At 69.2% G+C, this 53770-nt stretch carries 58 protein-coding genes (2 of these 58 running past the window's edge); 29 read left to right on the top strand and 29 right to left on the bottom strand.

Annotated features, from left to right (window positions below; genetic code table 11):
• The 3 genes in view from CBM981_RS00540 to CBM981_RS00530 are tightly spaced (at most 39 nt apart) and all read right to left on the bottom strand, a layout consistent with a single transcriptional unit that may run on beyond the window.
• Nucleotides 1-342, bottom strand: the 5' portion of a protein-coding gene (locus CBM981_RS00540) for a hypothetical protein (protein ID WP_087069074.1). Its footprint begins 3 nt before the window's first position; the window shows 342 of its 345 coding nt (coding positions 1-342); its start codon is at nt 340-342; its stop codon lies off the left edge, out of view.
• A 5-nt stretch (nt 343-347) separates the two neighbouring features.
• Entirely contained in the window at nt 348-713 is a 366-nt protein-coding gene (locus tag CBM981_RS00535) for a YkvA family protein (protein ID WP_087069073.1), read from the bottom strand.
• A gap of 39 nt (nt 714-752) precedes the next feature.
• Complete coding sequence (locus CBM981_RS00530; RefSeq protein ID WP_087066775.1) at nt 753-1673, bottom strand: sigma-70 family RNA polymerase sigma factor; 921 nt, start codon at nt 1671-1673, stop codon at nt 753-755.
• Nucleotides 1674-1854: 181 nt separating this feature from the next.
• Between CBM981_RS00530 and CBM981_RS00525 the strand changes: the two genes are divergently transcribed.
• Both CBM981_RS00525 and CBM981_RS00520 read left to right on the top strand, forming a co-directional pair.
• A complete protein-coding gene (locus CBM981_RS00525) occupies nt 1855-2367 on the top strand; it encodes a DUF2214 family protein (protein ID WP_087066774.1) in 513 nt (170 codons plus the stop codon).
• A gap of 32 nt (nt 2368-2399) precedes the next feature.
• On the top strand, nt 2400-3170 hold the full coding sequence (locus CBM981_RS00520) for a peptidase (RefSeq protein ID WP_225867448.1): 771 nt from the start codon (nt 2400-2402) through the stop codon (nt 3168-3170).
• Nucleotides 3171-3182: 12 nt separating this feature from the next.
• Here CBM981_RS00520 and CBM981_RS00515 read toward each other — a convergent pair whose 3' ends face one another.
• From CBM981_RS00515 to hisIE, 4 genes are all read right to left on the bottom strand, one after another.
• The gene (locus CBM981_RS00515; RefSeq protein WP_225867447.1) at nt 3183-4019 is read right to left on the bottom strand and encodes a metal ABC transporter permease; all 837 of its coding nucleotides are present in this window, start codon (nt 4017-4019) and stop codon (nt 3183-3185) included.
• Nucleotides 4016-4885, bottom strand: coding sequence for a metal ABC transporter ATP-binding protein (locus tag CBM981_RS00510; RefSeq protein WP_225867446.1), 870 nt, complete (start codon nt 4883-4885; stop codon nt 4016-4018). Before CBM981_RS00510 ends, CBM981_RS00515 begins: the two co-directional genes overlap by 4 nt.
• Nucleotides 4886-4894: 9 nt before the next feature.
• Nucleotides 4895-5887, bottom strand: a complete 993-nt coding sequence (locus CBM981_RS00505) for a metal ABC transporter solute-binding protein, Zn/Mn family (RefSeq protein WP_087066772.1) — start codon at nt 5885-5887, stop codon at nt 4895-4897.
• A 73-nt stretch (nt 5888-5960) separates the two neighbouring features.
• Nucleotides 5961-6599, bottom strand: coding sequence for a bifunctional phosphoribosyl-AMP cyclohydrolase/phosphoribosyl-ATP diphosphatase HisIE (gene hisIE, locus CBM981_RS00500; protein WP_225867606.1), 639 nt, complete (start codon nt 6597-6599; stop codon nt 5961-5963).
• A gap of 115 nt (nt 6600-6714) precedes the next feature.
• Here hisIE and CBM981_RS00495 point away from each other — a divergent pair, with 115 nt between their 5' ends.
• The 9 genes from CBM981_RS00495 (at nt 6715) to CBM981_RS00455 (ending at nt 14990) form a co-directional block, all read left to right on the top strand.
• Nucleotides 6715-7182 carry a 6-carboxytetrahydropterin synthase gene (locus tag CBM981_RS00495; RefSeq protein WP_087066770.1) on the top strand — a complete coding sequence of 156 codons (468 nt, stop codon included), beginning with the start codon at nt 6715-6717 and terminating at the stop codon, nt 7180-7182.
• A complete protein-coding gene (locus CBM981_RS00490) occupies nt 7179-8141 on the top strand; it encodes a permease (RefSeq protein WP_087066768.1) in 963 nt (320 codons plus the stop codon). The genes CBM981_RS00495 and CBM981_RS00490 overlap by 4 nt, the downstream gene beginning before the upstream one ends.
• Nucleotides 8141-8809 carry a TIGR03943 family protein gene (locus tag CBM981_RS00485; RefSeq protein ID WP_087066766.1) on the top strand — a complete coding sequence of 223 codons (669 nt, stop codon included), beginning with the start codon at nt 8141-8143 and terminating at the stop codon, nt 8807-8809. Before CBM981_RS00490 ends, CBM981_RS00485 begins: the two co-directional genes overlap by 1 nt.
• Nucleotides 8809-10173: a hypothetical protein gene (locus CBM981_RS00480; RefSeq protein ID WP_087066764.1), complete on the top strand. Its 1365-nt coding sequence runs from the start codon at nt 8809-8811 to the stop codon at nt 10171-10173. The genes CBM981_RS00485 and CBM981_RS00480 overlap by 1 nt, the downstream gene beginning before the upstream one ends.
• 24 nt (nt 10174-10197) lie before the next feature.
• On the top strand, nt 10198-10623 hold the full coding sequence (locus CBM981_RS00475) for a transcriptional repressor (protein ID WP_087066762.1): 426 nt from the start codon (nt 10198-10200) through the stop codon (nt 10621-10623).
• Nucleotides 10624-10654: 31 nt separating this feature from the next.
• The gene (locus tag CBM981_RS00470) at nt 10655-11116 is read left to right on the top strand and encodes a C-type lectin domain-containing protein (RefSeq protein WP_087066760.1); all 462 of its coding nucleotides are present in this window, start codon (nt 10655-10657) and stop codon (nt 11114-11116) included.
• Nucleotides 11117-11140: 24 nt separating this feature from the next.
• Nucleotides 11141-12334 (top strand): GTP-binding protein, encoded by a 1194-nt coding sequence (locus CBM981_RS00465; RefSeq protein WP_087066759.1) that lies wholly within the window; start codon nt 11141-11143, stop codon nt 12332-12334.
• Nucleotides 12335-12761: 427 nt separating this feature from the next.
• Entirely contained in the window at nt 12762-13334 is a 573-nt protein-coding gene (locus tag CBM981_RS00460) for a histidine phosphatase family protein (protein ID WP_225867444.1), read from the top strand.
• A 192-nt stretch (nt 13335-13526) separates the two neighbouring features.
• A complete protein-coding gene (locus CBM981_RS00455) occupies nt 13527-14990 on the top strand; it encodes an iron uptake porin (RefSeq protein WP_087066757.1) in 1464 nt (487 codons plus the stop codon).
• Nucleotides 14991-15021: 31 nt separating this feature from the next.
• Here CBM981_RS00455 and CBM981_RS00450 read toward each other — a convergent pair whose 3' ends face one another.
• Complete coding sequence (locus CBM981_RS00450) at nt 15022-16062, bottom strand: multicopper oxidase domain-containing protein (protein ID WP_304441607.1); 1041 nt, start codon at nt 16060-16062, stop codon at nt 15022-15024.
• A gap of 35 nt (nt 16063-16097) precedes the next feature.
• Nucleotides 16098-16883: a hypothetical protein gene (locus CBM981_RS00445; protein ID WP_157665276.1), complete on the bottom strand. Its 786-nt coding sequence runs from the start codon at nt 16881-16883 to the stop codon at nt 16098-16100.
• Nucleotides 16884-17061: 178 nt separating this feature from the next.
• On the opposite strand from CBM981_RS00445, the gene CBM981_RS15545 reads away from it, so the two are divergent.
• The 3 genes from CBM981_RS15545 to CBM981_RS00435 all read left to right on the top strand — a co-directional run bounded on the left by CBM981_RS15545 (nt 17062) and on the right by CBM981_RS00435 (nt 19966).
• Nucleotides 17062-17205: a hypothetical protein gene (locus CBM981_RS15545; protein WP_172820778.1), complete on the top strand. Its 144-nt coding sequence runs from the start codon at nt 17062-17064 to the stop codon at nt 17203-17205.
• A gap of 140 nt (nt 17206-17345) precedes the next feature.
• A complete protein-coding gene (locus CBM981_RS00440; protein ID WP_087066751.1) occupies nt 17346-18422 on the top strand; it encodes an extracellular solute-binding protein in 1077 nt (358 codons plus the stop codon).
• Nucleotides 18419-19966 (top strand): iron ABC transporter permease, encoded by a 1548-nt coding sequence (locus CBM981_RS00435; RefSeq protein WP_087066749.1) that lies wholly within the window; start codon nt 18419-18421, stop codon nt 19964-19966. Before CBM981_RS00440 ends, CBM981_RS00435 begins: the two co-directional genes overlap by 4 nt.
• Here the strand turns inward: CBM981_RS00435 and CBM981_RS15540 are convergent, their stop codons facing one another.
• Together CBM981_RS15540 and CBM981_RS00430 are read right to left on the bottom strand one after the other, a co-directional pair.
• A complete protein-coding gene (locus CBM981_RS15540; RefSeq protein WP_172820777.1) occupies nt 19967-20107 on the bottom strand; it encodes a hypothetical protein in 141 nt (46 codons plus the stop codon).
• A gap of 112 nt (nt 20108-20219) precedes the next feature.
• Entirely contained in the window at nt 20220-20816 is a 597-nt protein-coding gene (locus CBM981_RS00430) for a Crp/Fnr family transcriptional regulator (protein WP_087066747.1), read from the bottom strand.
• Between the two features lie 193 nt (nt 20817-21009).
• Here CBM981_RS00430 and CBM981_RS00425 point away from each other — a divergent pair, with 193 nt between their 5' ends.
• The 5 genes from CBM981_RS00425 (at nt 21010) to CBM981_RS00400 (ending at nt 25538) form a co-directional block, all read left to right on the top strand.
• Nucleotides 21010-21552, top strand: coding sequence for a hypothetical protein (locus tag CBM981_RS00425; RefSeq protein WP_087066745.1), 543 nt, complete (start codon nt 21010-21012; stop codon nt 21550-21552).
• Nucleotides 21552-22655 (top strand): hypothetical protein, encoded by a 1104-nt coding sequence (locus CBM981_RS00420; protein WP_225867443.1) that lies wholly within the window; start codon nt 21552-21554, stop codon nt 22653-22655. The genes CBM981_RS00425 and CBM981_RS00420 overlap by 1 nt, the downstream gene beginning before the upstream one ends.
• A 150-nt stretch (nt 22656-22805) precedes the next feature.
• Entirely contained in the window at nt 22806-23336 is a 531-nt protein-coding gene (locus CBM981_RS00415; protein WP_172820776.1) for a hypothetical protein, read from the top strand.
• Entirely contained in the window at nt 23336-24430 is a 1095-nt protein-coding gene (locus CBM981_RS15080) for a hypothetical protein (RefSeq protein WP_157665275.1), read from the top strand. The genes CBM981_RS00415 and CBM981_RS15080 overlap by 1 nt, the downstream gene beginning before the upstream one ends.
• Before the next feature lie 178 nt (nt 24431-24608).
• Complete coding sequence (locus CBM981_RS00400; protein WP_087066737.1) at nt 24609-25538, top strand: hypothetical protein; 930 nt, start codon at nt 24609-24611, stop codon at nt 25536-25538.
• Between the two features lie 29 nt (nt 25539-25567).
• Here CBM981_RS00400 and CBM981_RS00395 read toward each other — a convergent pair whose 3' ends face one another.
• The 4 genes from CBM981_RS00395 to CBM981_RS00380 are packed head-to-tail and all read right to left on the bottom strand — an operon-like array spanning nt 25568 to nt 28206.
• Nucleotides 25568-26452, bottom strand: coding sequence for a bile acid:sodium symporter family protein (locus CBM981_RS00395; RefSeq protein WP_087066735.1), 885 nt, complete (start codon nt 26450-26452; stop codon nt 25568-25570).
• Between the two features lie 6 nt (nt 26453-26458).
• Nucleotides 26459-26845 carry a YidH family protein gene (locus CBM981_RS00390; protein WP_087066733.1) on the bottom strand — a complete coding sequence of 129 codons (387 nt, stop codon included), beginning with the start codon at nt 26843-26845 and terminating at the stop codon, nt 26459-26461.
• On the bottom strand, nt 26842-27288 hold the full coding sequence (locus CBM981_RS00385; RefSeq protein ID WP_087066731.1) for a DUF1622 domain-containing protein: 447 nt from the start codon (nt 27286-27288) through the stop codon (nt 26842-26844). The genes CBM981_RS00390 and CBM981_RS00385 overlap by 4 nt, the downstream gene beginning before the upstream one ends.
• A 3-nt stretch (nt 27289-27291) precedes the next feature.
• Entirely contained in the window at nt 27292-28206 is a 915-nt protein-coding gene (locus CBM981_RS00380) for a formylglycine-generating enzyme family protein (RefSeq protein WP_087069067.1), read from the bottom strand.
• Nucleotides 28207-28471: 265 nt separating this feature from the next.
• On the opposite strand from CBM981_RS00380, the gene CBM981_RS00375 reads away from it, so the two are divergent.
• The 3 genes from CBM981_RS00375 (at nt 28472) to CBM981_RS00365 (ending at nt 32859) form a co-directional block, all read left to right on the top strand.
• The gene (locus CBM981_RS00375) at nt 28472-30268 is read left to right on the top strand and encodes a mechanosensitive ion channel family protein (protein ID WP_157665274.1); all 1797 of its coding nucleotides are present in this window, start codon (nt 28472-28474) and stop codon (nt 30266-30268) included.
• 154 nt (nt 30269-30422) lie between these two features.
• Nucleotides 30423-32105, top strand: coding sequence for a mechanosensitive ion channel family protein (locus CBM981_RS00370; RefSeq protein ID WP_087066727.1), 1683 nt, complete (start codon nt 30423-30425; stop codon nt 32103-32105).
• Nucleotides 32106-32343: 238 nt separating this feature from the next.
• Nucleotides 32344-32859, top strand: a complete 516-nt coding sequence (locus CBM981_RS00365; protein ID WP_087066725.1) for a hypothetical protein — start codon at nt 32344-32346, stop codon at nt 32857-32859.
• Between the two features lie 244 nt (nt 32860-33103).
• On the opposite strand, the gene CBM981_RS00360 is transcribed toward CBM981_RS00365, so the two are convergent.
• Nucleotides 33104-33451, bottom strand: a complete 348-nt coding sequence (locus tag CBM981_RS00360; protein WP_225867442.1) for a hypothetical protein — start codon at nt 33449-33451, stop codon at nt 33104-33106.
• Nucleotides 33452-33692: 241 nt separating this feature from the next.
• Here CBM981_RS00360 and CBM981_RS00355 point away from each other — a divergent pair, with 241 nt between their 5' ends.
• Nucleotides 33693-35219, top strand: a complete 1527-nt coding sequence (locus CBM981_RS00355; RefSeq protein ID WP_225867339.1) for an IS5 family transposase — start codon at nt 33693-33695, stop codon at nt 35217-35219.
• Nucleotides 35220-35247: 28 nt separating this feature from the next.
• On the opposite strand, the gene CBM981_RS15075 is transcribed toward CBM981_RS00355, so the two are convergent.
• Nucleotides 35248-35721, bottom strand: coding sequence for a hypothetical protein (locus CBM981_RS15075; RefSeq protein ID WP_157665273.1), 474 nt, complete (start codon nt 35719-35721; stop codon nt 35248-35250).
• 563 nt (nt 35722-36284) lie between these two features.
• Complete coding sequence (locus CBM981_RS15070; protein ID WP_157665272.1) at nt 36285-36434, bottom strand: hypothetical protein; 150 nt, start codon at nt 36432-36434, stop codon at nt 36285-36287.
• A 78-nt stretch (nt 36435-36512) separates the two neighbouring features.
• Between CBM981_RS15070 and CBM981_RS00350 the strand changes: the two genes are divergently transcribed.
• Nucleotides 36513-37154: an alpha-ketoglutarate-dependent dioxygenase AlkB gene (locus CBM981_RS00350; RefSeq protein WP_087066723.1), complete on the top strand. Its 642-nt coding sequence runs from the start codon at nt 36513-36515 to the stop codon at nt 37152-37154.
• A 95-nt stretch (nt 37155-37249) separates the two neighbouring features.
• Here CBM981_RS00350 and CBM981_RS00345 read toward each other — a convergent pair whose 3' ends face one another.
• A complete protein-coding gene (locus tag CBM981_RS00345; RefSeq protein ID WP_087066721.1) occupies nt 37250-38752 on the bottom strand; it encodes an arylsulfatase in 1503 nt (500 codons plus the stop codon).
• An 83-nt stretch (nt 38753-38835) separates the two neighbouring features.
• On the opposite strand from CBM981_RS00345, the gene CBM981_RS00340 reads away from it, so the two are divergent.
• Nucleotides 38836-39810 (top strand): helix-turn-helix domain-containing protein, encoded by a 975-nt coding sequence (locus tag CBM981_RS00340; RefSeq protein ID WP_087066720.1) that lies wholly within the window; start codon nt 38836-38838, stop codon nt 39808-39810.
• A gap of 21 nt (nt 39811-39831) precedes the next feature.
• Here the strand turns inward: CBM981_RS00340 and CBM981_RS00335 are convergent, their stop codons facing one another.
• Genes CBM981_RS00335 through CBM981_RS00325 form a run of 3 tightly spaced genes read right to left on the bottom strand, consistent with a single transcriptional unit; the run spans nt 39832 to nt 43012 of the window.
• Nucleotides 39832-40854: an HAD family phosphatase gene (locus CBM981_RS00335; protein ID WP_087066718.1), complete on the bottom strand. Its 1023-nt coding sequence runs from the start codon at nt 40852-40854 to the stop codon at nt 39832-39834.
• A 9-nt stretch (nt 40855-40863) separates the two neighbouring features.
• Entirely contained in the window at nt 40864-42558 is a 1695-nt protein-coding gene (locus tag CBM981_RS00330) for a SulP family inorganic anion transporter (RefSeq protein WP_225867441.1), read from the bottom strand.
• Nucleotides 42559-42562: 4 nt separating this feature from the next.
• Nucleotides 42563-43012 carry a Fur family transcriptional regulator gene (locus CBM981_RS00325; protein ID WP_225867440.1) on the bottom strand — a complete coding sequence of 150 codons (450 nt, stop codon included), beginning with the start codon at nt 43010-43012 and terminating at the stop codon, nt 42563-42565.
• Between the two features lie 104 nt (nt 43013-43116).
• On the opposite strand from CBM981_RS00325, the gene CBM981_RS00320 reads away from it, so the two are divergent.
• Nucleotides 43117-44070 (top strand): NAD(P)-dependent oxidoreductase, encoded by a 954-nt coding sequence (locus tag CBM981_RS00320; protein WP_087069066.1) that lies wholly within the window; start codon nt 43117-43119, stop codon nt 44068-44070.
• Here the strand turns inward: CBM981_RS00320 and CBM981_RS00315 are convergent.
• The 5 genes from CBM981_RS00315 to CBM981_RS00295 are packed head-to-tail and all read right to left on the bottom strand — an operon-like array spanning nt 44052 to nt 48399.
• Nucleotides 44052-45041, bottom strand: a complete 990-nt coding sequence (locus CBM981_RS00315; protein WP_087066712.1) for a lysylphosphatidylglycerol synthase domain-containing protein — start codon at nt 45039-45041, stop codon at nt 44052-44054. The two genes, CBM981_RS00320 and CBM981_RS00315, sit on opposite strands and share 19 nt — an antisense overlap.
• On the bottom strand, nt 45038-46294 hold the full coding sequence (locus tag CBM981_RS00310) for a LarC family nickel insertion protein (protein ID WP_087066710.1): 1257 nt from the start codon (nt 46292-46294) through the stop codon (nt 45038-45040). Before CBM981_RS00310 ends, CBM981_RS00315 begins: the two co-directional genes overlap by 4 nt.
• Nucleotides 46294-46938 (bottom strand): hypothetical protein, encoded by a 645-nt coding sequence (locus CBM981_RS00305; RefSeq protein ID WP_087066708.1) that lies wholly within the window; start codon nt 46936-46938, stop codon nt 46294-46296. Before CBM981_RS00305 ends, CBM981_RS00310 begins: the two co-directional genes overlap by 1 nt.
• Nucleotides 46935-47681 carry a DUF554 family protein gene (locus tag CBM981_RS00300; protein ID WP_087066706.1) on the bottom strand — a complete coding sequence of 249 codons (747 nt, stop codon included), beginning with the start codon at nt 47679-47681 and terminating at the stop codon, nt 46935-46937. Before CBM981_RS00300 ends, CBM981_RS00305 begins: the two co-directional genes overlap by 4 nt.
• Before the next feature lies 1 nt (nt 47682).
• Nucleotides 47683-48399, bottom strand: a complete 717-nt coding sequence (locus CBM981_RS00295) for a hypothetical protein (RefSeq protein WP_087066704.1) — start codon at nt 48397-48399, stop codon at nt 47683-47685.
• Between the two features lie 80 nt (nt 48400-48479).
• Between CBM981_RS00295 and CBM981_RS00290 the strand changes: the two genes are divergently transcribed.
• The gene (locus CBM981_RS00290; protein WP_087066703.1) at nt 48480-49340 is read left to right on the top strand and encodes a tetratricopeptide repeat protein; all 861 of its coding nucleotides are present in this window, start codon (nt 48480-48482) and stop codon (nt 49338-49340) included.
• Here CBM981_RS00290 and CBM981_RS00285 read toward each other — a convergent pair.
• Nucleotides 49279-49683, bottom strand: a complete 405-nt coding sequence (locus CBM981_RS00285) for a hypothetical protein (RefSeq protein ID WP_087066701.1) — start codon at nt 49681-49683, stop codon at nt 49279-49281. The genes CBM981_RS00290 and CBM981_RS00285 overlap by 62 nt on opposite strands.
• Nucleotides 49684-49776: 93 nt before the next feature.
• On the opposite strand from CBM981_RS00285, the gene xth reads away from it, so the two are divergent.
• Both xth and CBM981_RS00275 read left to right on the top strand, forming a co-directional pair.
• Nucleotides 49777-50613: an exodeoxyribonuclease III gene (gene xth / locus CBM981_RS00280; protein ID WP_087069065.1), complete on the top strand. Its 837-nt coding sequence runs from the start codon at nt 49777-49779 to the stop codon at nt 50611-50613.
• 40 nt (nt 50614-50653) lie between these two features.
• On the top strand, nt 50654-52402 hold the full coding sequence (locus CBM981_RS00275; RefSeq protein ID WP_087066699.1) for an alpha/beta hydrolase: 1749 nt from the start codon (nt 50654-50656) through the stop codon (nt 52400-52402).
• Here the strand turns inward: CBM981_RS00275 and CBM981_RS00270 are convergent.
• On the bottom strand, nt 52399-53770 hold the 3' portion of the coding sequence (locus CBM981_RS00270) for an FAD-linked oxidase C-terminal domain-containing protein (RefSeq protein ID WP_087066697.1). It continues 101 nt past the right edge of the window; only the last 1372 of its 1473 coding nucleotides appear in the window; its start codon lies beyond the right edge, outside the window — the gene reads right to left on this strand; its stop codon occupies nt 52399-52401. The two genes, CBM981_RS00275 and CBM981_RS00270, sit on opposite strands and share 4 nt — an antisense overlap.

Genomic DNA, 53770 nt, shown 5'->3' with positions numbered 1-53770 from the left:
GTCGTGCCGCTCGCCACGGATCTCCTGCAACAACAGATCGAGCTGCCCGAGGGAGGCTTCGGCCTCCTCGGTCCTGCCGGCATGGCCGGCTGCAGGGGGGCTGGAAGCACTGTCGGCATCCTGGCGCTGCCAGCGATCTTCGATCGCACACAACTGGCCCGCCAGGCCAGCCAGCCCTTCGCCGTCGTAGGTGCGCTGGAGCTTCTCGAGCAGCACCGGCATCCGGATCGAACTGGCCTGCAGCGCCCGCCGCAGATCGGCCTGGGTGCGACCGGTGTGGCGCAACCAGTCCTTGAGGAACGCCTGGAGCTCTTCGAGCTGCTCAGGACTGAGGCTGGCCATCGGCATCACCGGCCCAGGGGGAACCAGCGATCCAGTCTGCGCTGCGCCCGCAGCCGGATCGCTTCGGTGCGATGACGACCACAGATTCCGAGCAGGGCGGTGAGGGCCACCAGATCATCGCTGAATCCGGCCACCGGGATGAAATCCGGAATCAGGTCGAGGGGGACGAGCAGGTAGGTGAGGGCCGCCAGCACCGTGAGCTTGGCCGGTGCGGGGGTGTCGTCATCCAGCAACAGCTCGAGGCATTCCAGGGCCGGCCTTGCCAGGGTGCGGCCGGCCCGGCGCAGGAGCTTCAGCAACAGGGCTTCGTCCAGAACGGTGCTCTCGAGCACTTCGCCCTCGAGCACCTCGGAATCAACGGACTGGGACACGGGCAGCAATGGCGGCCGACCCCGACATTGTGAAGGCGCTCAGGCGTCCACCAACCCGCACTCGATGCCGGTTTTCCGCAGTTTGCGCAGCGCCCGCTGCACCACCTGGCGGCAATACTCGCGGCTGCAGTCAAGCTGGCGGGCCACTTCGGCCAGGGTGCGCCACTCATGGCTCCCATCCAGCCCGAAGCGGAGCATCACCACCGTGCGCTCCTTCGGTGTGAGGTTGGAGCGTTCCAGCAGTTTCCACACGGAGGCGCTGCGCTCAGCCAGTTCGGCCCGCTCCATCGGAGCCAGCTCCGGGCTGGGCAGCACATCCACCAGTTCGGAGGGATCCGCCTTCGACTTCACCACCCCCTGGAGGCTCACGGTGATGCTGCGCAGTTCACAACCCAGCAGTTCTTCCACCTCCACGAGTGGGAGCTGCATCTCCCGGGCGAGGGCCTGGGGGCTGGGGGACACGCCCTGGGCCTGGAGGTAGCGGGCCTTGGCGGCCCTGAGACGGGTGAGCTTCTCATTCACGTTGACGGGAATCCGAATCGTGCGGCTCTGGGTGGAGAGCGCCCGGTTCAGACCCTGGCGGATCCACCAGTAGGCATAAGTGCTGAAACGGTGACCGCGGGTGGGGTCGTACTTCTCCACGGCGCGGGTCAGGCCCAGGGTGCCCTCCTGGATCAGATCGAGCAGGTCCAGCCCCTTGTTCTGGTAGCGCTTGGCCAGGTTCACCACCAGCCGCAGGTTCGCGGTGATCATCTGGTTCTTGGCCCGCTCGCCCAGCCGCAGCGTCCGCTTCTCCCGGTCATCGAACTCACAGGCCGGGCCCTGACCGCCGGCCTCACGGCAACGCTCCTGCAGCAGGGCCATTGCCTGCACCTTGCGGCCGAGGGTGAGCTCCTGTTCAGGTGTGAGCAGCTGGTGCCGGCCGATCTCCCCCAGATAAGCGCTCAACGAACTAACCATGTTTCCCGTACCCAGTGAAATGAACCTACGGACTTTTCAGGCCAAACAAGAAACCAGCAGAAAAGCTTCCAACTTTCCAATCTGTTCCTGAATTTCAGCAACACTTCAGCATCACACTGCAACGCCAGCCAACGGTGATGTGGGGCAGCCGCTACCATCCCGAACCCTTGACAACGCTGGGATGGCACTGCTGGCCGCACTTCCCTTCCACCTCCCCGATGGTGTGTTTCCACGGGCGGGGGTCGCCTACGTGCACTACCTGAGCTTCATGGTGTGCTTCGGGGCCTTGGTGCTGGAACGCCGGCTGATCGGGCCCAACCCCAGCCGTGAGAACGCCACCCTGATGGTGATCACCGACATCGTGTACGGGATCGCGGCTCTCGCCCTGCTTGGCAGCGGCATCCTGCGGGTGCTGGCCTACGGCCAGGGCAGCAGCTTTTACACCGAAAACCCCCTGTTCTGGTGGAAGGTGGGGCTGTATCTCTCGGTGGGGGCCCTGTCGCTCTACCCCACGATCACCTACATCCTCTGGGCCATCCCCCTGCGCAAGGGCGAGCTGCCGCAGGTGAGTGAGGCCCTGGCCGCAAGGCTGGGGTGGATCCTCAACATCGAGCTGGCCGGTTTCGCCCTGATTCCGCTGCTGGCCACCCTGATGGCCAGGGGGGTGGGGCTGCCCGGCACCGCCATCACCTGAGCGTCGCGTCGATGCACGTCCGCTTCCCTGGGATGCGGCCTCCACAGTCGGGCAGCCGCCCGGCGGTGCAGCGTCTCGCCGGGGCTGGTCTGCTGCCCCTGGTCGCCATCGCCGCTGCCGCGGGTGCGGCGATGGCGGCGCCACCTCCCCCATGGTCCGAGCCTTGCCCTGCGGCGATCGCTTCAGAAGCGCTGCCCCCAACGAAGGCCCCTGTTCCAGCAACTGCCCCAGCCGCCGGGCCGCCCGGCCAGCGCGATTACCGTGAGCTGCTGAAGGCCACCTCCCACGGCTGGCCCCGCCTCGATCAGTGGTGCGTCTGGATCGAACCGGGAGCCAGCGATGGGCCGATGGCCCGCTGGGACGGGCGCTGGCGCCAGGCCGTGGAGGCAGCTCTGGCGTCCTGGAACCAGCTGGTGCCGATCACCCAGGTGTCGAACCCCGACCAGGCCCAGGTGTGGATCAGGCGTCGGCGTCCACCACTGCGCAATGGCCGGGCCAGCCATGGCCGCGCCGAACTCTCCCTGCACCGCGTGCAACGCCAGGAGCAGTGGCGGCTGGAGCCCCGGGTGGTGGTGACCATCAGCCCCGGCCAGCGCGAGCTGGCCATCCAGGCCACCGCCCTGCACGAACTGGGCCACGCCTTTGGCCTCTGGGGCCACAGTGACGATCCTGAAGATGCGATGGCCGCGGTGCCGGGGGCCCGCCCGGTGCTGCACCTGAGTGAGCGCGATCGCGCCACCTTTCTCTGGCTCCAGAGTCAGCCGGCCCTCAGTGACCAGCCGCCGAGCACGCCAGGGGATTGATGGTGCGGAGCTTCAGCCAGCCGCAGCCTGGCGGCTGGAGAGCAGCAGCGCCAGCACGAAGGCCAGCAGCTGCACGATCACCACGCAGGGGCCGGAGGGGAGGTTGAACAGCCCCGAGGCGAGGATGCCGAGCAGGCCGCAGCTGCCGCCGGTGATGGCGGAGAGCCACAGGTAGCTGCCGAAGCCTGAGCTGATCTGGCGGGCGGCGCAGGCCGGGATCACCAGGAAGGCGCTGATCAGCAGCACACCCACCGCCTTGATCGAGAGGGCCACCACCACGGCCAGCACCACCATGAACAGCAGCCGTTGCCAGCCCACGGCCACGCCCCGGGCCGTGGCCATGGCGGGGTCGAGGGTGAGCAGGATCTGGCTGCGGCGGGTGGTCACGAGGTAGGCCAGCGCCAGGGCCAGCAGGGTGGCCAGCAGGGCCAGGTCGGCCCAGCCCACGGCCAGGATGTCGCCGAACAGCAGCTGCTCCAGCCGGCCCCGCTGGCCGGGCAGCGCCGTGAGCACCACCACCGCGATCGCCAGAGCCGAGGAGTACACCACATTCAGCAGGGCATCGGTGGGCAGCCGGCTGCGCTCCACCAGTCGCCCCACCAGCAGGGCGAAGCCCACCGCGAACGGAATCAGCACCAGGGTGGGGTTGAGCCCCAGCAGCAGCCCCAGCGAGATGCCGAGCAGGGCGGAATGGCCCAGGGCATCGCTGAAGAAGGAGAGCTGGCGCAGCACCGTGAAGCTGCCGAGCAGGCCGCCGAGGCTGCCGCTCAGCAGGCCGGCCAGCAGGGCCCGCTGCATGAAGGGGAACTGGAGCAGCTCCCCCAGGGGAGGCAGACCGGCCGGACTCATCCGAGCGTCGGCGCCGCCGGATCGTTGGGCGGAGTGAGATCGGTGTGGTGGTGCCGGTAGGGCAGGTAGGCCTCGCCGTACAGCAGCCGCAGCTGGGCGGGGCTGAGGGCGTGGTCGGGGCTGCCGCTGCAGCGCAGGGTGCGGTTCAGACAGAGCACCCGGTCACAGGTGCGCCGCACCATGGCGAGGTCATGGGACACCTGGAGCACAGCCCAGCCCTCACTGCGGCGCAGGTCGAACAGCAGGGCCTGGAACTGGTCGCAGGCCTGGGGATCGAGACCGGCCTGGGCCTCATCGAGCACCAGCAGGCGGCGGGGCCGCACCAGGCAGAAGGCGAGCTGCACCCGCTTCCACTGGCCGGGGGAGAGGCTGCTCACCAGGCGATCGGCCAGATCGGCCACGCCCGCCTTGGCCAGGGCTGCCCGGATGGCCGCGGAGCGGCCGCGGCGCCCTCCCCAGGGCCAGCGCAGGCCGAGCGCGTCCCAGCCCAGGCCCACGAACTCCGCGGCCGTGAGAGGAAACCGCCCCTGCACGGACACCTGCTGGGGCAGGTAGGCGAGCTGGGAGCGCACCGCCGCCGGCAGCCGTCCTTCAGGGGAGAGCGGCGCTCCCAGCACCGCCACCTCCCCGGACTGGCGCGGCAGCACCCCCAGCACGGCCCCCACCAGGGTGCTCTTGCCGGCGCCGTTGGGTCCGATCAGGGCAGTGTCGGATTCGGCCGCCAGGCTGAAACTGACATCCTGCACGGCAGCAGCGCTCACGCCCCCAGCGGCAGCGTCCAGGCGTCGTTCACGGGCCCAGCCCAGCCCTGCCGGGCCATCGCGGCGAACGGTGAGCCCCCGGACGTCGAGAACGGTTTCCATCATCAGTCCAACTTACCGGGGGGCTGCGGGGGACACCCCCAGCACCTCGAGAAGGGCGTCGCCATTGCGCTCCATCCCCTGCAGGAAGTGTTCGGGGGACTTCACCACCGGCACCCCGGCCACCTCCAGGGGATCGAAGGGCACCAGCGTCAGCCCCCGATCCTGGGCCAGGGACCTGAGGGCACCCGGGGGTTCACCGGGATCCACCAGCAGACCCCTCAGCCCCTCGGCCCGCACCACGGCGTCCACCCGCCGCAGATCCGCCGGCGACGGTGGCGTGTCCGGTTCCAGCACCAGGTGAACCGTCTTCAGGCCGTAGCGACGGGCCAGATAGGGCGCCACGGCGTGCTGGGTCACCACGGTGCGGCCGCGGTGGGGGGCCAGGGCCTGCTCCAGGCGGCGATCGAGGGCCGCCAACCGCGCCAGATAGGCGTCGGCGCGCTGCCGGTAGCCCTCCGCGCAGCTGGGATCCGCCTGGATCAGGGCGTCGCGGATCGTGCCCACCTGCTGCATGGCCCCACGGGGATCGAGCCAGCCGTGGGGGTTCACGCTCCCGTGATCGTGTCCGCCATGGTCATGCCCCGCAGGGTCCTGAGCGGACGCAATCGGCGCGATGCCCTCACTCGCCTCCACCACCCTGAGCCCCGCGGGCAGACGGTCCGGCCGGCCTTCGGAGCTGGCGGCACCCAGGAAGCTCTCGAAGCCCAGCCCGTTGCTCACCAGCAGCCGGGCCCGCTGAAGCCGCACCAGGTCGGCGGGTGTGGCCTGGTGGTCGTGGGGGTCGGTGCCGGGGGGGAGCAGGCCGCTCACCTCGGCGCAGTCGCCGGCCACGGCCTCGGTGAGGGCCGTGACGGGGAAGACGGTGGTGAGCACGGCGAGGGACGGCGGCTCCGAGCTGGGCGCCACGGCCGGCCGGGCGCCGCAGCCGGCGAGCAGGACCGCGGTGACGGCGACCAGCACCGGCAGGCCGCGGCCAGGAGCGCACTGGGACACCGGGAGATCCATCCTCAGACCGTCTGGGTGACTGAACGATAATCGTTCCCAGTATCTTGGTGAGTGATTGCTGAGCGCCGTCGCCTCACTCCCTGCGGGGTGCCCCGCGCCGTGCCGCCAGCACCTCCTGCACCTGGCGCCAGCTGACGCCGTGGTGGGCCAGGGCCACCTGCAGATGGAACACCAGGTCGGCCGCCTCCCCGGCGATGGCCTCGGCCTGGCCGTCCTTGCAGGCCATCACGAACTCGGCGCTCTCCTCGCCGATCTTCTTGAGGATGCGGTTGTCCCCGCCCTCCAGCAGCCTGTTGGTGTAGCTGCCGGGCTCGGGACGGTCGCGGCGGCCCTCGATCACCCGCATCAGCTCCGTGCACACGTCCGCCGGCGGCGGCAGGGCGGCAGCCCCGCCCTCGGTGGGAAGCGGGCCCTGCTCGTAGAAGCAGCTGCGGGCCCCGGTGTGGCAGGCCACCTCCGCCGTCTGCTCGATGCTGAGCAGCAGCACATCGGCGTCGCAGTCGTAGCGCAGCCCCCGCAGGGTCTGGGTGTGGCCGCTGGTGGCGCCCTTGTGCCAGAGCTCCTGACGGGAGCGGCTCCAGTAGTGCACCTGGCCGCTGGCCAGGGTGCGCTCCAGGGCCTCCCGGTTCATCCACGCCACCATCAGCACGGCCCCATCCAGCCAGTCCTGGGCGACGGCGGGAATCAGGCCGTCGGCGTTGAAGCGCAGCACCTCCGCCAGGGAGTCCGCCGGGGGCCATGGCCCCGGCTGCCCCTCAGCCGCCTGAGGATCACGCTGAAATGGTGCTTCCAAGGCCACCGCTCTGCCGCTGAGGCGATCCTCCCCCATGCCGTCTCCCGCGGCCTACACCTGCAGCAAGACCTTCCGGGGCTATCCCTGCTGCCACCGGCAGTGGCGCCATCCGGGCCACTGCCGCTTCGTGCACGGCTACAGCCGCGGTTTCACCTTCTGGTTCGCCGCGAATCAGCTGGATGCCTGCGGCTTCGTGGTGGACTTCTCCAGCCTCAGGCCCCTGGAGGCCCAGCTGGCCGCCCAGTTCGACCACACCTTCCTGGCCAACGCCGACGATCCCCTGCTGGAGCACTGGCGGGCCCTCCACGAGGCCGGGGCCCTCGATCTGCGCGTGATGGAGAACGTGGGCATGGAGGCCAGTGCCGCCCTGGTGTGGGAGTGGGCCAATGCGCTGCTGCTGGAGCGCGACGGCGGCCGAACCTGCTGCTGGAAGACCGAAGCGCGGGAGAACAGCCGCAATGCCGCCTGCTATGAGGCCGTGCCCCCGTGGTTCCAGCCTTGAGCCTCACCCGCCTGGCCACCGCCTGGGCCCTGTTCCAGGGGCTGCTGCTGGAGGCCCTGCCCTTCCTGCTGATCGGCGTGGCGATCGCTTCGCTGGCGCGGCGCTTCGCGCCCGGAGGGCGCTGGCTGCGGAAGCTGCCCTCCCACCCGCTCTGGGGGCCGCTCGCCGGAGCGGCCCTGGGCTTTGCGCTGCCGGCCTGTGAGTGCGGCAACGTGCCGGTGGCGCGGCGGTTGCTGGTGGGCGGTGCGCCGGTGGGCACGGGCCTGGGATTCCTGTTCGCCGCGCCGGTGCTGAATCCGATCGTGCTGGCCAGCACCTGGGCGGCCTTTCCCGACCAGCCCTGGATGCTGCTGGCCCGGCCCCTCGGGGCGGTGGTGCTGGCCCTGGGGCTGGCCCTGCTGCTGCGCCAGCTGCCGGAGGCGGAGCTCTTCCGCGCCGACCTGCTGGAGGAACGGCGCCTCAACCAGCCCCTGAGCCAGGTGAGCCTGCTGGAGCGGCGCACCGGCCTGGTGGGCCTCACGGCGCCGATGGCACCGCCGGATCCCGTGCAGCGCCCTAGCTGGGCCACGGTGCTGCGGCACGGCAGCAGGGAGTTCACCGACCTGGCCCTGCTGCTGGTGATGGGCTGCGCCATCGCCGCCCTGGTGCAGAGCCTGCTGCCGCTGCAGTGGCTGCTGGCGGTGGGGGGGGCGCCCACCCTGTCGATCCTGGCGCTGATGGTGCTCAGCCTGGTGGTGTCGGTGTGCTCCAGCGTGGATGCCTTCCTCGCCCTCGGTTTCGCGGCGCAGGTGACCCCAGGCGCGCTGCTGGCTTTCCTGCTGCTGGGCCCGGTGATCGACCTCAAGCTGATCGGCCTGCTGGGGCTGCTGTTCCGGCCCCGGGGCCTGATGCTCACGGCGGCGGGAGCCAGCCTGCTGGTGCTGCTGATCGGCCAGTGGATCAACCTCTGGAGGCTGTGATGGGGAGGTTCACCGGCCGCCTGCTGCCATCGCTGCCCCTCGCCCTCTGGGCCGCGGTGATGCTGCGCAGCGCTGCCGATGGGCGGCTGGATCTGCTGCTGCGCGAAGCCTTCCATCCGCTGGTGTGGGGCGCCGGGCTGCTGCTGCTGGCCCTGGCCCTGCTGCGGCTGGTCGGAGGCCCGGAGCGGCCCGAGCGCGGCACGGCCTGGCGCGACCTGCTCACCGCCGCCATGGCCGCCCTGCTGCTGCTGCTGCCCCCCAACCCCTCCTTCGCCGATCTGGCCAGCCAGCGGCCGAGCGATGAAACGGCCGAGGCGGAGCTGAGCTTCGTGCTGCCGCCGGCCCAGCGCAGCCTCACCGACTGGGTGCGCCTGCTGCGCAGCCAGCCCGATCCGGCCCTGTTCGCCGGTGATCCCGCCCGGATCAGCGGCTTCGTGCTGCCGGTGCCCGGCGAGGCGCCCCAGCTCGCCCGCCTGCTGGTGCGCTGCTGCCTCGCGGATGCCACCCCGGTGGGCCTGCCGGTGCGCTGGCCGGCGGACCAGCCCCTGCCCGAAGCTGACCAGTGGCTGGCGATCGAGGGCACGATGGCGGCGGACTCAGGCCGGCTCGTGGTGGTGCCGCAGCGGATCCGCCCGATTCCCCGGCCGGCCCGGCCGCTGGAGCCCTAATGCCGGGTGCCCCCCTCCACCGGCCGCTGCTGGCGGTGCTGGCCGTACCGGCCGTGCTGGCGGTGATCCAGCAGCAGCTGCTGCTGCGGCTGCCGCCGCGGCTGGAGGGGCTCGGCAACGCGCCGGCCAGTTCGGGGCCCGCCGCCCTGCAGGCGCGCTTCAGCCGGCCGATGGATCCGGCCAGCCTCCAGAGCGGCAGCCGCCTCGATCCGCCGCTGGCGCACCGCTGGCTGGGCAGCGGCGACAGCCTGCTGCTCAGCCTCGCCGAAGGCCAGACCCTGCGGCAGCCGCTGCAGCTCGACCTGGCGGGGAAGGATCGCCGCGGCCTGGCGCTGGCAGCCAGCCGCTGGCTCTGGGATCCGCGGCCGCGGCTGCTGGCGGTGGTGAGCCAAACCGGCGGAGAGCAGCTGCAGATCCGGGATCACGATGGCCGCTGGAGGCCGATCAGCCCGGTGTGGCCCGCCATCCCCGTGGCCGTGCCCCTGGGCGATGGATCCGGGGTGGCCGCCGCCAGCCGCGACCCCTCGGGGCAGCTGCGGCTGTGGACCATCGGCCTGCGCCAGCGCAATCTGGCCCCGCTGGCGCGGGGTCTGGGGGCGATCCAGATCGCCCCCCCCCAACCGCTCGGCCCCGCGGCCGTGACCTTCGCCCACCTGAGCAGCAACCGCCGCGGTGAGCTGCTGGTGCAGAGCGGCAGCCTGGAGGAAGCCGGCAGCACCGCCATGCTGGTACGCCCCCGCAGCGACGGCCGGCCCCAGGGGCAGGGCAGCCGGCTGCCGTGGCAGGCCAGCGGCCCGATGCTGCTGCTGCCCGGGGGCGGCTCGGTGGTGGTGCCGGATCCCGACGGCCTCCACCTCGAGACCCTGCCGCCGCGCCAGCCCCGCCGCCAGACCCTGCCCGGCAGCCGCGATCTGAGCAGCTTCTGCCCCCAGGCGGGCCGGGCGGTGCTGCTGCGGCACTGGCCGGATTTCCGCCGCTCCCTCGAGCTGGTGGAGCCGGGCCGGGCCCCGCAGCAGCTGTGGCTCGGCACCCAGGCGGTGGTGGCCAGCGCCTGCAGCCGTGGCGGCGAACGGGTCTGGGCCCTGCTGGTGGAGGGCCGGGGCGCCCCCGAGCTCTCGATGCTGGTGCTCGACCGCCGCGGCAGGACGCTGGCTCGCCGCCGGCTGGACGGCTGGGAACTGGAACCCGGCACCGGCCTGCACTACGACCCGAGCAGCGAGCAGCTGCTGGTGGCCCTGCGCCCGCTGGGGGCGATCGACGCACGACCTGCCCCGGCCCAGCCCGTACTGATCGATGCGGTCAGCCTCGAGCTGCGATCCCTGGCCCGGGCGGTGAGCCAGGTGCACTGGCTGCCTGCGGGCTAGAACGGCCCCACTGATCACAGAGCTGTGGGGCCCAAGCTCAACGCCAGGCAGACCCGGTTGCTGGACACGTTGCGCCAGGCCAGCGAGGAGCTGTCCGGCCAGGATCTGCACGCCCTGCTGCGGGCGGGCGACGCACCGATGGGGCTGGCCACGGTCTACCGCCACCTGCGGCAGCTGCAGCAGTGGGGCCTGGTGCGCTGCCGCCACCTGCCCAGCGGCGAAGCCCTGTTCGCCCCCACCGAACGCGACGACCACCACCTCACCTGCGTGGACTGCGGCCAGACCCAGCGGCTGGCCCACTGCCCGGTGCATGGCCTGGAGCTGCCCCGGGGCGACATGGGGGGGTTCCTGCCCCTGTTCCATACGCTGGAGTTCTTCGGCCTGTGCCAGGCCTGTCAGCAGCGGCAGGGCTACCCCTCCCCTCCTGACGTGAGGGGCAGGTCGTCGTAGGTTTCAGGCCCAGCAGCATGAGCGTCGCCGCATGAGCGAGGTTGTCGACCGGCTCACCGGTCTCGGCTACCAGGTGTTCACCCGCAAGAGCAGCGCCTATGTGCTGCTGGAGGGTCCTCTCAGCTGGAAGAAAGCGCGCCAGAGAGCCCGCCAGCTCGGTGGCGATCTCGCCACGGTGAACAACCGCAAGGAGAACCGCTTCCTCACGAGGCGCTTCTCGCCCATCGCCGCCGATGAATGCGGGCTGTGGATCGGCCTCCAGCGCAACAACCGCACCGGCCGCTTCAGCTGGTCGTCCGGGGAACGCGCCCGCTACCGCAACTGGCTGCCCGCCGGCACACCGGGCTACCGCAACGCTGAGCCGAGCCCCGAGCCTGGCCAGCGGTTCGTGCACCTGTACTTCAATCCCAATGCCTTCGGGCGCTGGAAGAATTCCGACAACACCTACCGCGATGTGCTGATCGGTGGCGGCATCGCTGAATTCAGCCTCTGAGCGCCCCCGCCCTTCCCCTGATCCATGCCGACCCCCACCACCAACGCCAAGCCCAGCAGCACCACTGGCAGCGCCGCTGGCAGCACCACCGGGAGCGCCACTGCCACGAGTCCGGGCACGGCTCCCGCCGGACTGCCGGTGACCATCCTCACCGGCTTCCTGGGAGCCGGCAAGACCACGCTGCTCAACCACATCCTCAGCAATCAGCAGGGCCTCAAGACCGCCGTGCTGGTCAATGAGTTCGGCGAGATCGGCATCGACAACGACCTGGTCGTGGCCACCGGCGACGACATGGTGGAACTGAGCAACGGCTGCATCTGCTGCTCGATCAACGGCGAGCTGCTGGATGCGGTGTACCGCATCCTGGAGCGGCCGGATCCGGTGGACTATCTGGTGGTGGAAACCACCGGGCTGGCCGACCCGCTGCCGGTGGCGATGACCTTCCTGGGCAGCGACCTGCGCGAGACCACCCGGCTCGATTCGATCATCACCCTGGTGGATGCCGAGAACTTCGGCCCCGAGATCCTGGAAGGGGAGGTGGCCCGGGCCCAGGTGGTGTACAGCGACATGATCCTGCTGAACAAGTGCGATCTGGTCGATGACCAGCGCCTGGCCGATCTGGAACACGAACTGCGCCAGATCAAGACCGACGCCCGCATCCTGCGCTCCGTCAAGGGCGAGGTGCCCCTGCCGCTGCTGCTGAGCGTGGGCCTGTTCGAAAGCGACCGGGTGGTGGCCGAGCAGTCGTCAGTTCCGGCCCATGACCATGAGCATGACACTGCAGACCACAGCGCCTGCGATCACGACCACGGCCACTGCGCCCATGACCATGGGCATGGGCATGGGCATGGGCATCACGATCAGGCCGGTCACCATCATCACGACGGCGCTGCTGCCGACCATGCCGCGATTGAGGGTTTCACGTCCCTGTCGTTCGAGAGCGAGGGTCCCTTCGCGCTGCGCAAGTTCCAGAACTTTCTCGACAACCAGCTGCCGGCCGGGGTGTTTCGCGCCAAGGGCATCCTCTGGTTCAACGAGAGCGAACGACGGCATGTGTTCCATCTGGCCGGCAAGCGCTTCTCGATCGACGATTCCGACTGGCCCAGTGAAGCCCGCAAGAACCAGATCGTGCTGATCGGCAAGGATCTCGACCACGCCCAGCTGCGCCGCCAGCTCCAGGCCTGCGTGGCCAAGGACGCCGGCAAGGGCTTCGGCTGAAGCGCCCTGCCGCCCATCCTCCCCCGCCTGATGCCCGGGGTCTGCGGGGCGCCAAGGCGAGACACCGGCCAGATCATGCCTCTGCTCAGGCGGAAGCGATTCCGGGAGTGTTCGCAACAGGAACCATCTCCTGACGGAGAGACCTGCTCGGCCAAAGCTATGTCTTGGCGGAACCCGTGGAGCCCTGGTGGAGCCTGGACAAAAGAAAAGTGATGACAGGATTAGGATAGGAAAAGTAAGCAGCCAATCGAAAGACAGTCCTTCGTAGCAAAAGGCACCGCAGGATGGCCGAAAATGCACAGTGACTCCCTATGGCAGCCGTAGCTTCTGCTGTGAAGGTTGTGGCAACTCTGTGCTCAATCCCCCGCGATTCCCGCTTCCCGGCCGCGCGACGTTTCGAGCGCTGCGCTCCCGAGGCCTTCCGGCCATGGTCGGGCTCGGCGTCTGTGCCATGACCCCTTCCTCGCTGGCTTCCCCCGTCTTCGCCCCATCCCACAGCTTCGGCGCTGCGATCCCTGCAAATCTCCCCGATGAAGCCCCCTCCCCCGGAGAGAACGCCAATGGTGAGTTTCAGAACAAGCTCGGCGCCAAAGCCCTGCTGAACGCCCTGCTTTCTGGTCGTTACGTGATCTGTTTCAGGCACGCCATGACAGTGCGGGACTATGCCGACCAGGTGGATCCGAACCTGAGCCTCGGCGATTGCGCCACCCAGCGAAAGCTGAGCAAGGAAAGCATCCAGGAACCCCGAGACATTGGAGCGGCCTTCACGAACAAGGGGATCACCGACAGCACAGTGATCACCAGCGAGTACTGCCGGGCCTGGCAGACGGCCAATCTCGCCTTCGGCCGTGTGGACGACAAACACTCCCGGCTGAACTTTCTGCCCTATGAGGACTACACCGATGATCTGGTCGCCCTGACAACAAGGCAGGTGACCCCGCTGGTGACGACCCCTCCCCCCCCAGGGCATCGCCTACGTGGTCAAGCCCGGCGGCCGTGACGGCTTCGCTCAGGTGGCCAATGCGCTGCCGCGGGAGTGGGCCCAGCTCTGAGAGCGCGTCCGACTCCATCCGGTCTGCCCCCAATCCGGCGCCACCGGGACGCAAACCCGATCAACGCCCATAGCGAGAACCGTTGTCATTCCAGAAATCGCCAACCTCTGTCTGCCGCCCCTGAGGCGCTCCCCGCACCCATGCCTTTCCTCCCTCGCCTGCTGGTGACGCCAGCAGCTCTCGGCCTGCTGGCGCCCTTGGCCGCCACAGCACCAGCCCACGCTGCCGAACCCAACCTGGAGGGCGTGAACCACTACGCCTCCCAGGAGCAGGTCACCGGCATCTCCCAGTTCTCGGACGTGCAGCCCACCAGCTGGGCCTACCAGGCACTGTCCAACCTGATCGAGCGCTACGGCTGCGTGGCGGGCTACCCCGACGGCACCTACAAGGGCCAGCGGGCCATGACCCGTTTTGAAGCCGCTGCGCTTCTGAACGCCTGCCTCGACCGCGTCACCGAGGTGACCGACGAGCTCAAGCGCCTGATGGCCGAGTTCGAGAAGGAGCTCGCCGTGCTCAAGGGCCGCGTGGACGGCCTCCAGGCCAAGGTGGGGGAACTGGAGGCCAGCGAGTTCTCCACCACCACCAAGCTCAGCGGCCAGGCCACGCTGGTGCTGGGCGGCGCCGGCAACACCGGCTTCGGCGACAACCTCACCGCCAACTACGACCTGCAGCTGAGTGTCGATACCAGCTTCACCAGGAAAGACCTGCTGCGCACCACCCTGCGGGCCGGCAACTTCGGCAACGCGGTGTTCGGCAACGGCAACACCGCCCTGGGGATCAGCTACGGGGAAGAGGATTCCGCCAACTCGGTCTTCATCGACCGCCTCTTCTACCAGTTCCCCATCGGTGAGAACCTCACCGCCACCGTGGGGGCCAACGTGGCTCAGGACGACATCGTGCTCTGGCCGACAGCCTATCCAGTGGACATGGGTCTGGACATCTTCAACTACGCGGGCGCCCAGGCCACGTACAACAAGAACCAGGGGGCCGGCGTGGGGCTCCAATGGCAGAAACAAGGATGGGCCTTCAGCCTCGCCTACGTGTCCGACCTTGGTGCCGCCTCCGACTCCACGCTGGGCGCAGGTGACGACTTCATCCTGACGGCGCAGGGAACCTACAGCGGTGAGAACTGGGGTGGCGCCATCGCCTACACCTACGCCGACTGGGATCCCTTCGAACTCTTCCCCACAGCGGCCAGCAACAACGTGGCGGTGAGCGGTTACTGGCAGCCGCTTCAGGCGGGCTGGGCACCGTCGATCAGCGCTGGACTCGGCTGGTCGGACATCGACCGCCGCAACATCGACGAGGCCTGGAGCTGGATGGTGGGCCTCACCTGGGAGGATGTCTTCATCAAGGGCAACAGCCTCGGCATGGCCCTCGGCAGTGTCGGCGTTCAGGAGCGAGGCAAGTGCGGCACTGTGGGCGCCTGCAGCAACAGCCTCTGGATCGATGGCGGCGACGGCAATGACAACCTGGCCTATGAGCTCTGGTACAACTGGCAGGTCACCGACACCATCGCCGTGACTCCCGCATTCTTCTACATCGAAAACACCGGAGCTGACGACACCGTTGGTGGCATGCTCAAAACCACCTTCTCCTTCTAGGTGCCTGGCTGCGCATTGGGGTCCGATCCCATCACGCTCTCGGAATCACATCGAAAAAGCCCATCAACCCCTGAGAGGCCACCTCGTCCTGGTGGGGATGGAACATGTAGCGCCCGGGCCATCGGTATCGGAACTCGAGGATGTGGCGCTCCCCCACCCCCATGGTCACCGCATCCGTGATCTGCATCGGATTGGCGGGCAGCCCAACCGGCTGGAGATGGAAGCTGTTGGCGTGCAGGTGGAAGGTGAGCGGACCCGCCCACTCCACCATGTTGAGCAGATAAAGGCGCACCAGCTGGTGCTGGTAGATGGCGATCGGGTGCCGGTCGTAGACGAAGGGAATGCCATTGAAAGCGCAGTAGTCGTTGCGGCCCTGGTTGTGGAGATCCCATCCCCCCATCACCAGCACCAGTTCATCCGCCGGGGGTCTGGGGGTGGGCGGATCCACCACCAGCAGGCCATACAGACCCTTGCTCACGTGGCGTGTCACCGGCTCCACATGGCAGTGGTAGGGATGGATCCCCACCGGATCGGCCTCGAATTCGTAGACCACGCTGCGGCCATGGCGCACGGGGCGCACCCCGTCCATGGCGGCCGGATGGCGGCCGTGGAAGTGGAGGCTGTGGGAGGTGCCATCGGCATTGCGGAAGCGCACGCGCAGCCGCTCTCCCACCCGGCAGCGCAGGGTGGGCCCGGGCACCTGCCCATTCACGGCCCAGGCGGTGGTGGTCACCACCTCATTGAGGGGCAGATCGATGCTGTCGGCCGTGAGGGTGTACTCGCGCACGCGGCGGCCCCCCTCGACCACCACCTGGCCCCAGTCGAACTGCCGCAGCAGGCGCAAGGGCTGCATCGCGCCGAAGCTCACCGGATCGGCTGGCAGGGGCGGCGCCAGGGGCGCGCCCCACGGACCCCAGCTCCAGCGGCCCTGGCCGTCCGCCAGCCAGCGCCGCGCCCCGACCCCCGCCAGGGCCAGCCCGCCCGTCGCTGCCGCCAGCGCCGCCATGGCGCCGCGCCGCCGCCAAAGCCGCGGCGGGTTGGCCGGCACGGGCCTGGAGGGGTGATCATCCACGGGGCGGTGGGTGGCAGCGGGGAGGAGGTCGAGGATCAGACGCCCCGGGCCAGGGCGGTGACCTGGTCGGGGGTGAGCACGGGTGTTGCCGGAGGAAGAATGGACGGCCAGGCCATCCTGAGCTCCGCCAGGTTGCGCTCAAACCTGGCGGCCTGCTCCGGGTTGCTGCGTTGCAGCTGAGGGGCGATCGGCTGGAAGAGCTGCTCGGCCGCCTGCAGGAACCCGCGGGAATCCTGGTATTCGAGCACCTCCACGAACCTGTCGTCCGCCACGGCCGCGTCGTACTCCTCGGCGGCGGTGGCGAGCAACTCCCGGATCACGCCCACCACAAAGGCGGGATCCTGCCGCTGCTGGGCCGGCAGCACCGCCATCGCCTGGCGGATCGAGGTCTCCACCGCCTCGAGGGCCGCACCTGTTTCGGGAGCCTCGGGTGCTGCGCGAAGGCGGGTCTTGAGCGCGATGAGCTGATCGAGAAACGGGGCGGCGCCCCGGCGCTCGAGCTCCGGTTCCAGATCCCCGTAGAGCTCATCGATGGGATGGGCGATGTGCGGCTGGGCCTCGGTGGCCATCCCCTTAGTGATGAGCTCGCGCCCCGCCAGCAGATGCCCATGCATCAACTGAAGGGTGGTGGCGTAGCCCTCGGGGCTGGCGATGTCGAGCCCCCCCACTTCCCCGGCCTCGCCGCCCTCCATTGCGGCGTGCCCCCCGGGGCCGGCGCCGGAATGGGCATCCCCCTGGGACGACCCGCAACCCACGGCGAGGGAGGCAGTGGCTGTGAGGGCGAGGAACAGTCCAAGGGCACCTCGGGGTCGGACAACCATGGTGTCGGCGCGGGACGGTGTCCCATGCTGGGCAAGGGCCCGCCACGCCCAGCGGCGTCATGGCACTGGGCCATGTGATCGATGGCACCCGTGGGCACACCTGAAGGGCGTGGATGTGGCGATCACCACAGCAGCCCCTGCTGGGATGGCTACGATCAGGCCAAGCAGGAGAATTGCCGTGGTGGAAATGGTTCTGAGCCTGGTGGTTCTTGGCCTGCTGGGCTTGGCACTCTGGACGTCCACCGACTCCGATGACGACAACGGCGGCGGCGGCATGATGCAGCCTGTGCTCGTGCCCGTGCGGGTACGTCGCTACGACTGAGCGTTCCGGCTGCCCCTCAGCGACCCAACGGGGTCCCGACATCCGTGACATTTGTTACCCGGCTCTGACTCCTTTGATCGCAGCCCTTCCGGAGCCCATTTCTAGGTTCTGACGCGTGATCGAGATGTTCCGCGTCCTGGATGAAGAGCCTTCCAAGCCCCCGCCTGTCGGCCCGCGCCTGCCTGGCGGTGCTGCTCACCGCGCTCGGCGCCATCGGCTGTGCCAGCCGGCAGCCCTCCGCCGGCGACGGCGGCAGCGCTGACAAGGACCTGGCGGGCACCGAAGTGGGCGTCTACTCCGGCCGGCACTACAACACCGACAAGGAGCTCTACAGGGAATTCACCCGCCGCACCGGCATCAAGGTGAACCTGCTGGAAGCCAAGGACGATGCCCTGATCGAGCGGCTGCGCAGCGAAGGGGAGAAGAGTCCGGCCGATCTCCTCGTGCTGGTGGATGCGGCCCGGCTGGACAAGGCCACCCGCATGGACCTGTTCCAGCCCACCAGGTCCGCCGAGCTCAGCAGGGATGTGCCCGCCAACCTGCGGGACTCCCAGGGCCGCTGGTTCGGCCTCACCCGGCGTGTGCGGGCGGCCATCGTCAATCCGACCCAGGTGGATCCGGCCACGATCCGCACTTACGCCGATCTGGCCAACCCCGCGCTCCAGGGCAAGCTCTGCCTGCGCAACAGCAAGAGCGTCTACAACCAGTCGCTGGTGGCCGACCAGCTGATCCAGAGGGGGAATGACGCCACCCGCGCCTGGGTGAAGGGCATGGTGGCCAACACCAGCCAGCCCTTCTTCACCTCGGACACCCCCCTGGCCCGGGCGGTGGCCAAGGGAGACTGCGGCGTGGGTGTGGTGAACACCTACTACGTGGCGCGGATGCTCTCCGGAGACAACGGCGCCGAGGACAAGACCCTGGCCGGCAAGCTCAAGGTGGTGTTCCCGGACCCCGCCCACGTGAACATCAGCGGAGCCGGCGTGACCCGCCATGCCAGCAACCCTGAGGGTGCACGCCGGCTGCTGGAATTCCTCGCCTCGCCCACCGGGGGCAAGGGCTACGCCGAGGCCAACAACGAGTACCCCCTCACCGGCTACGGCGACAATGCCCTGCTGAAGGGCTTCGGCACCTTCCGCGCCGATGACGTGTCCGCCGAGCAGATGGGAGCCAAAAACAAGGAGGCGGTGGAGTTGATGCAAGCCAACGGCTGGCAGTGATCGCCGAGCCTGCCGCCTGTGGCCCCTCGGGCCACACCCTGCCCCAGCGCTCCCTGCTGAGCGTTGGGGTGCTTTCGCTCTGCGGCCTGGCGCTGCTGCCGGTGCTGGCCCTGGTGGGCTTCGCGGCCCTGGAAGGGGGTCTGGATCGCCTCGCCCTCGGCCACGAGGGAGCCACCCAGGTGCGCAACACCTTGGTGCTGGTGGCAAGCGTGGGGGTGCTGGGCGCTGGGCTCGGCACCGCCACCGGCTGGCTCACGGCCAACTGCCACTTCCCGGGACGCCGCTGGCTGCGCATCGCCCAGCTGCTGCCCCTGGCCACGCCCACCTACCTGCTCGCCGCCACCGCCATCGATCTGGGCAGTCGCCTGAGCTGGCGGGTGCATGGTGTGGGCTGGGCGGTGGCCGTGCTCACCCTGGCCACCTACAGCTACGTGTTCCTGCTGAGCACCGAGAGCTTCGCGGTGAGCGGCAAGCGCCAGCTGGAGGCCTGCCGCTCCCTGGGCATCGGGCCCTGGGGCAGCTTCCGCCGCGTGGCCCTGCCGATGGCCCTGCCCGCCATCGGCGCCGGCATCGCTCTGAGCGGCATGGAAGTGGTGAACGAGCTGGGGGCGGTGGAGCTGCTCGGAGTGCCGACCCTCTCCAGCGGCATCCTGCAGCGCTGGCAGAACCAGGGGGATCCCCAGGGGGCGGTGGGGCTGGCCCTGGTGGCCCTGGTGATCGTGAGCCTGCTGGTGGCGGCGGAGCGGCTGCTGCGGCGGCGCAGCCGGCGCTGGCTGCTCGGCAACCGGGGCGACCAGCTCACCCCGTGGACGTTGCGGGGCTGGCGGGCTCTGCTGGCCCAGCTGCTCACGGCGCTGCCCCCCCTGGCCACCCTCGGGCTGCCCCTGCTCTGGACCGCCATCAGCTGGGATCAGCTGCAGGGGGAATCGGTGGCCGAGCTGGCGGGCCTCGGCGGGCGCACCCTGGCGCTGGCTCTGGTGGCGGCCGCCCTCACAATGGCCGTGGGGCTGGTGCTGGCCATCGCCCGGCGCTGGATTCCCCAGGTCCTGATCCGGCAGCTCACCTTCCTGGCGGGGATGGGCTACGCCATTCCGGGCACCGTGCTGGCCCTCGCCCTGATGCTGCTGGGAGGGCCGCTGGGGCTGAGCCCGCTGCTGCTGCTGCTCTGGGGGTACGGCGACCGGTTTCTGGCCGTGGGCAAGGGCGGCCTCGATGCCGGCCTGGAGCGCATTCCCCCCAGTGTCGATGAGGCCGCCACCGGCCTGGGCTGCAGCTGGATCCAGGTGCTCGGCCGCGTGCACCTGCCGCTGCTGCGGGGCCCCCTGCTGGTGGGAGCCCTGCTGGTGTTCGTGGACACGGTGAAGGAGCTGCCCCTCACCTTTGCCCTGCGCCCTTTCGATTTCGACACCCTGGCGGTGCGGGTGTATCAGTACGCCAGTGACGAACGGGTGGGGGCCGCCCTGATCCCGGCTCTGCTCATCCTCGGCCTGGGGCTGATCGCCTCGCTGGCCCTGGTGCCGAGCCTGGACGAGAAGGACAGCTGATCACTCCCTGCCGCAACGGCACTTGCCCCCTTTCCAGTGGGAGCACTTGTTCTTCTTGCAGCCCTTCTTCTTGGACTGGGCAGGGCCGCGGCGGGCGGCGGGATCGGGCTGGTCGTTGGCGGGACCGATCGGCTGGGCCATGGTGCGTGGAGGAAGGGAGAAGGAAGGACAGGGAGTGGAGAGAGAACCGGGTGGCAATTCGCGGGGTTCGCTGGGGCGTGCCCACGGGGCGGGCGCAGGTGCAGCCCCCGGCTCAGGCGCTGGCCAGCGGAGCCGACTCCACCAGATCGGGGGCCAGGCGCAGGCCCGGCTCGCCGGCGGGCACCTCGATCAGCTGGGCCTGGCGGATCCGCGACATCAGCCGGGTGGTGGTGACGCGGGTGGTACCGATCAGTTCGCCGATGCGTTCGTGGGTGAGGCGGAACGGCAGATCACACCAGGCACCGCAGCGGCGACCCAGGCGCCGCACCAGCAGGGCCAGCAGGGCGTGCAGCCGCTGCTCGGCGCTGCCGAGGTGCCGGATGCGAAGCAGCTGCAGGGTCCATTCGTTCACCGGGTCGAGGCCGGGCGTCGCCTCCACCTCGGCGGACGTGCTGAAACAGAGCGGGGTGAGTGCTTCGACGCAGACCCCGTCACTGCAGAGGCGGCTGGTCTGCAGCTGATCCCCGGGCTGCAGGAAGGCCAGGGTCATCCCCTCGGCTTCCTCGCAGGGGCAGTACACGCGGGCGACGCCGTCGAGCACCTCGATGCAGCCGCCGTCACCGCGGCGGGAGGGGTCCAGCAACACGGAATGGCCGGCTGGAAGGCGAACAGCGCTGAGGGCGGCATCCGGAAGCAGGCGGAAGGTCATGGCCAGGAACAGGACCTATTGCGAATGACTCGCAACCTAAACAACAACGCTGACTTTTGCAAGCGATTCTCAATAGCGAGTGCCTGCTGCGAGGGCGCCGCCCTGCACACACTCGGTGACAGCCCGCTGACAGCCCATCCAGCCGCGTTCAGGCTGAGCGAGTGTCCCGCCTTCCGTTAGGGATTGACCCTCCATGCCGAGCCGCACCACGCGCTGCCATCCCGCTGACCAGAACCACCCGAGCCGTCCGGTCCTGTTCGCCGCCGCCTGCGCCCTGGCGACGGCCCTCGCCTCCTCCCTGCTGATCAGCCCCGCCCGGGCCGCCACCACCGAGCTGTACACGCTCGAAACCACCTGCAGCGTCAAGGGCGGCCAGCCCCAGCCCTGCGTGGTGAAAGCCATGGACGACGCCGAGGCGGGCGTCACGACCTACGTCCACACCCTGGGCAAGTCGGTCTTCTCGATCCGGGTCACTGACGCCCCGCTCACCATGAGCGCGATGGCCCCGGGCAGCAAGGACTGGGTGAGGCTCAGCTCCGCAGGGGCCCGCTTCTCCACCAACACGATCTGCTTCAACGACCGTGAGCTCTGCGTCGTGAACCCCAACTACCTCAACAGCGTGCGGGAAGACCGCCCCGATGCCTCGGCGGGTCGCGACCTGGTGGGCGTGAAGTTCGGCGATGACGGCCGCGTGATCATCACCTGCTGGGACGAGGGCTGCGAGGGGGTGAAGTGATGCACCGAACCCCATCCCGAACCCGCTCCCTGTTCGGCCTGCTGCTGGCGGGGGCCCTGGCGCTGCCGGGAGTGCCGGCCGAGGCGGCCTTCCAGACCGCCACCGATGCACCAACCCCTTCAGCCACCACCCACACCGAACTGCTGGCCCGCAGAGGCGGCGGCGGCGGGGGCAGCAGAGGCGGTGGCGGCAGGAGTTCCGGCAGCAGGGGCGGCGGCAGCCGCCAGAGCAGCGGCCGCTCCTCGAGTGGCAGCAGCGGCTTCAGGAGCAGTGGCTCCGGCCTCAACCGGGGCTCCAACCGGCCCAGCGGCGGTTTCCAGACGAACGCCCGCTCGAGCGGCAGCCCGTCGCTGAACCGGCAGACGCCCAGCGGCTCCGGCAACCGGAACCGTGCGGCGGGCAGCGGCGACCGCAACCGCACCACCTCCAATCGGAGCGGCTCCAGCCTCAGCAGCGGCCAGCGCGACCGCAACCGCGAGGCCGCCAGCAACCGCCGTGACAACCGCACAGGCACCCGCGACGAGCGGCGGGACAACCGCACCGGCAGCCGCGACGACCGCTTCGAGAACCGCCAGGACCGGCGCGACGAGCGCGTGGACCGCAACCAGGACCGGCGCGACGAGCGCTTCGACCGCCGCGGTGACCGAATGGATGACCGCTGGGATCGGCGCAACGACCGCTGGAATGACCGCTGGGATCGCTATCCCGGCTGGGCCCGTCCGGGCTGGGGCTACGCCAGACCCTGGAGCTACGGCTGGTACGGCGGCTGGTCCACCCCGCGCTGGGGCTGGTGGGGGCCAAGCGCGGCCGCCTGGGGAATCACGACCCTGGCCACGGCAGCCGTGATCAATGCGGCCGTGAACAGCGCCGTGAGCACCCACACCACCTACATCGTGGTGCCGAACAGCGACTACCGCCTGCTCTATGGCACGGTGTCGCCCGTCGGAACCCAGTCGGTGTCGTTCGAGGCCATCTTCAACGACGAGGCGGTCACGATGCAGGCCGACTGCAACAGCGGCACGCTCAACGGCCGCAGGCCCGACACGGCGGCGGAGGCCGAGCTGCTGAACGCGGCCTGCCAGGTGGCGTTCGGCTCCGTGTGAGTTGCCCTCTCCCCTCAGGGCCGTGGACTTGTCAGTCCAGGGCCCCATGGCAGAACTGCATCAGGTTGCTGACAGCGCCAGGAGCTGTGTCCACGCTGAGGAGGTGTCCCGCCTTCCGTTAGGGATTGACTCGTTATGCCGAGCCGCACCATGTGCTGTCCTCCCAGTGATCAGAACCGCCTGGTCCGACCCTTGCTGTACGCCAGCGCCGCCTGCGCCCTGGTCACCGCCCTCGCGTCCACCTTGGCAGTCAGCCCGGTCCGGGCAGCCACCACGGAGCTCTACACGCTGGAAACCACCTGCAGCGTCAAGGGCGGCCAGCCCCAGCCCTGCGTGGTGAAAGCCATGGACGATGAGGAGGCAGGCGTCACCACCTACGTCCACACCCTGGGCAAGTCGGTCTTCTCGATCCGCGTGTCCGACGCCCCGCTCACCATGAGCGCGATGGCCCCGGGCAGCAAGGACTGGGTGAGGCTCAGCTCCGCAGGGGCCCGCTTCTCCACCAACACGATCTGCTTCAACGACCGTGAGCTCTGTGTGGTGAACCCCAATTACCTCAACAGCGTGCGGGAAGACCGTCCGGATGCCTCGGCGGGTCGTGACCTGGTGGGCGTGAAGTTCGGCGATGACGGCCGGGTGATCATCACCTGCTGGGACGAGGGCTGCGAGGGGGTGAAGTGATGCACCGAACCCGATCCCGAACCCGCTCCCTGTTCGGCCTGCTGCTGGCGGGGGCCCTGGCACTCCCCGGTATTCCAGCCGAGGCTGCATTCCAATCCGGCACAAGCCTGGACACCAGTTCAGCCACCACCCAGACCGAACTGCTGGCCAAAAAGGGTGGCGGCGGCAAGAAGGGTGGGGGCCGCAAGAGCTCCGGCAAACGCAGCGGCGGCGGCAGTCGCAAGAGTTCCGCCAAACGTTCCTCCAAAGGCAGCACTGGCTTCAAGAGCAGCAGTTCAGGGCTCAGCCGGGGGTCCAAGAAACCCTCGGGCGGCTACAAGAAGAACGCCCGCTCGAGCGGCAACCCCTCGCTCAACAGCAAATCGGCCAGCGGATCCGGCAGCAAGAACCGCAAGGCAGGCAGTGGTGACCGCAACCGCACCGCCTCCAACAAGAACAGGAACCAGCGCGACGGCAACCGGGATCGCAACCGGGACACCGCCAAGAACCGGCGGGACGACCGGGCCGGGAACCGGGACAACCGGCGCGACGACCGCAACCGGGACGACCGTTTTGACAACCGCCAGGACCGGCGTGATGAGAGGGTCAGCCGCAACCAGGACAGGCGCGATGAGCGCTATGACCGCCGTTCAGACCGCTGGGATGACCGCTGGGATCGGCGCAACGACCGCTGGAACGACCGCTGGGACCGCTATCCCGGCTGGGCCCGGCCGGGCTGGGGCTATGCAAGGCCCTGGAATTACGGCTGGTACGGCGGCTGGTCGAGCCCCAGCTGGGGTTGGTGGGGTGCGAGTGCCGCGGCCTGGGGGGTCAGCACCCTGGCCACAGCCGCCATCATCAACTCGGCGGTGGACAACGCCGTGAGCAGCCACACCACCTACATCGCGGTTCCGAACAGCGACTACCAACTCCTCTATGGAACGGTGGCGCCGGTGGGTGATCAGTCCGTGTCGTTCGAAGCGATCTCGGGTGACAGCTCGATCACCATGGAGGCCGACTGCGACCGGGGCACGCTCAACGGCAGCACGCCCAACAGCGCTTCGGAGGCGGAGCTGCTGAATGCGGCCTGCCAGGTGGCCTACGGCTCGGTCTGAGCGTCGCGGCCTGAAACGGCCGAACCTTGTACCTGCCGCCCTCCACGGCGGCAGGTTTTTTGATGGGGGAACGCAGCATGCCGATCCGGGGCCGCCACGGCCTGGATAGCCACGGGGGCGGGCTGCTCCTATAAGAGGTGGCTGCCATGCCGCCCTCAGGCGGCTGACCTTCCGCACCATGCGTTCATCCAGCCTGGCCGCCCTGGCCCTGATCAACCTGCCGATCGCCTGGTTCGGCGTGGGTGCCGGTCCGGTCAGGGCCGAGGAGGCTATCCCCATGACCGAGGAGACCAGCACCCCGGACCCGATGGCCGCGCCGGCGCCGGCAGAGGATCCCACGGAAGACCCCCAGGCCGCCAGCCCCGATCCGACCAAGGACTGGCGCGGAACGGTGGAGATCTACGGATTTGCGCCGCTGCGCGCCACCGGCAGCGTGACGATCCGCGGCTTCGAAAGCGACGTGGATGCCGATCTCGGCGACATCCTCTCCGCCCTCGACTGGCTCACCTACGTCCGGGGCAGCGTGGAGAAGGGGCGCTGGGGCCTGCTCACCGATCTGAGCTATGTGAAGCTCTCGGGCGAGGACGGCAGGACCGGGCGGCGCGGCCTCTTCACCGGCAATACCGAGGTGTCCACCACGCAGGGGATCTATGACTTCGCCCTGCGCTATCGCTTCGGGTCACCCGAGACGGCGATCGCCGAGCCTGGCCACTACAGCTTCATCCCCTACGCGGGCGTGCGCGTGCTCGACATGGGGCTCGATGTGAAGGCGGAGATCCGGGAAATCGATGGGGATCGACGGTTTGGGGCCGAGCGCTCCTTCGACCGCACGTGGGCCCAACCGCTGCTCGGCTTCCAGGCGACCTACTTCCTCTCGCCCAAGCTGAGGGCCTTCGCCCGGGCCGACATCGGCGGCTTTGACTTCTCCGGCGCCAAGGACTACACCGGCAACGCCCAGCTCGGCCTGGGCTATGCCGTGGGCAACAACACCGATCTCACCCTCTCCTGGCGCTATCTGGGCATCAACTACAGCAACGGGGATGAGCGGCCCAGTGGCATCCGCAGCTATCAGAACGGCATCGAGATGGGGGTGAAGTTCTTCTTCTAGATCCGTCCGGCAGGGGTGTGTGACTCAGCTCAGGTGGCGAGTTCCCGCTTCTGCCAGCTCAGAAACATCGTGGACACGATCACGGTGATCAGCACATAGCCGAGGATGCCCGGAATCAACTCCGGCAGCACGTTCGAAGGCGCATGGGTCAGGGCCAGGTCGGCGGCCAGGCCGGTGTTCCGCATGCCGGTCACCAGCCCCACCGTGCGGCGCTCCAGGGGATCCCGGCCCGCCAGGGCATACCCGATCGCCAGGCTGAGCACGCTCAACAGGGCCATTGCCGCCAGACCCAGAAGGTTCTGCTGCAGGAAGGGCCAGAGCTTGGCGGCGCTCATCACCAGCAAGGCCATCAGCAGGGCCGCCAGCATCAGGGTGGCCAGCTTGCCGAGCACGGCACTGCAGCGGCGAGCGAGCGCCGGACGCCACTGGGCCAGCAGCACCCCGGCCAGCACCGGCAGCACCTGCACCTTCAGCACCTGGGCGGCCACGGCGAGGGGCCGGATGTCCCAACCGTTCACCTCCCAGCCATTGAGGCCAGCACAGGCCTTGAACAGCATCGCCAGCAGGGGAATGGACACGATCGCCAGCAGCGCCGCCGGGATCTGCAGACGCGCGGCCAGCTCAGCCGTGCCGCCACTGCTGCGCACCCGGAACAGAATGAGCGGGGCGCTGGGGCACGCCAGCATCAGGGCGATGGCGACCCAGGCGGGCCTGGAGAGCAGGCCCTGCAGGGGCAGAAGCACCAGCGCCAGACCCGCCAGGGGCACGAGGAAACAGGTGGCCAGCACTACGCGCCACAGGAACGCAGGGCGATCCCGCAGCAGCACGAAGGGGTAATCCTTCAGGCCCAGCCCGAGGCTGAACATCAACGTGACGATGGTGGCCGTGGCCAGCAGCGCAGCGAAGGGTGGCATGGAGAATCAGGGCGCAGGGTTTCCGGTCATCAGCAGCACAAAGGCCACGACACCGATGATCGTGAGGGCAATGGCCGTGAACACCGTGATCGAGCGCTGATCGACATACACAAAGTCATCGCGGCGGATCAGCTTGAGGGTGCGCATGTGCTGCCGGGTGGCGGCCGCCATCGCCAGGATGCCGATCAGCACGAAGCCCATCGCCATCAGCCGCACGCTCAGACCGGCGTGGTAACTGTCATTGAAGCGGCTGCGGTTGATGGCACCGATGATCTTGTCGAGGCCGAAGCCGAAACTGATCAGCGACAGGCAGGTGCGGATCCAGGCCATCATCGTGCGCTCGGCGGCGGCCCGATTGCGCTCCTTGGCCAGTTCGTTGTTGAGATTCGTCATTGGGCCTCGAAGGGCAGGGAAGCACCGGACGATCGGGCCACGGCAAGGTCACCGCCGGCAGAGCTGCGCTCACCGGGCTGTCTGTGCTCGTCCTCGAACTTCTGTTCCGCTTCCACCTCCCTGGCCAGGAACACATTGAGGAAGGTTCGAATCACGGCCACCACGGCAAGTTTGATCAGGTTGGCGTTGGAGGGGGCCGTGGTGGTCGACACGATGTCAGCCGCGAGCTGGAACTCCAGCGCCATCGAGAGCCAGCTGCCGAAGGTGAGCCGGATGCTGTTGAAGGGCCGCGATCCCACCCGCCGCCGCAGCCGCAACCGCAGCGCCTGGCGCAGGGAGACCAGCAGGCCGATGCCCACACACACCACCGAGATGAACTCCAGCACCAGGCGCAGGGAGTTCGCTCCCACCTCCAACCAGGTCTCCAGGGGAAGTTCCGCCATCGCTCAGACCCGCACCACGCAGCGGAAGCCCATGTGGCAGGTGGAGGTGTCAATTCCCTGGGCCAACCGGGCCGGCGGGCGGTAGCGGCGGCAGTAGCTGGGAGCGCAGAGGAACGACCCTCCCTTCACCACCTTGCGGGGCATGGCGCCGTGCTGGGAAGTGCGATCGATGCTGGCCTCCCGGGCGGCACTGGCACAACAGCCACCCTCCGGGGCGGTGCCGGGATCCTGCCCGGCGGCGCTGTGGGCCTGGTACCAGCTGTCGGTCCACTCCCAGACGTTGCCGATCATGTCGACCAGGCCGTAGCCGTTGGCAGGGAAGGCCCCCACGGGCGAGGTGCGCTCGTAGCCATCCTGGCGGCTGTTGTGGTGAGGGAAATCGCCCTGGAAGGTGTTGGCCAGGGCGCGGCCGCCGGGATGGAGTTCCGAGCCCCAGACGAACTCCGTGCCGCCGCGGCCACCCCAGGCGGCGAACTCCCACTCGGCCTCCGTGGGCAGCTGCTTGCCCGCCCAGACGGCGTAAGCCTGCGCATCCTCATAGGCCACATGCACCACGGGGTGATGGTCGCGGCCCTTGATCGAGGAACCCGGCCCCTCCGGGTGCCGCCAGTTGGCCCCCAGGATGTACTGCCACCAGCGGTAGGGATCCCCAGTCCCCACCGGTCCCGCCGGCGGCACGAACACGATCGAGGCGGGTGCCAGCAGCTCAGGCAGCGCCTCGGGGTAATCGGCCGGGTTCGCGGCCCGCTCCGCCAGCGTCAGATGGCCGGTGGCCTTCACGAACTTGCGGAACTGGGCATTGGTGACGGGAGCCCGGTCGATCCAGAAGCCCTGCACCTCGCGGCGATGGGCCGGGGCTTCCTCCGGGTAGTGGTGGTCCGAGCCCATCGTGAAGCTGCCGCCCGGGATCCACACCATGTCCCGGGCGGGCGGCCGTCCCGGGCAGGGACGCCCACCCGCAGGCTCCTGGCCTGCTCGCGGCTCGAGGAGGGCGGGGGCGGGATTCGAGCTCAGGGCCATGCCGCCAGGGGGACTGCCCGCAGTGTGATGACGCGACCCAGGCGCCGCAACGCCGACGATGCGCAGTGTCACCCGCCGAAGCCGACCGGGCCAGACGGCACGATCAGGAGAGACAGGAACGGAGATCGGCATGGGACTACGTCGATGGCCTCGCAGGCTTGCCGTGGCCGTGCTGGCCCTGATGCTCGTGCTCGTCAACCCGGCGTCCGGCTTTGTATGGGCTGCCGGCGGCGGCACGAACTCCAGTGCGGAGGCGGGTCTGTCGGCCCGCAAACACTGGTGGGACCTGGACAGGGCCCGCCCCTGCGGCCGCTTCTGGTGCAGCGTGGTGGTGAGCCCGCACATCCCGCTCGGGCCGGGAGAGCCCCGCATCCGCCTGGCCGTGCCGGTCGCGGATGGGGCCAGCGTCCAGGACAGCGCCGCCCGGGTGGAAGCCCGCTCCACGGCGGTGGCCACCAGCCTGCGGGAACTGGCCAGCCAGCTGGAGGCCTCCGTGCGCAGCGCGCCGACGCCCCCGCCAAGCCTCGGCGCCGGGCTCTGGCTCGACCGCCAGCAGAAACCCCGTCACCCGCTGACGCCATCGCTGGCGATCGCCACGAAGAACAACAGCCCGGTGATCGTGCTGCCGGCGGATGCGGCCAACAACACCCCCCTGGTGACCCTGATCACCCTCACTGAGCCGGACAGCATCGCCAATGGCCTGGACACCAAGGCCCTGGCACAGCGCTGGAAGGGGATCCTGGAGCGCACCCTGAGCGAGGCCCTCTGGGGGGCCAGCTTCGATCGGCGCTTCCCCTGGGCCCGCGCCACCATGGTGACTCTGGCCGCCGCCTTCGGCGCGGCCGGTGTGCTGGCGTGCAGCCGGGCCGTGCGTCGGCGCCGCCAGCGGGTGCTGGCGCTGGGGCGGGAGCTGATCGCACTCCAGCAGAGCCGCTCGCGCGCCGAGGAGCACAACACCCTGCCCGGCGAGGAGTCCAAAGCGGACGCGGCGGACGTCCAGGCTCTCCGGCAGGTGCAGCAGCTAGAGCGCGACCAGCGGCACCACGCTCTGGCCATCAAGCTGATCCGGGTGCTGCGGATCGCGGTGCTGGTGATGGCGGTGATCCTGGCGCTGTTCGTGCTGCCCGGCACCCGCCTGTTCGCCCTGGCCCTGCTGCGCCAGTCGGCCTGGATTCCGGTGATCTGGCTGGCGATGATCGTGCTGGAGGGACTGCTGAGCTGGAGCCTGGTGCGCCGCCTCAACCAGTGGGCCGAGCAGGCGCAGCTGGCGGAGCCCAACTCCCGGCGGCCCCAGCAGCGCCTCGGCACCAATCTGGGGGTGATCAAGGGCACGATCGGGGTCGGCACCACCCTGCTGGGGCTCTATCTCACCCTGCTGCTGTTCGGCCTCACGCCCGAGATCCTGGCCGGGGCCGGCATCGTGGCGGTGGCCGTGGGTTTCCTGGCCCGGGGGCTGGTGGAGGATCTGATCGGTGGCGTGCGGATCCTCACCGCCGACCTCTATGCCGTCGGCGATTCGATCGCCGCCAACGGCCATGCCGGCCTGGTGGAGGGCATGAACCTGCTCTACACCCAGCTGCGTGGGGGCGGCGGTGAACTGATCAGCCTGCCCAACGGCGCCATCCGGGAGTGCGAGAACCGCAGCAAGGACTGGGCCCGGGTGAACTTCGAGGTGGACATCGCCTGGCGCAGCGATCTCGCCAGGGCCTGCGCGCTGCTGGAGGCGGTGGCCACGCAGCTGGCCGCCGATCCGGAGTGGAGCGCCCTGATCCTGGAGGAGCCCCAGCTGCTGGGGGTGGAGCAGCTCGACCAGAGCGGCGTGCGCCTCAAGCTCTGGATCAAGACCCAGCCCCTCAAGCAGTGGGGTGTGGCCCGCGAATACCGGCGGCGGCTCAAGCTGGCCTTCGATGAGGCCGGCATCGAACCCGGCATTCCGCAGCGGCTCTCCCGCCAGGCCTGAGGGTTCCACCCAGCCCTGCAGACCCACCGCGGCAGGGTCACAAATCCCCAGGGTGCGCACCGCGAACCACTGACAGGCGCCGGGTCCCTCCCCACCCTGAGGAGGCGACAACCGGAGCCCGCAGGGCCCTTCCTCTCGATCGGTCACCCAATCCATGCGCCTGCGTGATCGTTTCCGGCGGCCGGCCTGGCTCGGCAGGCTGGGCCTCGGGCTTGCAGCCCTGGCCGCGGTTCTCGTGATGGGCCTGGCCACACCGGCCCAGAGCTTCATCCTGCTGGATCAGAAGGAGGTGCCCGAGGGCTGCGCCGCCGAACCGGCGGCCATCCGCCTCGATGGCCAGAAGGTGCTGGAGGTGCGCAGCACCGCCGGCGCCGAGAGCGTCACCACGGTGGCCGAACGGGGCAGCAGGACCCTGCTGCAGCTGGCCCAGAACCTCACGATCGCCCCTGGCGACATTGGGGTGAAACACCTGGACAGCGAGAGCTTCATCGTGCTGCAGCAACAGGGCGAGCCTGTACGCCGGCTCGGGGTGATGAACAAGCGGATCGCCCGCTGCTACGGCATGGAGCCCAGGCGACTGGCGGAACTCAGCCGCGACCAGATCCGCGCCGCGATGGTGCGCTACCGCGAGGCCCATTCCCTGCAGTCGTGGCTGCGCGGCAGCGCCCTGGCGGCGCTGGTCCTGGCGGTGTACGTGGTGTGGCTCCGCCTCCAGTTCCGTCTCAACGGTCGGATCCGGCACCTGATCGCCAGCCGCGAACGCTTCCTGCTGCAGCAGCTGGCACGGTTCGGGCTCTCCGCCCTTTTGGAACCGGCGCAGGTACGGCGCCTGCTGCAGGGCGTGCGCAGCACCGTGCACTGGGCTGTGCTGCTGCTGATCAGCTATCTGCTGGTGCCCTTGCTGCTGGGCTTCTTCCCCCCCACCCAGGGCATTGCCAGCGGCCTGCGCCAGCAGCTGCGCACGGTGACCCTGGGGCTGCTGAACGGGGTGGTGGCCGCCATCCCCAACCTGCTCACGATCGCGGTGATCATCGGCCTCGGGGTGCTGGTGGTGCGGGCCAGCAACGGCGTGTTCGATGCCCTGCGACTCGGCCGCCTGCGCATCCCGGGCTTCTACCGGGAGTGGGCGCGGCCCACCTCCCGGCTGGTGGCCCTGCTCATCGCCGTGGCGACCCTGGTGATCGCCTTCCCCTACATCCCCGGCTCCGGCAGCAAGGCATTTCAGGGGGCCGGCCTGTTCGTGGGGGTGTTTGCGGCGCTGGGCTCCAGTGCCGTAGCCGCCAACATCATCAGCGGCCTGATGCTGATCTACACGCGGGCGTTCCGGGAAGGTGACTTCGTTGAACTCAATGGCGTGCTCGGGACGGTGCAGGACCGCACCCTGCTGGTGACCCGGGTACAGACGCCCCACAACCAGCTGGTGAGCATTCCCAACGCCACCGTGATCAGCAACGCCGTGGCGAACTACAGCTTCTCCCGCCGGGAGATCCGTCAGCCGGTGGCGCTGGCCTGCACAATCACGATCGGCTACGACGTGCCCTGGCGCCAGGTGGAAGCGCTGATGCTGGCCGCCGCCCGCAGCGTGGAGGGGGTGACCGATGAAATGGAGCCCTTCGTGCTGCAGACGGCCCTGAACGACTTCCACATCAGCTATGAGCTCACCGCCTTCCTGCGGGATGCCAACACCTACCGGCTGAGCCTCTCGCAGCTGCATGCGGCGCTGCAGGACAAGTTCGCGGAAGCCGATGTGGAAATTCTCTCGCCGGGCTACCACGCTGTTCGGAACGGCAACCCCAGCACGGTGCCGAAGACGTCGTCGCCAGCTGCAGAGGTCTGAGCCATGGGAGCCTGGGCGTGGCCATAGGCGCTGCCATTGCACCTGCGCAAATGATGTGGATCGCAAGGGCCGCATCTCATCAGAATGTCGAGAAACAGTCACCTCCATGCGTGTGGTCTCTGCGGATGGGATCTGGTTTCGCCCGGCAACATGGAGCCGACCTGGCGATGTTGATCTTTGCAGTCTCCGCCGCCTGATACCATGGTATGACCGTGTAAACAGAGTGGCGTATTTACACATGAACTACCTCCAGTTTCCTCGGTGTCCCGCCGCGGGCTTTGCCCTACTCCTGTTGCTGAGCCCTGCTGCCAGCCAGGCCCAGATGATGACAGGCTGTCGCCTGGTTCAGGGCACCCTCCAGTGCGTGCCTGGCCTCACTGCCGATCCTCAGAAGCAGATTCAGATCCTCGATCAGGAGATCACCAACACAGAGCGAGAGGAAGGATCCATCGAACAGACAATCCAGGGCCTGCAAGGTCTCCAACTCCGTGGTGAAGCGTATGAAGGTGCAGTATTGACGGCCTTCCTGCAGGGAGCCATGGTGAGTGAGCTCGCTCCGCTGAACTATCACTGGTACCAACGCGCTGCCGGCGCGGACAGCTGGGTACTGATTGAGGCCGCAAGCGGACCAACGTACAAGCCCGGCGCAGGAAACATCGGCCAATCGCTGATGGTGGTAGTCACCGTCAGTGAACCTGATGGCGTGAAACGGATCAGTTCAACACCTGTGGGCCCGATTCAACCAGCAAAATAGTTGTCATCGCTGGACATCGAAAGCTGTCCAGCCCATGAGTTCCCCTGCCGGAGTCACCCCAGCAATTCCACCGTCCGATTTTGGCGACAAGGCGACAAAGATACTGTCGATGTGTGCAACGCAGGCTGAACACAGATCAACCGCCCCACCGCGAGGGGGTTGAGCACTGAACAGTGGAGTTCTCGCTGGCAGACCGCATGGTCACACCAGCCAGTGATGGACTGCTGATTCAGGGGAGCGCGGATTAACGGGGAAACAGAAACTGGAATTGCGCCCTCAGAGTCCAATCCCCAGCAGCCTCTGGCTTGACGACATTCCAGTAGGCCTGAAGCGTGGCATTCATCATCTGATCACCGATCGCGAACACCCTGCCAAAGCCACCACCGACGGGGACCGTCCACTCTTCGTCTCCCCGAGGTGCTTGCCAGTTGGCGGTGACAATGGGAGCGGACACCAGATACCATCCGTTGGGCAGGTTGTAGTTCACGAATGGCTGCACCAACAGCTGATTGACTGACTCGCGATCACTGGCGCCGGCAAACGACCAGACATTGTTCCCCACCGCCCCGAACACCATGCGCTCGGTGGTCACAACCACCACCGCGGCGGGGCCGGCACTCCATTTCCCCTGCCCCAGCACGTCATCCGTGGCTGTAGGCAGCACAAAGGTTGGGCCTACACCCCAGGTGACCCTGCCCTTTGATATCGGCACTAAATAGGGCCTCCTGAGAAAAGCCACATCCACTGCAGCGCAATGGATGTGAGCAGTTTTCTCGGCTAAAATGTACGAGATTGGGCTCGTTTGCGCCCAAAAGCCGCCCAGAGTTTTCCACATGTACCGACGTGAGCATCGTGATCAGCTCTCGTTCGAGGACTTCTTCCTGCCGTTTGGAGGAAAGCTCTCTGGTGACAATCGCTGGATCAAGCTGGCTGAGCTGATCCCATGGGATGAGCTGGAAGGTGACTATGCAGCTCAGTTCTGCAAGGGCTTTGGCGCCCCGGCAAAGCCATTTCGCATGGCACTGGGCGCCCTGATCATCAAGGCCCGCATGGGGCTGACTGATGAAGAACTGGTTGAGCAAATCAAAGAGAACCCCTATCTCCAGTTCTTCATCGGCCTGGAGGCATTTCAGTACTCGGCTCCGTTTGACCCATCAATGATGGTGTACTTCCGGAAGCGGCTGCCAGATTCGGTCGTGAATGACTGCAATGAACGAATCGTGCGTCACGGTCTGAACGTGATCCGTTCGTCTGCAGTTGATGAGCACGACAGCAGCGATGGAGGCGGAGCCGGGAGCGCAGCTGATCAGAAGATTGAATCCAAAACGCCACGGCCAAATCAGGGGTCACTGCTGATTGATGCGACATGCGTTCCGGCAGATATTCGGCATCCAACGGATCTCTCGCTGCTCAATGAAGGCCGAGAGCTCACCGAGACTCTGATCGATGCCATGTATTCGCAGGTCAGAGAGTCCTTTGGTCACAAACCACGAACGCATCGGAAGCAGGCCAGGCAGCAGTTCCTCGCCGTGGCCAAGAAAAAACGCCCTCGGTTTCTCAAGATCCGCAAAGCGATCAAGCAACAGCTTGGGCATCTCAAGCGCAACCTTGCCAACATTGACGCCCTGACAGCCTGTGGCGCAAGCCTTCTGGCGGCTGGGCGGCATGCCTATCAGAAGCTGTTGGTTGTCAGTGAGCTGGTCCGCCAGCAGAACATTCTCTATCGCTCAGACACCAGAAGTATTCCCGCTCGCATCGTCAGCCTCTGTCAAGCGCACATCAGGCCAATTGTTCGCGGCAAGGCGAGGTGCAATGTTGAGTTCGGCGCCAAGATCTCACTTTCTGTCACCGATGAAGGATTTGCTTTCCTGGATCGGCTGAGCTTTGACCCCTACAACGAAGGGGAAGATCTGAAAGTTCAGGCCCAAGCCTATCGTCGTCGATACGGCTGCTATCCGGAGGTGATCTGCGCTGATCAGATCTACCGCACAAGATCAAATCGGGCATTCTGCCAGCGTCACGGCATTCGGCTGAGTGGGCCTCGTCTTGGTCGCCCGAAGAATGATCCGGAGTTGGTGGCAGCCGAGAGGCGGCAGTTCGTTGATGATCAAAGGCGGCGCAATGCTGTTGAAGGCAAGATCGGTCAAGGCAAGCGTCGCTATGGATTGGGATTGATCCGAGAGAAACTGCCGGCAACACAGGGTTCATCCATCGCGATGAATGTCCTGGTCATGAACCTCCAGAAGCTCCTGGAGCTTCTTTGTCTCTATTTTGTGCTCTGCTGGCAACTCTTGGTCTCCGCCGCACGGGCTCTGAGCTCCAGCAGCAGAGAGCTGAGTTGTCAGCTCAGCGGGGCCTGAGGATCACTCAGAGGTCGCCCGGGCAGGCTCATTGTGGTGCGCATTGCCCGCGGCTCACTTTCTCAGGAGGCCCTAAATAGAACTGGGGATTGATATCCCCCAGACCAAAGGCGCTGGCTTGACCCGTGGCTGCTGCGGGTTGGTTGATCACTGGCACAATCGTGCGGGTGACCAACAGCAGACGCTTGCTGAGTGGAACCGGAATCACCGGTTGAATGTTGAGCACGTTGGGCGTGCCCTCTCCGGCTGGGCCGGCGCCGAAATTGGTGTTGTTCTGAAAAGGCAGGCTGATCAGGTTGGCGATGGGGTTCTGCGCCTCCTTGGCCAGGGCTGCCGCATCGGATGCGGTGGGATTCTGTTCAGCGGATGTCTGCTCTGCGGATCCAGCGTCACCTGGAGGAGGAGCTGATTGCTCAGCCTCTGACGGAGCCTGCACCAACCGCCGTGAGCTTGCGGGGTGGTCGACCGCCGCGTTTTGATCACGGGTGATGGGTCGTCGCAAGGGCGCAGGAAGTCCTGACGGGGCAGACTCCTTGGAGAGGCTCGGAGGGTGGACACTGGCAATGGCTGCGCATGCCAGCGTGCATGGCATCAGCCAGAGGAGGCGCTTGATCAAGGCCGCCAATCCCGCAGAAAGGACGGGACTGTAAGCGACAACAACAGGGTCAATCCTTGGATTGTGTTGCGATTCACCAACAACAACTAACAGGAGCGCGGCAGCCCGATCGTCCAGGGTCAGGAGCCTTCGACGTCCGGGACATTCGACGTCCGGGACATTCGACATCCGGCATTTGATCATGGGCCCTCTCCATAATCAGCGGGCCATGAAAGCCCTACGTAGCCGCGAAGAGCACTGTTGCAGCTGAGAATGCCGCTGAGATGGTCTGACCTTGAGCCCTTTCTACAGGTGGGGGCAGCCACTCAGCCCAGGCTGTTCAACAACAAGCCTCCACCGCAGGGCCCAGTTCAGGGCCTCGATCACCGCAGAGGGACCCGTGCGGCGCCGCTGCTGCCACCGATCTGCAGCGCCGTGAACTGGCGCTGTGCTCTGGTGGGGTGCGAGCTTCATGCCCTCAACAGGTGCACTCGGCGGGAGTGATGGGTGCGCAGCAGCGCCTGCTGCAGCATCACGGCCTCATGCCGGTCCACACAGCTGGCGAACGGACGGTGATCCAGGTAGACGAGATGGAGGTCCTTGGACCAGAAGGCAGCCATGGCCGTGATTTCAGGTTCTCTTAAGGTTCTAGGCGGGGCCGAATGACGGCTGCAATCGGTTCATGTACCCATGCCCCCATGGAGGCACGCCAGCTCCCCCTGTTCGCCGCGGATCCAGCAGCGGCTGAGCCCCCGGCCGGGTCTGAGCCGGGTGCGGTGCGGCTGGAGCGTCAGGCGTTGGCCGAGGGCGAGGCCACGGCGCTGTTTCAGGCCCTCCAGGCGCTGCCGGGCTGGAGGCAGGACACGATCCGCCTCTACGGCCGCGTCCACCCCGTGCCGCGGCTGCACCGTTGGTTCGCCGACGCCCGCCAGACCTACCGGTGGTCGGGATTGGTGATGCGCCCCGAGCCGTTTCCGGAGGCGTTGCAACCGCTGCTGCAGCGGCTGCGGGAGGCCAGCGGCGTGCCCTTCAACACCGCCCTGGCCAACCTCTACCGCGATGGGCAGGATTCGGTGGCCTGGCACGCCGATGACGAGCCCGAACTCGGCCCCCGGCCGGTGATCGCCAGCCTGAGCCTGGGGGCAACGCGGCGGTTTCTGATGCGCAGCAAGGCCGATCACGGCCAACGGCGATCGTTCGAGCTCAGCCATGGTTCGGTGCTGTGGATGGCGGGCTCCACCCAGGAGCACTGGCAGCACTGCCTTCCGAGAACCACACGCCCGGTGGGTGCCCGGATCAACTTCACCTTCCGCGCCATGGGCCGCGCCATGGGCGGCTGAGGCGGGCGCTCTGCAGCGCAGGCGGAAGGGGAGGTGACCGGCAGGGCTGAGCGAGGGGGAACGATCGCCACCGCCAGCCGCCGCCCCCTGACCCCTCAGGAGAGCCCCGTGGTGCTGGTCATCTTCTCCATCACGTCCGCGAGGGAGAAACTGGCGGCCTTCTGGCGCGGCGGGAATTCCTGGAAGGTGGCCAGGAACTGGGCCACATAGGCCTGGGCCGGCACCAGCAGGAACACGTGGTCGAGGATCCAGTCCCAGTATGTGTTGGAGGTGATGTCAGCCCGCTCGTAGGGGTCGGTCTTGAGGTTGAAGATCTTCGGCACCCGCAAGGTCACGAAGGGTTCCGCCCAGATCTGCAGGGTGCCGGTGGCCCGTTGCTCCATGAACACCATCTTCCAGTTGTCGTAACGAAGGGCCGTGAGGTCGCCGTCGTCGGAGAAGTAGAAGAACTCCACCCGCGGGCTCTTGTCGGTCTTGCCCGTCCAGTAATCGAGCATGTTGTAGCCGTCGAGATGCACGTGGTAGTGCCGGCTGCCCGCCTGGTGGCCGGCCTTGAGCTTCTCCTTGATCTCGGGCTCACCGGCCGCGGCCAACAGGGTGGGCAGCCAGTCGAGGTGGCTCACGATCTCGGTGAACAGTGTGCCGGGGGCGATCCTGCCGGGCCAGCGGATCAGGGCCGGCACGCGGTAGGCCCCCTCCCAGTTGGAGTTCTTCTCGTTGCGGAACGGGGTCATGCCGGCATCGGGCCAGCTGTTCATGTGGGGCCCGTTGTCGGTGCTGTACATCACGATCGTGTCGTCGGTGACGCCCAGCTCATCGAGCAGGTTGAGCATCTCGCCGATGCACTCGTCGTGGTAGATCATCACGTCGTGGTATTCCGACTGCCAGCGCCCCGACTGGCCCAGATCCTGGGGACGGGCGTGGGTGCGGAAGTGCATGTGGGTGGTGTTGAACCACACGAAGAAGGGCTCGCCGGAGGCCACCGCATCGCGGATGAACCGCTTGGCCTCCTTCATGAACTCCTCATCGGCCGTCTCCATCCGCTTCTTGGTGAGCGGGCCGGTGTTCTCGATCCGCTGGGTGCCATCCGGGTTGGCCCAGGAGTGCAGCACGCCACGGGGGCCGTAGTTCTTGCGGAAATTCGGGAAGTCCTCAGGCTGGGGATAATCGCGCAGTTCCGGCTCCTCCTCCGCATTGAGGTGATAGAGGTTGCCGAAGAACTCGTCGAAGCCGTTGTTGGTGGGCAGGTGCTCGTCCCGGTCGCCGAAGTGGTTCTTGCCGAACTGGCCGGTGCGGTAACCCAGCGGCTTGAGCAAGCCGGCGATGGTGGGGTCCTCGGTGCGGTAGCCCAGCTCAGCGCCGGGCAGGCCCACCTTGCTGAGGCCCGTGCGGAACACGCTCTGGCCGGAGATGAAGGCGGCGCGGCCGGCGGTGCAGCTCTGCTCGGCGTAGTAGTGGATGAAGCGGCCGCCCTCCTTGGCGACCCGGTCGATGTTGGGGGTCTGGTACCCCATCAGGCCGTCGCTGTAGCAGCTGAGGTTGCTCTGGCCGATGTCATCGCCCCAGAGGATCAAGATATTGGGCTTGCCGTTGGGCATGGTGGTGAGGGAGACCGTTCACTCCTCTGCACTATGGCCATGGAGCACGTGGGCAAACACTCCGAAAGTGCGAATTTTTTCCGATGCCCGATCCGCTGACGGTTGAAGGAGTCGAGAGCCTCCAGGCGCTGCTGGCCCGCGGTGGCCTGGCGGTGACGGTGACCCAGCTCGCCAGGGGCAGGCTGGGTGGAGATCTGCTCGCGCTCCAGCTGGGGCCGCTGCAGCTGCTGCGCATCCGCCTCGATCGGGCCATCCACTGCGCCGGCCCCAAACCGGCTGAGCGCCAACTGGTGAGCCTCGATCTGGCCAGGAGCCCCAACGACCATGCCACGTCGGCCGCCGCGATCCGCAGCCATGGCCAGCCCCTGCTGCCCAGGGCCCTGTTCGGGCTCTCCGCCAGCGGCGAGATCCATCTCACCACCTTCGGCCGGTGCGACCTGGCGCTGCTGATCATCGAGCGGCGGGAGTTTCTGCGCCGGGCGGAGCGGCTCGGCTGCCCGGTGCTGGAGGAGGTCCTGGCCCGCAACTGGCTCGCTGTGGAGCCCGTGCGGTTCTCTCGGCTGCGGCGGTACCTGCACCAGCTGCTCGGGGCACTCGAGGCTGCCCCGACCCTGCAGCAGGTGAGCGGGTTCGAGGCGCTGGTGAGCGGGGATCTGATCCCCCTGGTGCTGGAAGCCCTCGTGCATGGTTGGGATGGCGCCAGTCGGCTGGCGCGGGCCCCCTCACGGATCGAGCTGGTGAAGGCGGCCCAGCACTGGATGGAGGCCCACCCAGGCCAGCCGATCCAGCTCGAGGGCCTCTGCCGGGAGGTGCACACGAGCCGCCGCAGCCTGATCCAGGGCTTCCGGGAGCACCTGGGGATGGGTCCGATGACCTACCTGCGGCTTCAGCGCCTGCACGGCATCCGCCGCAACCTCCTGGAGGCCGAGCCAGACCAGACGACGATCGGCGCCCTCGCCACCGCATGGGGCTTTCTCAACCCGGGCCACTTCGCCCGGCAGTATGCCGAGCTGTTCGGGGAGCGGCCCTCCGACACCCTGGCGAGCAACCGGAAATGACGCCAAAGCGCTCGGGCCCGTTCACTCGCCTGAGGGATCCGCAAACACCCGCAGCCAGTCGCGGCGCATGCTCACCAGGATCCAGCCCCGCCCCGGAGCCTCGCTGAGGCCGCGGTCCAGCCGGCCGATGGGTGACGCCTTGTCATAGGCCACCTCCCGCTCACCGTCGTCGTGGTGCACCAGCACGCCGAGGCGGGGGCCGGCGCCGGCGGTGGTCCACTCCAGCATCTCGACGTCGCCATCGGAATTGCCGAAGGCCGCCAGGGGCCGGCGGCCGATCAGGGCCTCGATGGCCAGCGGCTTGGCGGGCCCGTCGTTGATCAGCTCAGGCTCGGGCAGCCGCAGAATCGACACGGCGCCGTCCTTCGCCCTGTAGTGGGTTTTGATCCGGGAGCCGATCACCTGCTCCGGCGGCACGCCATACAACTCCTCGCCCACCACGCGCATGAAGGCGGTGCCCCCGGCCGACACCAGGTAGGTGCGGAAGCCCTGGCTGCGCAGGTAGGCGAGCAGCTCCTGCATCGGCAGATAGGCCATCTCCGTGTAGGGGCGCCCGGTGCGCGGGTGCCGGGCCGTGGCGAACCACTCCCGCACCACGGCACTGAAGGCTTCGGTGCTGAGGCCCGCATGGGTGAGCCCCACCAGCTCCAGGATCCCGGCCATGCCGAGGCTGCTGAGGTCGCGGTCCTGGCCAGGAGCCACGGCCTGGGCGATGGCGGGGTTCTCCAGCAGGGTGGGATCGGTGGCGGCGAGCTGGCGCGCCCGATCGATGGCGAAGGCCAGCTGGATGTACATGGGCTGCTCCGACCAGAGCGTGCCGTCGTTGTCGAACACGGCGATCCGCTCCGCCGGCGCCACGAAACCCGGGGCACCAGGCGTGGTGACGGCCGCCACGAACTCCAGGATCCGCTGCCTGGCGCTGCCCTCACGCCAGGAGGGAAGCGGTTGGTCGGTGGGGACGGCGGGGTTGGCGGTGGCGGCGGCGAGGGGTGCCATCCAGAGCAGCGGGGCGAGCAGGAGGGAGGGAAGCAGGGTACGGACCATGGAGCCGGCTCAAGCGTGGGAGGGGTCTGATGACGGGCTGGCGTCCTCCAGGTAGCGCCGCACCGCCCGCTCCACATTGCGCCGCATCCGTGCCCGGCCCAGCCGCTGGCCCAGTTCCGAGCGGCGCACCACCGCCAGCACCGCGGGGTTGAGGCCGGCCAGCCACAGCTCGATGCCCTGCTGGCGCAGCTGATCCTCGGCCTGGGTGAGGGCCTTGAGGGCGGTGTACTCCAGGTCGATCAGGGCACTGGCATCGAGCACCAGCACCCGGGGCCTGTGCTGCTCGATCAGGGCGCGGATCCGGGCGGCCACACCCTCGGCATTGGCGAAAAACAGGCGCCCCTCCGCCCGCACCAGCAGCAGGCCGGGCCAGGTTTCGTCATCGGGATGGCGCGGCGAGAGCGGGCGGAACACGCTGGTGCCCGGCTTGCGGCCGATGGCATACACGGGCGGATGGATCTCCTGCTGCACCAGGGCCACCAGCGAGAGGATCACCGCCACCAGGATTCCCTTGAGAGTGCCGAGCAGCACCACCCCCAGGAAGGCCACCAGGGCCCAGCGGAATTCCACGTGCCGCACCCGGCGGATCGCCAGGAACTCGGCCGGCGTGATCATCGGCACGGCGTAGACCACCACCACCACCGCCAGGGCGGCCTGGGGCAGGGCGGCGATCAGCGGCGCCAGCACCAGCAGGGTGGCCAGGGCGGTGGCCGCCGTGACCAGGGCCGCCAGCTGGGTACGGGCGCCCGCCTGGCGGTTCACCGCCGTCTGGGAGGTGCCCCCACCGGCTGCCATGGCCCCGAAGCAGGCCCCCACGGCATTGGCCGCCCCCAGGGCCAGCAGCTCCCGGTTCGCATCCGGTGGTGGCTCCTGGGGAGCGCGGAAGGCCCGGGCGGCGGCGGCGCTCTCCGTGAAGCTCATCACGGCGATGCCCACGGCGGCGGGCCACAGCTGAGCGGTGCGGGCGAGCGGGGGCAGAGCGAACGAGGGCAGCCCCGCCGGCACCGCGCCGATCACCGCCACGCCGTGCTGCGCCAGGCCCAGGCCGGCACTGACCACCACCGCCGCGGCCACCACCAGCAGGGGCGCCGGCAGCTGGGGCCAGCGGCGCTGCAGGCCGATCAGCAGCGCCACCAGCAGGGCCGAGAGGGCCACCGTGGCCAGGGACGCCGCGGGGATGCGCGCCGCCACGGCCGCCAGATCGCGGAAGAAGCCGGCCTTTTCGATCGACACGCCGAGCAGCTTGGGCAGCTGGTCCACCACGATCACCAGCCCGATGCCGGATTTGAACCCCACCAGCACCGACTCGGAGATGAAGCTGGCCAGAAAGCCGAGCCGCAGCACCGCGGCGCCGATCAGCATGGCTCCCACCAGCAGGGAGAGCAGCGCACTGGTGGCCAGGACCTGGCCCGGGGCGGCTCCACTGGAGACCCGATCCAGTTCGCTGCCCACCAGGATCGCCAGGGTGGTGGTGCTGCTCACGCTCAGGGGCCTGGAGGTGCCGAGCAGGGCGTACACCAGCATCGGCACCAGGGCCGTGGTGAGGCCCACCTGCACCGGCAGGCCGGCAATGGTGGCGAAGGCCATCGCCTTGGGCAGCACCACGGCCGCCGTGGTGAGCCCGGCCAGCACATCGGGCTGCAGCCAGTCACTCCGGTAGGCACACACCCAGGCAGGCAGGCGAGGGAGACGCAGGAAAGACACCGGCTCAGGCGCTCTCGGCGCAGCGCGGGCAGAGGGCCCGCACGGTGAGCACGCACTCCAGCAGCCGGAAGGCGTGGGCCGCAGCGGCATCCTCCCCGGCCGCCAGCACGGCCGTGTTCTCGAACTCCTCGGTGCGGCCGCAGCGCACGCACACCAGGTGGTGGTGATCCCGGTGGGTGTCGCCGGCCAGCTCGAAACGGCGGCCGCCCTCCGGCAGTTCCAGCTCCTGGAGCAGCCCCATCGAGCTGAGCAGCCGCAGCGTGCGGTACACCGTGGCCAGGGACACCCGCTCCTGGGCCTTCAGCAGCCGCTGGTGCACCTCTTCGGCGCTGAGGTGGGTGCCTTCGCCGATGCGCTCGAACAGGGCCAGCACCCGCTGGCGCTGGGGCGTGAGGCGCTGCCCGCGGTCATGCAGGCTGGTGCGCAGGCCGTCGCTGGTGGTGGCCGCGGTCACCACCGGGCCCGCCGCAGCGCCGGGTGGGGGTCCAAGGTTGGATGGGACAGGCACCGCAAACAGCCCCGGCTTCTCAACAATAGGTTCAGTTGCGAAGCATGGCCATGGCGTCCGGCTCCACCCCCTCCCCGTCTGCGGACGCCGCAGCCCCCCGGGCCGTGTTCCTGGATGCCCTCAGCCTCGGCCCGGTGGATCTGGCGCCGATCGCCGCCGAGGCCCACCTCCGCTGCTGGCCCAGCACCAGCCTGGAGGAACGGCTGCCGCGGCTGCAGGGGGCGGAGGTGGCGATCACCAACAAGGTGCCCCTCGATGGGCCCCTGCTGGCCCAGCTGCCGCAGCTGCGACTGATCTGCACCGCCAGCACCGGCACCGATCAGCTCGATCTGCGGGCCTGCGAGGCCCGGGGCATCACGGTGCGCCATGCGGGCCGCTACAGCCAGCCTTCGGTGGTGCAGATCACCTGGGCCCTGATCCTGGAGCTCACCTGCCAGCTGCAGCTCCGGCGCGAGCAGGTGCACTCCGGAGCCTGGCAGCGCAGCCCGGTGTTCGCCCTGGTGGAGCCGGCCTTCGACGAGCTGGCCGGCGGCACCCTAACCGTGGTGGGCGCGGGCGACATCGGCCGCGGGGTGGCGGCGGTGGGCGAAGCCTTCGGCATGACGGTGCGCTCCATCACCAGCCGGACGCCTCCCCAGGAGCTGGAGGCGGCCCTGCGCCAGGCCGACGTGGTGAGCCTGCATGCCCCCCTCACCGCCGCCAGCCGCCACCTGATCAATGCCGAGCGCCTGGCCTGGATGAAGGCCACGGCGGTGCTGGTGAACATGGGGCGCGGCGGCCTGATCGACACCCCGGCCCTGGTGCGGGCGCTGCAGGAGGAGCAGTTGGCCGGTGCCGCCCTCGATGTGCTGGAGCGGGAACCGCCGGGCCCGGAACTGGAACCGCTCAAGAGCGTGCCCAACCTGATCCTCACCCCCCACATCGGCTGGGCGTCCCGGCAGGCGCGGCAGCGGCTGGTGGCCACCCTCGCCGCCCACCTCGCGGCCTACCGGGAGAGCCGCTGATCCAGGCGGGCGGTGAGGGCGGCCACCAGATCGGCCAGGGTCACCACCACCCGGTAGCTGATGGCGATGGCCAGCAGGGGCGCCTCGGGGATCTGGCTGCCGAGCCGCAGCAGCAGCACCGCTTCGAACACCCCCAGCCCGCCGGGGGCACCGGGCACCACCAGGCCGGCCGTCCAGGCCAGGGCGAAGCTGGCCAGCCAGCCGGTCCAGTCCAGGGAGCCCTGCAGGTCAAAGGCCGCCACACAGCAGGCGAAGCCACCGAAGCGCACCAGCACGAAGCCCAGCAGGGAGAGCAGGGGCAGCCAGGGGTATCCGCCGGGCAGCGAGGGGATGGGTGGCGGTTCCTCCTGCGGGGGACTCTGCGGTGAGGCCGCCAGGCGGCGGGCCTGGCGCCGCTCGAGGGCGGTGAGCAGGGGCCGCAGCCAGCGGGGCAGCAGCAGGCCAAGCGGCAGCAGGCAGAGCAGGCCGAAGCCGGCCTGCCAGCCATCGAGGGCCACCAGCGCCAGGGCCGCCGCCGCCGCCAGCAGGGGATCGAGCAACACGGCCGCCAGGGCCTGGGGCCAGGGCGCCACCGCCCGCAGCGGCCCGGCCGGATCCCGCAGCAGGGCCAGACGGGTGGTGAGATGCCAGATGCCGCCGGGCAGGAACTTGCGCAGGTTCGTGTCCAGATACATCCGCACCAGCGCCGCCCAGCGGGGCTGCAGCCCGAGCCAGGCCAGCACCACGGCCAGCCCCAGTGCGTTCGCCACCAGGCTGAGCAGGCTCAGCCCCAGCCCCAGCACCAGCCACAGCCAGCCCTGCCCGTCGAGGCTGAGCTGCAGCATCTGGCGGCCGTGGCTGGCCAGAGCCGCCAGCAGGAAGCCGAAGCTGAGCAGGGTGAACCACAGGCCCAGGCCCCCCGGTGGGGAGGGGAGCGTGGGCAGGGACAGCCACGGGGGCAGGGCCGATCGCCAGGCCTTGAGCAGCTTCACGCGATCTCCCCGGAGCCCCCATCCTGGCCGGGCTCCTGCCGCAGGCTGGCCTGCACCACCGCCCGCACCTGATCCAGCGGCAGGGCGTGGCGGCCGGCCAGGGCCAGCAGATCCTCGTGTTCGGGCTTGGGGCGCCAGCGGCCATCGGGCAGGCGGGCCTCCTTGATCCGCACCACGCCCAGGGGGGTGGCCAGGTCCCGGCTGCGGCGCGGCAGCACCCAGCGCGGCTGGTGGCGCTCCCGCAGGCCCAGGGTGCTGCTGTGGCGCCACCACACGGCGCGCAGGGCCTCGGCGGTGGGGGGGGCGGCCAGGGCGGTGACCAGCCAGCCCGCCCTTCCCTTCTTCATCAGAATGCCCTGGCAGAACACCTCCAGGGCACCGGCACTGCGCAGGGCGTCCTGAAAGGCCGCCAGATCCTCCGGGGTGAGGTCATCGATCTGGGCCTGCTGCTCCACCACCGTTTCGCAGCAGGGCTGGCCGGCGCCGGCGGGCAGCGCGTCCCCGTGGGCGCCAGCCGGGGCGAGCGCCGTGGCCAGCACCAGGCGCAGCAGGTTGGGGCGGTCGAGCCGGCGCGTGCCCAGGCCCACCCCCACCCGCTCGGGGCGGTGGGCCGGCGGCAGCCCGAAGCGATCGCTCCACACCGCCGCCAGGGCCAGGCCGGTGGGGGTGGTGAGCTCGCCGGCGGGGAAGCCCTCCGAAGAGGCCAGGGGAATGCCGCGGGCACGGGCGATCTCCAGCACCGCCGGCGCCGGCACCGGCAGCACACCATGGGCCGTGCTGACGCTGCCATGGCCGGCGGGGGGCGGCATGCACTGCAGCTGCTCCACGCCCAGGTGGAGCAGGGCGGCACACACCCCCACCACGTCCACCAGCGCATCGAGGGCGCCCACCTCATGGAAGTGAACGGCGTCGGCCCCATGGCCATGCACCGCCGCCTCGGCCTCCGCCAGCAGCCCGAACACCGCCAGCACCCGGCTGCGCAGGGAGTCAGGCCAGGGGGCCTGCTGCAGGGTGGAGCGCAGGGTGGCCCAGAGGCGATGGGGAGGATCGGCCTCCAGGGGCACCACCTCCAGGTGCAGCCCCCGCAGGCCGCCGCTGCGGCGCTCACTGATCTCCAGCCGGTAGGCGTCAGCCAGCCCGAGGGCGGCGAGGGGCCCATGGACCACCGCCTCGGGCACACCCAGATCGAGCAGGGCCGCCAGCAGCATGTTGCCGGCCAGGCCGGTGGGGCAATCCAGCAGGGCCAGGGCCATCAGCCGGCCTCCGGCTGGCGACGCCCGAGGCGGGGCGCGGCCTCCAGCAGCTTCCGGGCCTCCTCCTCCAGATCCGTGCGGTTGTGGCGCAGGGCCTGCTCCACCTCCCGGCGCGCCCGCCGCTGCTCCCGCTGGGCCGTGGCCACATCCTGGCCGGAGAGGCCCCACAGCCGCCCAAGCAGGGCGCGGTCGTCAGCGCCCCCCTGGCTCTCGCCGTAGACCAGCTCCTCGGCCACCATGCCGGCCTGCAGCACCCGGCTCCAGCGGCGCAGCTCCTCCAGCGGCAGCTTGGCGCTGGCCGGCGGCTCGAGTTCGGTGGTGCCGCCGGCGCTGAGGCCGGCCTGCAGACAGGCCAGGCTGCCGATCAGCACCTGGCGCACCGGCATCGCTTCGTCGCGGGCCACCAGCACATGGCCCGCCTCGTGCACGGCGATGCGCCGCAGCCGCCCCTCCCCGCCCGGCAGGGCTTCGGCCAGCAGATGGCCGCCCCGCCCGCCGAAGCGGGCGGCATCGAAGGTGAGCCCCCCGAGGGACACACCCGCGACCAGGGCGATCCACCAGGGGGAGAGGCCCAGCAGCGGACCCAGCGCGGCGAGCAGGCTCACCAGGGCGACAGCCACACCGGCGGCGAGGGGGGAGGTCATGGCTGCATCGCCCAGCCGAGGGCAGGGGCCAGGGCCAGGGCCACCAGCCCGTTCACCACCGAAGGATGGGGCAGGTTCAGCAGATCCAGGGCCAGGGCAAGCACCAGGATGCCGCCCACGGCGGCGGTGAACAGCACCACCGGCGCGCCGGTGGGATCACTGAAGCCACCCGCCGCCAGGGCGCCGACGCCCGAGAGGGCGAACTGCAGCACCCCCAGAGGCAGGAGCACCCACAGCAGCACCAGTCCCACGGCGGCGGCGAGCACCGCGGCGCTGAGGCCATCGAGGCCGGCCTTCACCAGCAGCAGATCCGGATCCCCCAGAGCGCCGTTGCGGAGGCAGCCCAGCAGGGTCATCGGGCCGATGCAGAAGAGCACGAAGGCCCCGCTCACCACCTCGGCGGCCTGGTCCTGGGAGCCTGCCTGCCCCGGGGGCTCAGCCCGGCCCAGACGCCGCAGCCAGCCTTCCAACCGCTGCTCCAGGGCCAGGCCATGGCCGAAGGCTGTCCCCAGCATCACCACCAGCAGGGCGGCGAGCACCGCCGGGAAGGGACCGAGCCGCAGCGGCCAGAGAGGCTGCACCATCTCGATCGCCAGCAGGAGGGTGAGCACCCCGAGCCACTGCTGCCACTGGCGGGTGAGCTGCGGCTGGAGGCGCCGGCCCAGGGCCGCGCCGCTGAGGCCGCCCAGCAGCACGGTGAGGAGGTTGATCCAGGTGCCACTGGTGGCGGCCCAGAAGGCCATGTCAGCGGGCCGGACGGCTCACGGCCGTACGGGGGGTGCCACGGCGACCCGCACCGGGACGGCCGGCGCCACCACCGCCTCCCTCCCGGCGGCCCTTGCCGCCACGGCTGCCGCGCTGGGCCACCGGCCCCAGCACCTCGAACCCCTCGAGCTGCAGGGCTTCCCCCTGGCGCCGCATGTCGAGCGCCACGAAGTGGCGCAGATGCTGCAGAGGGATCTCCCCCTTGAGCTGCAGCTTGAACGGAACGGGACGACTGCCGTCCGGACGGGGCATCTGGCGCACCTTCACCACCAGGTCACCCGATTCCGGGCGGGTGTAGATCAGCTCGCCGCGGATGGAGAAGTAGTTGTCGCCCTCGGGCAGGTCGTCGGTGGGAGCCGGATGGTCATCGGTGGGGGCCGGATCATCGGCAGCCGTGGCCTCGCCCTCGGCCAGGGTGCTTGGCTCCCACACCCCCACCATCTGAAGGTGCAGCCCGCCGGCCTCGCGGGAGCGGGGGTAGACCACCCAGAGGTGCGGCTGCTCCGGGTCGAGGTGGCGACGCATCAGGGTGAGCAGACGGCCCAGCACCACCGCCTCGATGGTGCTGCCGTCCGCCGTGTGGATGGCTCCCCGCGTGGGCTGCTCGGGATCGCTGGGCACGAAGGTGCCCCGCACCACGCCGATGGCCCGGTATTGCAGCGGCTCCGTGACCGGTGGGATGGGGTGTTGGCGCATGGCGCCCAATGTAGGTGTCGTGACGGCGTGCGATGGCATGGGGGGCAGACTGGGTCCATCCGTTCGGTCTGCCTGCCTCCATGCCCCCAGCTCCGCGCCGTGAAGGTCTCTGGCTGGGCCTGGCGGTGACAGGACTGGCCGGGGCGTGCCTGGGCGCCGGGTGGTGGCTGGGCCAGCTCCAGAGCGGTGGCGGGCCGGACGGCCCCGGTTCCCGGCCGGGCCTGGAGCGGCAGGCGGCCGACCTGCGCCGGCGGATGGATGCCGGCGAGGCCAGCGTGGCGGAGCAGCAGCGGCTGCTGGAGCTGCTCGTGGCCCTCGACCGCAAGGCCGAGGCCACCCCGCTGCTGGAGCGTCTGGCCGACCAGCAGCCGGAGCGCTGGTCGCTGCGGCTGCTGCTGGCGGAGGTCCGCCGTGATCAGGGCGACCGCAGCGGGGCCGAACGGGAGCTGCGCCAGCTGCTGAACCAGCGGCCCGACCAGGTGGAGGCCCTGCAGCTGATGGCGCTGATCCAGGTGGAAACCGGGCGCACCGCCCAGGCCGTGGCCCAGCTGGAGGCCGCCCTCAAGCGCGCCATCACGCCGAAGCTGCGGGACACTGCCGTGCCAATCGGCCTGCTGCTGGCCAACGTGCACCAACGCCAGGGGCAGCCCGGCAAGGCCGAGGCCGAACTGATCAAACTCAACACCCAGTTCCCCAAGGACCCGCGGCCCCTGCTCGCCCGCGCCCTGATCCAGCAGGAACGGGGCGATACCGGGGCGGCCCAGAACACCCTGGCCCAGGCCAGGGCTCTCGGCGGCGACAAGGGGGATCCGCGGCTGGACGAGGTGGCCGCCTCCTGGGGGCTCGAAGCCCTGCGGCCGAAGCCGGCGGAGGCTCCGCTCAGGGAGAACGCAGCGGAGCAGAGCCCGGAGAGGCCGGCTGCTGGGAGTCAAAGTCCCTGAGCGCCGCATCCACGGCATCGCCGGGGGGAGTGGCGTCGTCCAGGGCCGTGGCGCGCCGCAACTGGTTCATCAGCTCGATGGGGCTGGTGGCGTCGAAGGCGTTGCCGGTGCTGCGCGGGGCCCCGGTGCCCACATCCCTGCGACTGTCCTCGAGCGGGCCACCGAGGGTCTGGCCGTATCCGGCCTGCTGGGCTTGAGCCGCGGAGGTGAGGGCGATCGGGGGAATCACGGCCGCAGTGAGCCCGAACAGGCAGGCCCGCAGCAGGGTGAAGCGGCCAGAGGGCCGCCGTGGGGGGCTCGGGGCCGGGCTCGGGGCCGGGCTCGGGGCTGGGCTCGGGGCCATGCGTGGATCTCCAGGCCGTCCTCACGATGCTAAAGGGGCTGGCTGGAGCGTGCCTCGGTGACCGACCATGGCCCGGTGGAGCCCACCCTGCCCATGCGCCTGGCCAGCTGGAACGTGAATTCGGTGCGCACGCGCCTGGAGCAGGTGCAGACCTGGCTGGATCAGGAGCGGCCGGAGGTGCTCTGCCTGCAGGAGACCAAGGTGGCCGACGAGCTCTTCCCCCGCGCCGCCTTCGCCGAGCTGGGCTACACGGCGGCGATCAGCGGCCAGAAGGCCTACAACGGCGTGGCGATCCTGAGCCGGCTGCCGCTGGAGGACGTGCAGATCGGTTTCGAGGCCCTGCTGCCCGGCGACGCCGACGCCCAGGCGCTCGGCCAGCAGAAACGGGTGATCAGCGCCCTGGTGGACGGCGTGCGGGTGCTCAACCTCTACGTGCCCAACGGCAGTGCCCTGCGAAGCGACAAGTACGGCTACAAGCTGCAGTGGCTCGCCTGCCTGCGCCGCTACCTGGCGGTGCAGGAGCAGCAGGGTGATCCGCTCTGCATGCTGGGCGACTTCAACATCGGTCCGGACGACCGCGACCTCCACGACCCGGAGCGGCTCACCGGCGGGATCATGGCCAGCGAGGCGGAACGCCAGGCCCTGCGCGATGTCATCGGCGACCGGCTCACCGATGCCTTCCGCCTGTTCGAACCGGATTCCGGCCACTGGAGCTGGTGGGACTACCGCACGGGCGCCTGGGACCGGGACCGGGGCTGGCGGATCGACCACATCTATCTGTGCGACACGCTGGCGGCCTGCGCCACCGGCTGCCGGATTCACAAGCACACCCGCGGCAACGTGCAGCCCAGTGACCATGCGCCGGTGGTGGTGAACCTGGCCTGGCCCGAGGCGGACCCGGAGGAGGAGCTGGAGGACGAGCCGCTCTGATGGGCCGCGCCTAGCGTGATGGCTCCATCCACTGAGCCACATGGCCGAGGGGCTTGTTCAGCGCCAGATCCAGCTTCAGGATCCCTCTTCGTCCCCGATCCGGCCAGCGACTCCAGGCAGCCCAGGCAGGCGGGGCCTCCGCAACTCAGGCCTCGGCAGGGCGCTCGGGCTCGCCGCCCTGGCTGCCACCCTCTGGCTGGGCGGCGGCGCGGCACGGGCGGGGGAATCGATCTCCTTCTCCTACGGGCCGCTGATCCGCTCCCTCAAGGTGAGCTCCCTCGAAACCTTTGCCGAGACCGGCGCCATCGAGGACGATCTCGCCTTCTTCCTGCAGGCCGTACCGCCGGAGCAGCTGCCGATGCTCCGCAAGGCCCTCACCACCAGGGCTGACGTCGATCCGCTGATCGTGTCCCGCTTCTTCAACAGCAGCATGGGAGCGGACGTGCTGAAGCGGCTCGGCAAGGCCATCACCCTGCTGCGGGGGGGCAACGGCCAGCTGGCCCTGCGGGCCGCGCTGGTGAACGCCGCCTTCTCAGAAGAGGGGCTGACGCTGCTCTCCACCCTGCGGCAGCTGCCGTCCGACATCCAGATCCACGGCGAGAAGGTGCTCGGCGCGGAAAAGGCCACCAAGCGCGTGATCGCCGCCACGGAGCAGCTGAACACCGCGATGCTCAGGCTCACGGCCGAAGAGGCCGCCACCCAGCCCCCGGTGGACTACGCCACCCTGCCGGATCCGCGCCGGCCGGGGCCCTACAGGGTGAGCGAACAGGTGTGGACACTGAACGATCCCCAGCGCAACCGCAGCCTCTACGTGGATGTGTACCGGCCGGCGATCGCCGGGTCCGGGCCGGTTCCGGTGATCGTGTTCTCCCATGGCCTGGCCTCCAGGCCGGAGGACTTCGCGATCGCCCTGCGGCAGATGGCCTCCCACGGCTATCTGGTGGCGGCGCCCCAGCATCCCGGCAGCGACACGATCTGGCTGAAGGAGACGCTGCGGGGCCTTCACGCCGACCTGTTCGACGTCAACGATTTCGTCAACCGCCCCAAGGACATCAGCTTCGTGCTCGATGAGCTGGAGCGCCGTAACGCCGCGGCCTTCCAGGGCAGGCTGCAGCTGAAGTCGGTGGGCATCGCCGGCCATTCCTTCGGCGGCTACACGGCGCTGGCCGTCGCCGGTGCCCAGGTGGATCCCACCTATCTGAAAGAGGAGTGCGAGCGGCCGTACGCCGCCCTGGACATCGCCCTGCTGCTGCAGTGCCAGGCCCTGCGACTTCCGGCCGAGCAGCTTCAGGGGCTGCAGGATCCCCGCGCCGTGGCCGTGTTCGCCGCCAACCCGGTGAACCGCGCCATCTTCGGCCGCAAGGGACTGGAGCAGATCAGGATCCCGGTGGTGCTGGCCTCGGGCAGCTACGACCCGGCCACCCCCCCGGCCCTGGAGCAGGCGGCCTCCTTCACCTGGCTCACGGCGCCGCAGAAGTACTGGCTGATCGTGGAGGGGCAGGCCCACGTGAACTTCACCCAGATCGATCCGGGCATCAGCAAGGCGATCCAATCGATCACCGATCTCACCCTCCCCAGCCAGGGGCTGATCGGCGGCTACATGCAGGCGATCACCGTGCCGTTCTTCGGGGCCTACCTGCGCCAGGACGCCGCCTTCCGCCCCTTCCTGCGCTCGTCCTTCGCCGAGTACCTGGCCAGGGACCAGCGCTTCAAGCTGTTCCTGGTCAGCGGGGCCTCCTCCGAGGCGGTGAGCGCCGAGATCGAGGCGTTCCGCAGGAAGAACCCCTAAACCACCACGGCCTCAGCGGGGAGCTTCACCCCCTGGGCTTCGAGCACGGCCACCCTCCGGGCCGACTCGGCGCAGGTGCGGGGGGTGGGGAAGATCTTGCCGGGGTTGGCCCTGCCCTCCGGATCGAAGGCCCGCCGTACCAGCTGCATGGTGGCCAGGTCGGCGGGGCTGAACATCCAGTCGAGGTAGCAGCGCTTGTCGCTGCCCACGCCGTGCTCGCCGGTGATGCTGCCGCCCGCCTCCACGCAGAGGCGCAGGATCTCGGCGCCGAGCTCCTGCACCCGGGCGCCGATGCCCGGCTCGCCGGCCCGGTAGAGGATCAGCGGGTGGAGATTGCCGTCGCCGGCGTGGAACACGTTGGCCACCGGCAGGCCGTAGCGCTCACTGAGCCGCTCGATCGCGGCCAGCACCCGCGGCAGGGCGCTGCGGGGCACCACGCCGTCCTGCAGGTAGTAGCTCGGGAAACGGCGGCCCAGGGCCGAGATCGCCGACTTGCGGCCCTTCCACAGCTGGGCCCGCTCGTCCGCATCCCAGGCCTGGCGCACCTGGCGGGCACCGGCCTGCCGGCAGAGGCCGGTGGCCAGCTCCACCGCCGCGGCCACCTCCCGCTGCTGGCCGTCCAGCTCGATCAGCAGCACCGCCGCGGCATCGCGGGGGTATTCGTCGTAGCCGAAGTAGTCGTCCACCGCCTCGATCGTGAGGCGGTCCATCATTTCCATCCCCGCCGGCATCACCCCGGCTGCCGTCACCAGCCGCACCGCTTCACCGGCGGCCTCCATGGCGGTGAAATCGGCCAGCAGCACCGCCACGCTCTGGGGGGCCTGCAGCAGCCGCAGGGTGATGGCGGTGGCGATGCCCAGGGTGCCCTCGCTGCCGATGAAGGCGCCGCGCAGGTCGAGTTCGGGGGTTTCGTCCAGGTCGCTGCCCAGGGTGGTCACCGTGCCGTCGGGCAGCACCACCTCGAGGCCCAGCACGTGGTTGCTGGTGACGCCGTACTTGAGGCAGTGCACGCCACCGGAGTTCTCGGCCACGTTGCCGCCGATGCTGCAGGCCACCTGGCTGGAGGGATCCGGGGCGTAGTAGAAGCCGTCGCCCGCCACCGCCCGGGTGACCCAGCTGTTGATCACCCCGGGCTGCACCACCACCCGCCGGTTGGGCAGATCCAGCTCCAGCACACGGCGCATGCGGCTGGTGGCCACCACCAGGGCCTCGGTTTCCGCCACGGCGCCGCCGGAGAGGCCGGTGCCGCTGCCCCGGGCCACGAAGGGCACCCCCTGGCGGTGGCAGAGGGCCAGCACGTCCGACACCTGGCGGGTGGTTTCCGGCAGCACCACCAGCGGCGGCTGATGGCGGTGCAGGGTGAGGCCG

The sequence above is a fragment of the Cyanobium sp. NIES-981 genome (assembly GCF_900088535.1).
Taxonomy (GTDB): domain Bacteria; phylum Cyanobacteriota; class Cyanobacteriia; order PCC-6307; family Cyanobiaceae; genus NIES-981.
The sequence above is the reverse complement of the archived record's forward strand: the minus strand, read 5'-3'. Positions and strand labels throughout refer to the sequence as shown.

Excerpts from the sequence above, each read along its gene's own strand:
- CBM981_RS00530 (WP_087066775.1), bottom strand. The coding sequence starts at position 1,673 with ATGGTTAGTTCGTTGAGCGCTTATCTGGGGGAGATCGGCCGGCACCAG.
- CBM981_RS00525 (WP_087066774.1), top strand. The coding sequence starts at position 1,855 with ATGGCACTGCTGGCCGCACTTCCCTTCCACCTCCCCGATGGTGTGTTT.
- CBM981_RS00520 (WP_225867448.1), top strand. The coding sequence starts at position 2,400 with ATGCGGCCTCCACAGTCGGGCAGCCGCCCGGCGGTGCAGCGTCTCGCC.
- CBM981_RS00515 (WP_225867447.1), bottom strand. The coding sequence starts at position 4,019 with ATGAGTCCGGCCGGTCTGCCTCCCCTGGGGGAGCTGCTCCAGTTCCCC.
- CBM981_RS00510 (WP_225867446.1), bottom strand. The coding sequence starts at position 4,885 with ATGATGGAAACCGTTCTCGACGTCCGGGGGCTCACCGTTCGCCGCGAT.
- CBM981_RS00505 (WP_087066772.1), bottom strand. The coding sequence starts at position 5,887 with ATGGATCTCCCGGTGTCCCAGTGCGCTCCTGGCCGCGGCCTGCCGGTG.
- CBM981_RS00495 (WP_087066770.1), top strand. The coding sequence starts at position 6,715 with ATGCCGTCTCCCGCGGCCTACACCTGCAGCAAGACCTTCCGGGGCTAT.
- CBM981_RS00485 (WP_087066766.1), top strand. The coding sequence starts at position 8,141 with ATGGGGAGGTTCACCGGCCGCCTGCTGCCATCGCTGCCCCTCGCCCTC.
- CBM981_RS00480 (WP_087066764.1), top strand. The coding sequence starts at position 8,809 with ATGCCGGGTGCCCCCCTCCACCGGCCGCTGCTGGCGGTGCTGGCCGTA.
- CBM981_RS00470 (WP_087066760.1), top strand. The coding sequence starts at position 10,655 with ATGAGCGAGGTTGTCGACCGGCTCACCGGTCTCGGCTACCAGGTGTTC.
- CBM981_RS00465 (WP_087066759.1), top strand. The coding sequence starts at position 11,141 with ATGCCGACCCCCACCACCAACGCCAAGCCCAGCAGCACCACTGGCAGC.
- CBM981_RS00460 (WP_225867444.1), top strand. The coding sequence starts at position 12,762 with ATGGTCGGGCTCGGCGTCTGTGCCATGACCCCTTCCTCGCTGGCTTCC.
- CBM981_RS00455 (WP_087066757.1), top strand. The coding sequence starts at position 13,527 with ATGCCTTTCCTCCCTCGCCTGCTGGTGACGCCAGCAGCTCTCGGCCTG.
- CBM981_RS00445 (WP_157665276.1), bottom strand. The coding sequence starts at position 16,883 with ATGGTTGTCCGACCCCGAGGTGCCCTTGGACTGTTCCTCGCCCTCACA.
- CBM981_RS00440 (WP_087066751.1), top strand. The coding sequence starts at position 17,346 with ATGAAGAGCCTTCCAAGCCCCCGCCTGTCGGCCCGCGCCTGCCTGGCG.
- CBM981_RS15540 (WP_172820777.1), bottom strand. The coding sequence starts at position 20,107 with ATGGCCCAGCCGATCGGTCCCGCCAACGACCAGCCCGATCCCGCCGCC.
- CBM981_RS00430 (WP_087066747.1), bottom strand. The coding sequence starts at position 20,816 with ATGACCTTCCGCCTGCTTCCGGATGCCGCCCTCAGCGCTGTTCGCCTT.
- CBM981_RS00425 (WP_087066745.1), top strand. The coding sequence starts at position 21,010 with ATGCCGAGCCGCACCACGCGCTGCCATCCCGCTGACCAGAACCACCCG.
- CBM981_RS00420 (WP_225867443.1), top strand. The coding sequence starts at position 21,552 with ATGCACCGAACCCCATCCCGAACCCGCTCCCTGTTCGGCCTGCTGCTG.
- CBM981_RS00415 (WP_172820776.1), top strand. The coding sequence starts at position 22,806 with ATGTGCTGTCCTCCCAGTGATCAGAACCGCCTGGTCCGACCCTTGCTG.
- CBM981_RS15080 (WP_157665275.1), top strand. The coding sequence starts at position 23,336 with ATGCACCGAACCCGATCCCGAACCCGCTCCCTGTTCGGCCTGCTGCTG.
- CBM981_RS00400 (WP_087066737.1), top strand. The coding sequence starts at position 24,609 with ATGCGTTCATCCAGCCTGGCCGCCCTGGCCCTGATCAACCTGCCGATC.
- CBM981_RS00395 (WP_087066735.1), bottom strand. The coding sequence starts at position 26,452 with ATGCCACCCTTCGCTGCGCTGCTGGCCACGGCCACCATCGTCACGTTG.
- CBM981_RS00390 (WP_087066733.1), bottom strand. The coding sequence starts at position 26,845 with ATGACGAATCTCAACAACGAACTGGCCAAGGAGCGCAATCGGGCCGCC.
- CBM981_RS00385 (WP_087066731.1), bottom strand. The coding sequence starts at position 27,288 with ATGGCGGAACTTCCCCTGGAGACCTGGTTGGAGGTGGGAGCGAACTCC.
- CBM981_RS00380 (WP_087069067.1), bottom strand. The coding sequence starts at position 28,206 with ATGGTGTGGATCCCGGGCGGCAGCTTCACGATGGGCTCGGACCACCAC.
- CBM981_RS00370 (WP_087066727.1), top strand. The coding sequence starts at position 30,423 with ATGCGCCTGCGTGATCGTTTCCGGCGGCCGGCCTGGCTCGGCAGGCTG.
- CBM981_RS00365 (WP_087066725.1), top strand. The coding sequence starts at position 32,344 with ATGAACTACCTCCAGTTTCCTCGGTGTCCCGCCGCGGGCTTTGCCCTA.
- CBM981_RS00355 (WP_225867339.1), top strand. The coding sequence starts at position 33,693 with ATGTACCGACGTGAGCATCGTGATCAGCTCTCGTTCGAGGACTTCTTC.
- CBM981_RS15070 (WP_157665272.1), bottom strand. The coding sequence starts at position 36,434 with ATGGCTGCCTTCTGGTCCAAGGACCTCCATCTCGTCTACCTGGATCAC.
- CBM981_RS00350 (WP_087066723.1), top strand. The coding sequence starts at position 36,513 with ATGGAGGCACGCCAGCTCCCCCTGTTCGCCGCGGATCCAGCAGCGGCT.
- CBM981_RS00345 (WP_087066721.1), bottom strand. The coding sequence starts at position 38,752 with ATGCCCAACGGCAAGCCCAATATCTTGATCCTCTGGGGCGATGACATC.
- CBM981_RS00340 (WP_087066720.1), top strand. The coding sequence starts at position 38,836 with ATGCCCGATCCGCTGACGGTTGAAGGAGTCGAGAGCCTCCAGGCGCTG.
- CBM981_RS00335 (WP_087066718.1), bottom strand. The coding sequence starts at position 40,854 with ATGGTCCGTACCCTGCTTCCCTCCCTCCTGCTCGCCCCGCTGCTCTGG.
- CBM981_RS00320 (WP_087069066.1), top strand. The coding sequence starts at position 43,117 with ATGGCGTCCGGCTCCACCCCCTCCCCGTCTGCGGACGCCGCAGCCCCC.
- CBM981_RS00310 (WP_087066710.1), bottom strand. The coding sequence starts at position 46,294 with ATGGCCCTGGCCCTGCTGGATTGCCCCACCGGCCTGGCCGGCAACATG.
- CBM981_RS00305 (WP_087066708.1), bottom strand. The coding sequence starts at position 46,938 with ATGACCTCCCCCCTCGCCGCCGGTGTGGCTGTCGCCCTGGTGAGCCTG.
- CBM981_RS00300 (WP_087066706.1), bottom strand. The coding sequence starts at position 47,681 with ATGGCCTTCTGGGCCGCCACCAGTGGCACCTGGATCAACCTCCTCACC.
- CBM981_RS00295 (WP_087066704.1), bottom strand. The coding sequence starts at position 48,399 with ATGCGCCAACACCCCATCCCACCGGTCACGGAGCCGCTGCAATACCGG.
- CBM981_RS00290 (WP_087066703.1), top strand. The coding sequence starts at position 48,480 with ATGCCCCCAGCTCCGCGCCGTGAAGGTCTCTGGCTGGGCCTGGCGGTG.
- CBM981_RS00285 (WP_087066701.1), bottom strand. The coding sequence starts at position 49,683 with ATGGCCCCGAGCCCAGCCCCGAGCCCGGCCCCGAGCCCGGCCCCGAGC.
- xth (WP_087069065.1), top strand. The coding sequence starts at position 49,777 with ATGCGCCTGGCCAGCTGGAACGTGAATTCGGTGCGCACGCGCCTGGAG.
- CBM981_RS00275 (WP_087066699.1), top strand. The coding sequence starts at position 50,654 with ATGGCCGAGGGGCTTGTTCAGCGCCAGATCCAGCTTCAGGATCCCTCT.